This is a genomic window from Streptomyces sp. UF-297 (genome assembly GCF_058245575.1).
Window position 1 is genome coordinate 1 of the sequence record NZ_JBSIBZ010000066.1, and the last position, 54,696, is coordinate 54,696.

54 protein-coding genes and 5 pseudogenes are annotated in these 54,696 nt (G+C 68.8%); 30 read left to right on the forward strand and 29 right to left on the reverse strand.

Going from position 1 to position 54,696, the window contains the following annotated elements; genetic code table 11:
• Positions 1 to 613 precede the first annotated feature (613 nt).
• Positions 614 to 1,597: an AraC-like ligand-binding domain-containing protein gene (locus AC4IJH_RS29960; protein ID WP_490855043.1), complete on the reverse strand. Its 984-nt coding sequence runs from the start codon at positions 1,595 to 1,597 to the stop codon at positions 614 to 616.
• 529 nt (positions 1,598 to 2,126) lie between these two features.
• Here AC4IJH_RS29960 and AC4IJH_RS29965 point away from each other — a divergent pair.
• Both AC4IJH_RS29965 and AC4IJH_RS29970 read left to right on the forward strand, forming a co-directional pair.
• Entirely contained in the window at positions 2,127 to 2,861 is a 735-nt protein-coding gene (locus AC4IJH_RS29965) for a class I SAM-dependent methyltransferase (RefSeq protein WP_490855044.1), read from the forward strand.
• Between the two features lie 451 nt (positions 2,862 to 3,312).
• Positions 3,313 to 3,930, forward strand: a complete 618-nt coding sequence (locus AC4IJH_RS29970) for a GNAT family N-acetyltransferase (protein ID WP_490855045.1) — start codon at positions 3,313 to 3,315, stop codon at positions 3,928 to 3,930.
• Between the two features lie 333 nt (positions 3,931 to 4,263).
• On the opposite strand, the gene AC4IJH_RS29975 is transcribed toward AC4IJH_RS29970, so the two are convergent.
• Positions 4,264 to 4,893, reverse strand: a complete 630-nt coding sequence (locus tag AC4IJH_RS29975; protein ID WP_490855046.1) for a hypothetical protein — start codon at positions 4,891 to 4,893, stop codon at positions 4,264 to 4,266.
• A 336-nt stretch (positions 4,894 to 5,229) separates the two neighbouring features.
• Between AC4IJH_RS29975 and AC4IJH_RS29980 the strand changes: the two genes are divergently transcribed.
• From AC4IJH_RS29980 to AC4IJH_RS29990, 3 genes are all read left to right on the forward strand, one after another.
• On the forward strand, positions 5,230 to 5,952 hold the full coding sequence (locus tag AC4IJH_RS29980; RefSeq protein ID WP_490855047.1) for a dienelactone hydrolase family protein: 723 nt from the start codon (positions 5,230 to 5,232) through the stop codon (positions 5,950 to 5,952).
• Positions 5,953 to 6,485: 533 nt separating this feature from the next.
• Entirely contained in the window at positions 6,486 to 7,046 is a 561-nt protein-coding gene (locus AC4IJH_RS29985) for a DinB family protein (RefSeq protein WP_490855048.1), read from the forward strand.
• A 388-nt stretch (positions 7,047 to 7,434) separates the two neighbouring features.
• Entirely contained in the window at positions 7,435 to 8,670 is a 1,236-nt protein-coding gene (locus tag AC4IJH_RS29990; protein WP_490855049.1) for a hypothetical protein, read from the forward strand.
• A gap of 75 nt (positions 8,671 to 8,745) precedes the next feature.
• Here AC4IJH_RS29990 and AC4IJH_RS29995 read toward each other — a convergent pair.
• Both AC4IJH_RS29995 and AC4IJH_RS30000 read right to left on the reverse strand, forming a co-directional pair.
• Positions 8,746 to 9,348 (reverse strand): annotated as a pseudogene (locus tag AC4IJH_RS29995) (transposase); the annotation flags it as partial.
• 140 nt (positions 9,349 to 9,488) lie between these two features.
• Complete coding sequence (locus AC4IJH_RS30000; protein WP_490855050.1) at positions 9,489 to 10,754, reverse strand: MFS transporter; 1,266 nt, start codon at positions 10,752 to 10,754, stop codon at positions 9,489 to 9,491.
• A 107-nt stretch (positions 10,755 to 10,861) separates the two neighbouring features.
• Here AC4IJH_RS30000 and AC4IJH_RS30005 point away from each other — a divergent pair, with 107 nt between their 5' ends.
• On the forward strand, positions 10,862 to 11,314 hold the full coding sequence (locus AC4IJH_RS30005) for a winged helix-turn-helix transcriptional regulator (protein WP_490855051.1): 453 nt from the start codon (positions 10,862 to 10,864) through the stop codon (positions 11,312 to 11,314).
• A gap of 412 nt (positions 11,315 to 11,726) precedes the next feature.
• Here the strand turns inward: AC4IJH_RS30005 and AC4IJH_RS30010 are convergent, their stop codons facing one another.
• The 3 genes from AC4IJH_RS30010 to AC4IJH_RS30020 form a co-directional block, all read right to left on the reverse strand.
• On the reverse strand, positions 11,727 to 12,182 hold the full coding sequence (locus AC4IJH_RS30010; protein WP_490855052.1) for a VOC family protein: 456 nt from the start codon (positions 12,180 to 12,182) through the stop codon (positions 11,727 to 11,729).
• Positions 12,183 to 12,398: 216 nt separating this feature from the next.
• Positions 12,399 to 13,139, reverse strand: a complete 741-nt coding sequence (locus tag AC4IJH_RS30015; protein WP_490855053.1) for a class I SAM-dependent methyltransferase — start codon at positions 13,137 to 13,139, stop codon at positions 12,399 to 12,401.
• Positions 13,140 to 13,554: 415 nt separating this feature from the next.
• Entirely contained in the window at positions 13,555 to 14,244 is a 690-nt protein-coding gene (locus AC4IJH_RS30020; RefSeq protein ID WP_490855054.1) for a nitroreductase, read from the reverse strand.
• Positions 14,245 to 14,345: 101 nt separating this feature from the next.
• Here AC4IJH_RS30020 and AC4IJH_RS30025 point away from each other — a divergent pair, with 101 nt between their 5' ends.
• Both AC4IJH_RS30025 and AC4IJH_RS30030 read left to right on the forward strand, forming a co-directional pair.
• Positions 14,346 to 14,939 (forward strand): TetR/AcrR family transcriptional regulator, encoded by a 594-nt coding sequence (locus AC4IJH_RS30025; RefSeq protein WP_490855055.1) that lies wholly within the window; start codon positions 14,346 to 14,348, stop codon positions 14,937 to 14,939.
• A 942-nt stretch (positions 14,940 to 15,881) separates the two neighbouring features.
• The gene (locus AC4IJH_RS30030) at positions 15,882 to 16,487 is read left to right on the forward strand and encodes a snapalysin family zinc-dependent metalloprotease (protein ID WP_490855056.1); all 606 of its coding nucleotides are present in this window, start codon (positions 15,882 to 15,884) and stop codon (positions 16,485 to 16,487) included.
• Positions 16,488 to 16,982: 495 nt separating this feature from the next.
• Here AC4IJH_RS30030 and AC4IJH_RS30035 read toward each other — a convergent pair whose 3' ends face one another.
• From AC4IJH_RS30035 to AC4IJH_RS30060, 6 genes are all read right to left on the reverse strand, one after another.
• A complete protein-coding gene (locus AC4IJH_RS30035) occupies positions 16,983 to 17,543 on the reverse strand; it encodes a cysteine hydrolase family protein (RefSeq protein WP_490855057.1) in 561 nt (186 codons plus the stop codon).
• A 725-nt stretch (positions 17,544 to 18,268) separates the two neighbouring features.
• Entirely contained in the window at positions 18,269 to 19,585 is a 1,317-nt protein-coding gene (locus AC4IJH_RS30040) for a serine hydrolase domain-containing protein (protein ID WP_490855058.1), read from the reverse strand.
• 479 nt (positions 19,586 to 20,064) lie between these two features.
• Positions 20,065 to 21,003 carry a PI-PLC domain-containing protein gene (locus tag AC4IJH_RS30045; RefSeq protein ID WP_490855059.1) on the reverse strand — a complete coding sequence of 313 codons (939 nt, stop codon included), beginning with the start codon at positions 21,001 to 21,003 and terminating at the stop codon, positions 20,065 to 20,067.
• A 583-nt stretch (positions 21,004 to 21,586) separates the two neighbouring features.
• Positions 21,587 to 22,045: a hypothetical protein gene (locus tag AC4IJH_RS30050; RefSeq protein ID WP_490855060.1), complete on the reverse strand. Its 459-nt coding sequence runs from the start codon at positions 22,043 to 22,045 to the stop codon at positions 21,587 to 21,589.
• Positions 22,046 to 22,398: 353 nt separating this feature from the next.
• Positions 22,399 to 22,875, reverse strand: coding sequence for a hypothetical protein (locus AC4IJH_RS30055; RefSeq protein WP_490855061.1), 477 nt, complete (start codon positions 22,873 to 22,875; stop codon positions 22,399 to 22,401).
• A gap of 406 nt (positions 22,876 to 23,281) precedes the next feature.
• A complete protein-coding gene (locus AC4IJH_RS30060) occupies positions 23,282 to 23,728 on the reverse strand; it encodes a GNAT family N-acetyltransferase (protein ID WP_490855062.1) in 447 nt (148 codons plus the stop codon).
• 439 nt (positions 23,729 to 24,167) lie between these two features.
• On the opposite strand from AC4IJH_RS30060, the pseudogene AC4IJH_RS30065 reads away from it, so the two are divergent.
• Positions 24,168 to 24,386, forward strand: a pseudogene (locus AC4IJH_RS30065) (aminoglycoside phosphotransferase family protein); the annotation flags it as partial.
• Positions 24,387 to 24,493: 107 nt separating this feature from the next.
• Here the strand turns inward: AC4IJH_RS30065 and AC4IJH_RS30070 are convergent.
• Positions 24,494 to 25,825: an MFS transporter gene (locus AC4IJH_RS30070; protein ID WP_490855063.1), complete on the reverse strand. Its 1,332-nt coding sequence runs from the start codon at positions 25,823 to 25,825 to the stop codon at positions 24,494 to 24,496.
• Between the two features lie 429 nt (positions 25,826 to 26,254).
• On the opposite strand from AC4IJH_RS30070, the gene AC4IJH_RS30075 reads away from it, so the two are divergent.
• Positions 26,255 to 27,358: an alpha/beta hydrolase gene (locus AC4IJH_RS30075; protein WP_490855064.1), complete on the forward strand. Its 1,104-nt coding sequence runs from the start codon at positions 26,255 to 26,257 to the stop codon at positions 27,356 to 27,358.
• 91 nt (positions 27,359 to 27,449) lie between these two features.
• On the opposite strand, the gene AC4IJH_RS30080 is transcribed toward AC4IJH_RS30075, so the two are convergent.
• Complete coding sequence (locus AC4IJH_RS30080; RefSeq protein ID WP_490855065.1) at positions 27,450 to 27,914, reverse strand: Tn3 family transposase; 465 nt, start codon at positions 27,912 to 27,914, stop codon at positions 27,450 to 27,452.
• Positions 27,915 to 28,032: 118 nt separating this feature from the next.
• On the opposite strand from AC4IJH_RS30080, the gene AC4IJH_RS30085 reads away from it, so the two are divergent.
• Together AC4IJH_RS30085 and AC4IJH_RS30090 are read left to right on the forward strand one after the other, a co-directional pair.
• Positions 28,033 to 28,509: an NUDIX hydrolase gene (locus AC4IJH_RS30085; protein ID WP_490855066.1), complete on the forward strand. Its 477-nt coding sequence runs from the start codon at positions 28,033 to 28,035 to the stop codon at positions 28,507 to 28,509.
• A 702-nt stretch (positions 28,510 to 29,211) separates the two neighbouring features.
• Complete coding sequence (locus AC4IJH_RS30090) at positions 29,212 to 29,466, forward strand: DUF6225 family protein (protein WP_490855067.1); 255 nt, start codon at positions 29,212 to 29,214, stop codon at positions 29,464 to 29,466.
• 497 nt (positions 29,467 to 29,963) lie between these two features.
• Here the strand turns inward: AC4IJH_RS30090 and AC4IJH_RS30095 are convergent, their stop codons facing one another.
• Both AC4IJH_RS30095 and AC4IJH_RS30100 read right to left on the reverse strand, forming a co-directional pair.
• Entirely contained in the window at positions 29,964 to 30,335 is a 372-nt protein-coding gene (locus tag AC4IJH_RS30095; protein ID WP_490855068.1) for a toxin Doc, read from the reverse strand.
• A gap of 2 nt (positions 30,336 to 30,337) precedes the next feature.
• Positions 30,338 to 30,586, reverse strand: a complete 249-nt coding sequence (locus AC4IJH_RS30100) for a ribbon-helix-helix protein, CopG family (protein ID WP_490855069.1) — start codon at positions 30,584 to 30,586, stop codon at positions 30,338 to 30,340.
• 285 nt (positions 30,587 to 30,871) lie between these two features.
• Between AC4IJH_RS30100 and AC4IJH_RS30105 the strand changes: the two genes are divergently transcribed.
• Complete coding sequence (locus AC4IJH_RS30105; protein WP_490855070.1) at positions 30,872 to 31,309, forward strand: VOC family protein; 438 nt, start codon at positions 30,872 to 30,874, stop codon at positions 31,307 to 31,309.
• Between the two features lie 391 nt (positions 31,310 to 31,700).
• On the opposite strand, the gene AC4IJH_RS30110 is transcribed toward AC4IJH_RS30105, so the two are convergent.
• A complete protein-coding gene (locus AC4IJH_RS30110; protein ID WP_490855071.1) occupies positions 31,701 to 33,638 on the reverse strand; it encodes a flavin monoamine oxidase family protein in 1,938 nt (645 codons plus the stop codon).
• Between the two features lie 609 nt (positions 33,639 to 34,247).
• Between AC4IJH_RS30110 and AC4IJH_RS30115 the strand changes: the two genes are divergently transcribed.
• Positions 34,248 to 34,667 carry a hypothetical protein gene (locus AC4IJH_RS30115; RefSeq protein WP_490855072.1) on the forward strand — a complete coding sequence of 140 codons (420 nt, stop codon included), beginning with the start codon at positions 34,248 to 34,250 and terminating at the stop codon, positions 34,665 to 34,667.
• Positions 34,668 to 34,962: 295 nt separating this feature from the next.
• Here AC4IJH_RS30115 and AC4IJH_RS30120 read toward each other — a convergent pair whose 3' ends face one another.
• Positions 34,963 to 35,601 carry a DUF6928 family protein gene (locus tag AC4IJH_RS30120; RefSeq protein WP_490855073.1) on the reverse strand — a complete coding sequence of 213 codons (639 nt, stop codon included), beginning with the start codon at positions 35,599 to 35,601 and terminating at the stop codon, positions 34,963 to 34,965.
• 104 nt (positions 35,602 to 35,705) lie between these two features.
• Positions 35,706 to 35,972, reverse strand: coding sequence for an imine reductase family protein (locus tag AC4IJH_RS30125; RefSeq protein WP_490855098.1), 267 nt, complete (start codon positions 35,970 to 35,972; stop codon positions 35,706 to 35,708).
• 73 nt (positions 35,973 to 36,045) lie between these two features.
• Here AC4IJH_RS30125 and AC4IJH_RS30130 point away from each other — a divergent pair, with 73 nt between their 5' ends.
• The 3 genes from AC4IJH_RS30130 (at position 36,046) to AC4IJH_RS30140 (ending at position 37,211) form a co-directional block, all read left to right on the forward strand.
• Positions 36,046 to 36,348, forward strand: a complete 303-nt coding sequence (locus AC4IJH_RS30130) for an SPASM domain-containing protein (RefSeq protein ID WP_490855074.1) — start codon at positions 36,046 to 36,048, stop codon at positions 36,346 to 36,348.
• Between the two features lie 260 nt (positions 36,349 to 36,608).
• Complete coding sequence (locus AC4IJH_RS30135) at positions 36,609 to 36,749, forward strand: hypothetical protein (RefSeq protein WP_490855075.1); 141 nt, start codon at positions 36,609 to 36,611, stop codon at positions 36,747 to 36,749.
• Between the two features lie 72 nt (positions 36,750 to 36,821).
• Positions 36,822 to 37,211: a hypothetical protein gene (locus tag AC4IJH_RS30140; protein WP_490855076.1), complete on the forward strand. Its 390-nt coding sequence runs from the start codon at positions 36,822 to 36,824 to the stop codon at positions 37,209 to 37,211.
• 51 nt (positions 37,212 to 37,262) lie between these two features.
• On the opposite strand, the pseudogene AC4IJH_RS30145 reads toward AC4IJH_RS30140, so the two are convergent.
• Positions 37,263 to 37,766, reverse strand: a pseudogene (locus AC4IJH_RS30145) (class I SAM-dependent methyltransferase); the annotation flags it as partial.
• A 247-nt stretch (positions 37,767 to 38,013) separates the two neighbouring features.
• Here AC4IJH_RS30145 and AC4IJH_RS30150 point away from each other — a divergent pair.
• Together AC4IJH_RS30150 and AC4IJH_RS30155 are read left to right on the forward strand one after the other, a co-directional pair.
• Positions 38,014 to 38,247, forward strand: coding sequence for a hypothetical protein (locus AC4IJH_RS30150; RefSeq protein WP_490855099.1), 234 nt, complete (start codon positions 38,014 to 38,016; stop codon positions 38,245 to 38,247).
• Positions 38,187 to 38,333: a hypothetical protein gene (locus tag AC4IJH_RS30155; RefSeq protein ID WP_490855077.1), complete on the forward strand. Its 147-nt coding sequence runs from the start codon at positions 38,187 to 38,189 to the stop codon at positions 38,331 to 38,333. The genes AC4IJH_RS30150 and AC4IJH_RS30155 overlap by 61 nt, the downstream gene beginning before the upstream one ends.
• A 188-nt stretch (positions 38,334 to 38,521) precedes the next feature.
• Here the strand turns inward: AC4IJH_RS30155 and AC4IJH_RS30160 are convergent, their stop codons facing one another.
• Both AC4IJH_RS30160 and AC4IJH_RS30165 read right to left on the reverse strand, forming a co-directional pair.
• Complete coding sequence (locus AC4IJH_RS30160) at positions 38,522 to 38,755, reverse strand: hypothetical protein (RefSeq protein ID WP_490855078.1); 234 nt, start codon at positions 38,753 to 38,755, stop codon at positions 38,522 to 38,524.
• Between the two features lie 932 nt (positions 38,756 to 39,687).
• Positions 39,688 to 40,722 carry a YihY/virulence factor BrkB family protein gene (locus AC4IJH_RS30165; protein WP_490855079.1) on the reverse strand — a complete coding sequence of 345 codons (1,035 nt, stop codon included), beginning with the start codon at positions 40,720 to 40,722 and terminating at the stop codon, positions 39,688 to 39,690.
• A 260-nt stretch (positions 40,723 to 40,982) separates the two neighbouring features.
• On the opposite strand from AC4IJH_RS30165, the gene AC4IJH_RS30170 reads away from it, so the two are divergent.
• The 3 genes from AC4IJH_RS30170 to AC4IJH_RS30180 are packed head-to-tail and all read left to right on the forward strand — an operon-like array spanning position 40,983 to position 42,783.
• Positions 40,983 to 41,777 (forward strand): hypothetical protein, encoded by a 795-nt coding sequence (locus AC4IJH_RS30170; protein ID WP_490855080.1) that lies wholly within the window; start codon positions 40,983 to 40,985, stop codon positions 41,775 to 41,777.
• Positions 41,774 to 42,214, forward strand: coding sequence for a phage holin family protein (locus AC4IJH_RS30175; RefSeq protein WP_490855081.1), 441 nt, complete (start codon positions 41,774 to 41,776; stop codon positions 42,212 to 42,214). The genes AC4IJH_RS30170 and AC4IJH_RS30175 overlap by 4 nt, the downstream gene beginning before the upstream one ends.
• Positions 42,190 to 42,783 (forward strand): DUF3618 domain-containing protein, encoded by a 594-nt coding sequence (locus AC4IJH_RS30180; RefSeq protein WP_490855082.1) that lies wholly within the window; start codon positions 42,190 to 42,192, stop codon positions 42,781 to 42,783. Before AC4IJH_RS30175 ends, AC4IJH_RS30180 begins: the two co-directional genes overlap by 25 nt.
• A gap of 295 nt (positions 42,784 to 43,078) precedes the next feature.
• Here the strand turns inward: AC4IJH_RS30180 and AC4IJH_RS30185 are convergent, their stop codons facing one another.
• A complete protein-coding gene (locus AC4IJH_RS30185; RefSeq protein ID WP_490855083.1) occupies positions 43,079 to 43,363 on the reverse strand; it encodes a GAF domain-containing protein in 285 nt (94 codons plus the stop codon).
• A 140-nt stretch (positions 43,364 to 43,503) separates the two neighbouring features.
• Here AC4IJH_RS30185 and AC4IJH_RS30190 point away from each other — a divergent pair, with 140 nt between their 5' ends.
• Positions 43,504 to 44,283 (forward strand): SGNH/GDSL hydrolase family protein, encoded by a 780-nt coding sequence (locus AC4IJH_RS30190; protein ID WP_490855100.1) that lies wholly within the window; start codon positions 43,504 to 43,506, stop codon positions 44,281 to 44,283.
• A gap of 337 nt (positions 44,284 to 44,620) precedes the next feature.
• Here the strand turns inward: AC4IJH_RS30190 and AC4IJH_RS30195 are convergent.
• Positions 44,621 to 45,032 (reverse strand): annotated as a pseudogene (locus tag AC4IJH_RS30195) (IS5/IS1182 family transposase); the annotation flags it as partial.
• On the reverse strand, positions 45,017 to 46,861 hold the full coding sequence (locus AC4IJH_RS30200; RefSeq protein WP_490855084.1) for a helix-turn-helix domain-containing protein: 1,845 nt from the start codon (positions 46,859 to 46,861) through the stop codon (positions 45,017 to 45,019). The gene AC4IJH_RS30200 and the pseudogene AC4IJH_RS30195, both read right to left, overlap by 16 nt.
• A gap of 111 nt (positions 46,862 to 46,972) precedes the next feature.
• Between AC4IJH_RS30200 and AC4IJH_RS30205 the strand changes: the two genes are divergently transcribed.
• From AC4IJH_RS30205 to AC4IJH_RS30215, 3 genes are all read left to right on the forward strand, one after another.
• The gene (locus tag AC4IJH_RS30205; RefSeq protein ID WP_490855085.1) at positions 46,973 to 47,809 is read left to right on the forward strand and encodes a class II aldolase/adducin family protein; all 837 of its coding nucleotides are present in this window, start codon (positions 46,973 to 46,975) and stop codon (positions 47,807 to 47,809) included.
• A 260-nt stretch (positions 47,810 to 48,069) separates the two neighbouring features.
• Positions 48,070 to 48,423 (forward strand): hypothetical protein, encoded by a 354-nt coding sequence (locus AC4IJH_RS30210; RefSeq protein WP_490855086.1) that lies wholly within the window; start codon positions 48,070 to 48,072, stop codon positions 48,421 to 48,423.
• On the forward strand, positions 48,420 to 48,797 hold the full coding sequence (locus AC4IJH_RS30215; RefSeq protein ID WP_490855087.1) for a hypothetical protein: 378 nt from the start codon (positions 48,420 to 48,422) through the stop codon (positions 48,795 to 48,797). Before AC4IJH_RS30210 ends, AC4IJH_RS30215 begins: the two co-directional genes overlap by 4 nt.
• A gap of 453 nt (positions 48,798 to 49,250) precedes the next feature.
• On the opposite strand, the pseudogene AC4IJH_RS30220 reads toward AC4IJH_RS30215, so the two are convergent.
• A pseudogene (locus tag AC4IJH_RS30220) lies at positions 49,251 to 49,769 on the reverse strand (LysR family transcriptional regulator); the annotation flags it as partial.
• Between the two features lie 68 nt (positions 49,770 to 49,837).
• Between AC4IJH_RS30220 and AC4IJH_RS30225 the strand changes: the two are divergent.
• The 4 genes from AC4IJH_RS30225 to AC4IJH_RS30240 all read left to right on the forward strand — a co-directional run bounded on the left by AC4IJH_RS30225 (position 49,838) and on the right by AC4IJH_RS30240 (position 52,679).
• Positions 49,838 to 49,990: a hypothetical protein gene (locus AC4IJH_RS30225; RefSeq protein ID WP_490855088.1), complete on the forward strand. Its 153-nt coding sequence runs from the start codon at positions 49,838 to 49,840 to the stop codon at positions 49,988 to 49,990.
• Positions 49,991 to 50,137: 147 nt separating this feature from the next.
• A complete protein-coding gene (locus AC4IJH_RS30230) occupies positions 50,138 to 50,371 on the forward strand; it encodes a hypothetical protein (RefSeq protein WP_490855089.1) in 234 nt (77 codons plus the stop codon).
• Positions 50,372 to 50,501: 130 nt separating this feature from the next.
• Complete coding sequence (locus tag AC4IJH_RS30235) at positions 50,502 to 51,197, forward strand: SDR family NAD(P)-dependent oxidoreductase (protein ID WP_490855090.1); 696 nt, start codon at positions 50,502 to 50,504, stop codon at positions 51,195 to 51,197.
• A gap of 195 nt (positions 51,198 to 51,392) precedes the next feature.
• On the forward strand, positions 51,393 to 52,679 hold the full coding sequence (locus tag AC4IJH_RS30240) for an erythromycin esterase family protein (RefSeq protein WP_490855091.1): 1,287 nt from the start codon (positions 51,393 to 51,395) through the stop codon (positions 52,677 to 52,679).
• A 622-nt stretch (positions 52,680 to 53,301) separates the two neighbouring features.
• On the opposite strand, the gene AC4IJH_RS30245 is transcribed toward AC4IJH_RS30240, so the two are convergent.
• Together AC4IJH_RS30245 and AC4IJH_RS30250 are read right to left on the reverse strand one after the other, a co-directional pair.
• Positions 53,302 to 53,838: a hypothetical protein gene (locus AC4IJH_RS30245; RefSeq protein ID WP_490855092.1), complete on the reverse strand. Its 537-nt coding sequence runs from the start codon at positions 53,836 to 53,838 to the stop codon at positions 53,302 to 53,304.
• 75 nt (positions 53,839 to 53,913) lie between these two features.
• A complete protein-coding gene (locus AC4IJH_RS30250; RefSeq protein WP_490855093.1) occupies positions 53,914 to 54,093 on the reverse strand; it encodes a hypothetical protein in 180 nt (59 codons plus the stop codon).
• Positions 54,094 to 54,696 lie beyond the last annotated feature (603 nt).

Consider the following 54,696-nt stretch of genomic DNA (forward strand, 5'->3'; position numbering starts at 1 on the left):
GATCAGGCCGCTACGACGGCCCGACGGAAGTGGTCTTTCACCACCTCTCGATCTACATCGCGCCTCGTGGCGCACAGTTCCCCCGCGAAGAAAATCGTCGCGGACTTGAGGGTTACGTTGACCGCACGCAGACGCTTGATCTCCGCCCGGAGGAGCACTCCGCGCGATGCTCCATCACCAGCCGCACGGCCTGGCTACGGAGCGTTGAGTCAACCTTCCTGGGCATGGTGCCCACCCTCTCTGCTACCTCGCAACGGAGCGGCAGAGAAGCCGGAACGGTTCAGTCTGCGGGCCGGAGCCAGGTCACCGCTGCGGGGACAGCATTGCGCCGAGCGCTAAGAGTGGTGCGTTGGCTGCTAACCATGGATCAGGGGTGCAGCGGCAGCATGGACGTGGTGGCTGGGCAACGGCGTCACGGCCGCCAAGGGTGAGTTCGCCACCTGCCTGACATCGCCCGCCCGGCGCTCTGAACGGGGGTGAGCACCGGGCGGGAATGTCGTCCTTCGCCGTCAGCAGTTCGCCGAAACGACCCAGCCGACGTCCAGGAGGGCCAGTGCATGGCTCTGTGCGATGCGGTGCCATGGGCTGTTGGGGGTGAGGCGAGGTGACGGGGTCAACTTTGGGCATAGCGCTCTGGGCTGGCCTGGCCCTGAAAGACCAGGCCCCGGTAGCTACGAGGTGAGATGCCGTAGGCGCTGCGAAAGGCACGAGAGAAGTCGGCGGGGCGCGCAAAGCCCCATCGGACGGCGATGGCATGGATGGGGCGGGCGCGTAGCAGAGGGTCGGCCAGGTCGTGCCGGGTGCGTTCTAAGCGCTGTTGGCGGATGAACGAGGCAACCGTCGTGCTGCTCTGGGTCTCAAAGAGGTAGTGCAGGGAGCGGGTGGAGATGTGATGGGCGGCGGCGACCCGCTCGGGGGTGAGCTGCGGCTCACCGAGATGTTGGTGAATGAAGCCTTGGACGCGTAAGAACAGGGCGTGGCGGTGATTCTCGGGCGGCAGGGGAACGTCGAGGCGCTGCGCCACGGCGCCGGCGAACAGGTCGACCAGGGCCGTCGACAGGCGGAGGGCGTCCTGGTGGCGGAACTCGTGGGCGCTTGCGGTGAGGTGGGTAAGGAATTGGAAGAGCAGCGCGCCGAACCCCGTATTGCCCGGGATGCACCTTGCCGTGAGCTGGTCGGTCAAGTCGGCGGGGACAGGCATCAGCGCCTTGGGGATCTGTGCGAGGACAACTGCTGCTGACGTGCCCTGAGCTTGGCTCCATGTCCGGTAGGGGCGGGAAGAATCGAAGAGGGTCAGGTCGCCCGGGCTGGTCTTCACTTGGCGGTCGGCCTGCGAGAGACCCGCGGTTCCCCGCAGCGTGAGCGAGAGCTGCAGGTAGTCCGGGTCGTTCTGCCGAATCAGCCTCGGCGTTCTCCGGGTGCCCAGCGAAGGGTAGGTCGTGGACAAGATCTGCACACTTCCGAGTGGCACGATGTTCATCGTGGCCTGGAAGTTGTCCGCGTGTTCACTGGCCATGGTCGAGGGGATCAACGCTGCGGCGCCCTTGTCGTACCACCAGGCAAACCGGTCGCCCTGCGGCAGGTCATCGGTTGTCATGCGTATGGCAATCATTGACTCCCTTTGTTCTGCGGATGGTTGGGGCGTGACTCTTCGCCGTAGGGCAGTGGTGATGGCATAAGACGGCCATTCGCGCAATGCGCTTCCCCTCATAGTGTGGAGATGTCCGCTGCGAGGGAAGCGCAGCCGAGTGTTGTCGACCGGTCGGTCAGCCTGGTGTACCACCGGCCACGCCGTGGATGTGCTCGGACAGCGTCGCGAACGTCACGGGCACGAGATCGAGGGCGACGTCTGGTCCGGTACGCCGCCGACGCACGCTGGGTGCCGTACGGTCTCGCGACCGATGAGCCTGAGGCTGCCGCCCGGTACATCGCCTGTATGCCGGAGATGGAAGTCCTCTTCTCCGCGCGCCACCGGCACCGGCACACCCAACACCGCCATTGTCTGCCCCCGCCCCCTACGCACCGTCAGCTCACCGCACCACCGCCAGAACCGCACCCCACAACCCCACGCACAGTGAGACCATCACCAAACCAGCCCTACCGCCCGACCCGTCCCAGGAGCCCCTGTGACCCAGCAGTACGACGCCATAGCCGCCCACTACGACGCCGCCCTCGAAGCCGTGCGCTTCTACCGCGAGCACGTCGAATACCCCTCGGTCCTCGCCGCCCTCGGCCCCCTCACCGGCCAGAGCGTCCTGGACGTCGGCTGCGGCGACGGCACTTACACCCGCCTCGCCAAACAACACGGCGCCGATCGCGCCACCGGTATCGACGCCTCCCCCGCCATGATCGACCGCGCCCGCCGCGCCGAGGCCCACGACCCCCTCGGCATCGACTACCACATCCACGACGCCGCCGCCCTTCCTGCCCTGGGCACCTTCGACACCGTCATCGCCGCCAGCGTCCTGCACTACGCCGACAGCCACACGACCCTCAGCAGCATGACCACCGCCCTGTTCACGGCGCTCGCCCCTGGCGGCCGCCTGATCGCGCTCGTCGCCAACCCCAACTCCAGCAGGCGCGCCCAGCACGCCAGTGGCTTCCACCTCAACGACCCCCAAAACCCCACCGACACCACCCCCTACACCGCCACCCTCCTCACCACACCACCCACCACCCTCCACCTCTACCACTGGACCCTCCCCACCCTTCAACGCACCCTCGCCACCACCGGATTCACCGACATCGCCAACCCGCCTCTCCACACCCCCACCACCACCGGCCCCCGCTCCACCCGCGCCCATCACTGCAGCGACAACCCCATCAACCTCCTCCTCACCGCCCGCAAACCCACCAACTGACCCAACACCCCAGACATCGACGCACGGGCACCCGCGCCCCTCGCGCACCAGGCGCACACGCCACCGCAGGGCCGCACGCCCGACACCCCACGCCAGGAGGCCACGCGCCCGTACCGCCGCTGCCCCCAGCAGAAACACAGCACCCGGCACTGCAAGGGATAACCGTGGCCGCCAACAACGCCGTTGCAGCGCTTCCGGCAGCCCCTCAGCAGGGGCGGCCGCGCCGATCACGCGCCGAATGTGCTCGGATTCAAGCCAGCTCTGAACCCGGCGGCAGATGCGGTTGCGGTGCCGGGTGTAGTGGAGGGCGGCGGCCCGGGCTACGGCCTCACAGCGGCGTTCCTGACCGACGCGCAATGATGAAACCGGGTAATGCAACCCTCCGAATACCGATGATGGCGGGTGTGAAATGGAGGTGCACCCCCGGCTGTAATCACGGCAAAATGCCGTAATGGGCCACCCCTTGGAAATTCCGCGCTTGGTCGCCGGTGACAGGTTCCTGCACCGTTCCTGGGAGCTCGGCGATCTGCCTCTGGTACGGGAGGCTTCGAGTGATGACTACATCCCATTGATCACGACCGTTCCCGCAACGTACTCGCAGGAGGCGGCAGCAGCCTTCGTCCGGCGGCAGTGGGAACGAGTATCTGTCGGCGGCGGATATCCATTCGTCATCGTACGGATCGAGGACGGGAATCCGCTCGGATCGATCGGTCTGTGGCTCAACGACCTCGGCGAGGGGCGAGCAACTGTGGGGTACTGGCTGGCCGGGTCAGCCCGTGGCCAAGGGGTTGCGATGCAAGCCCTCGGCACGGTTGTCCACTGGGCCTTCAGAGACCTGCAGATTTCTCGTCTCCGGTTGTATGTCGAGCCGTGGAATACCGCCTCAGTGCGAACGGCCGAACGCGTCGGTTTCCGACGTGAGGGCTTGCTCCGCAGTTGGCAGCTGGTAGGCGGAGAACGCCGCGACATGCTCGTGTACTCGATGCTGAGCGTGGATCCGTCCTGGCCGGTCGCCGGCCAGTCCCCCAGGCGGCGCCAGGCCGTGAAGCCAGCGCAACCCACCACCTGACGGGCCACTCCGGTACGCAGCACATAGAGGATGCCCGCCGGCGCGATGCGGTCGGGCATCCGCTGCGGTCGGGTATCCAATGTCGTCCTGCGTGCCGGTGCCGCCGCTCGGGGCACTGTGGCAGCCAGGGGGCCACAGCGGGCCCACAGGTCATCGGGCGCAAGGTCCCCGTTCATTCCCGGAAGTGTGCCGGAAGGCCCTGCACTCACGCAGCCTGGCCGGGATCGCCCCCATACGGTGAGAGGCCGCGGGATACGACTCGGACGAAACCAGCAGATCACCCGGTGGCGCTCATTCAGCGCCGGACGAGGACGGTCATCTGAATCCCTCCAGTCAGCCGATACTCAGCCCAAGCCCCCCACCGATGTCCACGCCCACGAAGATGCCCGCATCATCGCGGGAGACGGCGGGCGGCGGGGAGTCCGGGGCGGTGTCACCGGACTGCAGTGTCCCGAGCACGGCCTGGAGGTATCGCTTGGCAGCGGGCACATTGTGCTCGACCGCCTTCTTGATCTTCATCCCCCTCGACAGACCCACGTCCTTGATGACGGTGTTTTTCACCCAGTACTGCGCCCTTTTGTCCGTGCAGAAGTTCTTTCCGCTGGTGAGCGCCTTGCCTGCGACGCGCATCAGCACCTGCACGTCGGGGTTGTTCGCGAACACGGGCGGCATGGGCACTTGTCGGAGAGCGTCGGCCATTCTGCGGTTGACCGATTCCGGTTTCTTGTCGCACGCAGTCCCGGCCCACTGAACAAGCGCGTCGATTTCCGGCTTCAGCTCCTTCAGAGCGTCGGGCTTCGCCGAGCCCCGGGCTTTTGCGACAGTTGCCCCGGCCGCGGCGTACGCGGCGGGTCGGGGATCGCTGGCCGCGTCGGCCGTACCGGCGAGCGCAACGGACAGTGCGGCGCCGAGGGTACAGACAGTGAGCCCTGCGCCGAGCAGGGACTTGACGGTGTGGTTCATGACCCAGAGGTCCCCACATCCGGGCGCGGGAATGGCGGGCCTTACACAGATCCACCCGCTCAGCTCCACCGCGTTCAGCCCCGCGTGCATCGAGACACTCCACTGCACAGCCTGGGCCTGTAGGCGAGTGGCTCCGTGGTATCCGGCCTCGGAGCCTCCGCGAAAACCCGTTGGCGGAGCACGGCGGCCCCTGCTACTTTTCCGGAGGCCGTGCGAGAGAACGAGGAGGTGGTACCCGTGAACGCAGTATCGACATGGGTGCTCCCCTCCGGGGTCACGGTCGGGCGATAGGTCGTCCGGGAGCGCCGTCTCTGAGCCCTCCCGAAAGGCACGACCGTGCACTTCACTTCTGAACAGCGCCTCGACGACGGCGTCCTCGAGCGCGAATTCACCCTCGGCGAGATCCCCGGCACCCTGTGGAAGCCCGGATCCGCCGCACCGGCCCCGCTGATCCTGATGGCCCACAACAACGGCCTGCCCAAGGGGGCATCCCGGCTGGTGGCCCGGGCCCGGCACTCCGCGGCGCAGGGCTACGCGGTGGCCTCCATCGACGCCGCCGGGTGCGGTGACCGGCCCCGTTCCGCCGCCGACGAGCAGACCCGCGCCGACATCCGCCAGGCGCTACAGGCCGGCGAGCCGGTCGACGAAATCTTCGAGTCATTCATCGGCCCGCTGGTCGACAAGGCGGTCCCGGAATGGCGGACCACCCTGGATGCCCTCCTTGCGCTGCCCGAGATCGGCGGCCCGGTCGGGTACTCGGGATGGATGGCCCTCGGCATTCGCCTCGCGGTGGCCGAGCCGCGCATCGCGGCCGCCGGTTTCTTCGCCGGGGGTTACGTGCCCCACGCCCAGCGCGAGGAGGCCCGGCAGGTCACCATTCCGCTGCTGCTCCTGCTGCAGTGGGACGACGAGGGGAACCCCCGGCAACGGGCCCTGGACCTGTTCGACGCCTTCGGCAGCAAGGAGAAGACGCTGCACGCCAATCTGGGCGGGCATACCGGCACCCCGTGGTTCGAGGCGGAGGACGGGAACCGGTTCTTCGACCGGCACCTGAAGTGAGACCGGGCCGCCAGGCCGGCGGCAGACGGTAGGCGGCGTCGGCCAGGATGCCGTCATCGAGGACAGGCCTCGGCCCTCCTCGATGACGGCGCCCGGCCGATGCGCCAGGATTTACGCGCACATCAGCATGTACACGGCGGCCTGTCAGGCCGGGCCACCGGCCGAGTGCCTGGCACCGGCTCGGCCCCGTACGCCCGGGCCGCGAGACCGGCGGCGTAGTCGACGTCCTCGCGCACCGCGGGCCGGGGCCATGCCCCACAGGTCCTCGGCGACGTCGGCAAGAGTCGTCTCGGCAGCAAGCAACGTACGCCCGGCCAGGCACTGCGGCGAAGCCGTCCGCCCCGGCGCCATCCGGGCCGTCCGCGGCCTCAGCGCCAAGACCTACACGCGTTCATCGCCTGCCGGAACGACCGTGCATGCCCCTTCTTCCGGACCAGAACCGCCGACCAGATCCTCAAGGATGCCCACCGTGAAGAACGCTGCAGACGCGGGGCACTAGCGATCTCCAGCCCTCACGGACGAACATGGCACACATGAGTGGCCAACCCGCACGATGGAGCCAGGCGACCGTCTTCCCCGACATGTGGGTTGACCCGGACGACGATCCCCGCAACACCGCGGGACCCAGTCCGGACGGCGAGCTTGCGACGCTGCAGGACTTCCTGACGGACTACCGCACGACCCTGCGGATGAAGTGCGAGGGCCTCAATCCGGAGCAACTGGCCCGTCGTTCGGTTCCGCCGTCGACGATGTCCCTGCTCGGCCTGCTGCGGCACCTCGCCGAGGTGGAACGGGACTGGCGCAATTGGATCAGCGACGGTGATCCGCTGCCGAAGCTGTACGGCGCGCGTGACGCGGACTTCGACGGAGCTGTGGCCGAACAGGCCGTGGTCGACGCCGCGTACGCCGATCTGGAGCGCGAACAGGCCGCACTGGACGCCGCCATGGCCGAGCACCCGGATCTGGGCGAGCGTCTGGGCAAGGACGGGACCACAGTTCGGGAGCTGATGGTGCACGGGATCGAGGAGTACGCCCGTCATTGCGGGCACGCCGACCTGCTGCGCGAGTGCATCGACGGGCGGGTGGGCCAGTGACGAGAGTCGCCGGTACGCCCGCCGCCAACGGCGCATGCAGGACCGCGGTGAACGACAGTTCACCTCGGCAGCCCCTTGGTTAAGCGCGCTGGTCAGAGCGCCGTATCGAACGCCGTGACGAGGCGGCCGCTACCGCTCCAGCACCATGCACCGGCTGTGGCCCACCCTGTTCGGTGGCATACAGGTCCGTCAGGGGGACGGAACCGGTCCAGCGCCCGTGCGCGCCAGGGGCGGAATAAGCCTCTCCAAGATCATTCTTGGCCAGTTCCCGGCTCCCGCCACCACCCCCGTGGCCGCTACGTTCACCCCTTGACCGAACACACACGACCAGGGGGAAAGGGCAACAATGCGCCCCACAAGACCCGTAAACCGCATAGGCAGAGCGCTCATGGCCTGTGCTGCCTCGGCCGCTGTAGCCACCGTGGGCCTCGCCGCCTCACCGGCCGCGGCCGCACCTGCCAAGTCCGCCACCACCACGCAGGTCAAGCCCGGCGACGCCTGCACGGCGGCTGACCTCGGCACACGCCACCCGTACATCAAGACCACCGAAGTGTCCCCGACGATCACCCACTTCAAGGGCTGGTACGTCACCGAGGGCACGACCGGAACCCAGACCGTCACCACCAGCACCCAGGCGACCATCTCGGTCTCCGTCGGCCTCAACGGCAATGTCGAGGGCGGTTTCGCCGTCGAGACCCTCGGCAAGGTCGGCGCGAGCCTGGGTCTGAACGTGAAGGTCGACTACACCTCCACCAACACCGAGTCGAATGCGGTCGCGTGGAACTTCAACCAGCCCGGCTACTACGGCGCCTACAAGGGCACCAAGAAGGTCACCGGTACGTACGGAAGCCTGAACTGCAACCGCGTCCAACAGGGCGACGGCAGTTGGACGCTGAAGTGGATCGAGGGGCCCGACGGCGGCAACTTCACCACCTACACCACCCTTGAGGAAGGCGCGGTGCGCTGCCAGGACACGGTGCCCGCAGGCAGCATCATGGCCAAGGCACAAGGCCTCCTCGACTGCGGCTCGTCCGCCGCGAAGGCCGAGCACCCGGCGGGTGCGGTGGCGCCGACGGCGAAGCAGAAGCGGGACCGTCTCGCGCAGCGCCCGGCTCTCACCAGCGGCACATCCACCGGGCAGCCCGAGGTCACCGGGCGTAGCGCGCGGGCCGCTCTCGACTGCCAGGCCGAGGTCTACAAGATCGCCGTACCCGGCAAGCCCCTGTCCTGGGGTGCGCCGCTCCTGGCGGACGACGGTGTCCGCCTGCGGCCCTCGTCGATCTTCAGCGCCCACCTGGACAACTGGCGCCTGTGCAACGTGACGGAGCGCAACGGGGTCCTCGAGGCGTCCCTGTGGAACTGGGGCAACGGCGGGTGCGCGACCATCGCCGCGCAGAATGCGGCCACTGACCGGGCGGTCCTGAAGACGGTCTCCTGCGCGGAGGACGACCTCCAGCGGTTCTACATCTACCGCGACGTACCCGGCAGCTCGAAGATCGGTGTGCAGAACAAGTACACCGGTTCCATGATGGGCCACGACCGGTACGCGGACGGGGAGTTCATCCGCCAGTACTCCAGCGGCAGGCAGGATGGTACGGGTACGTACACCCTGATCAGAGTCTGACGGCCCACACCCCGGGAGCGGCCCCGCGCGTGAACCCCCGACTTGCCGGTTCCGTGCGGGGCCCTCCGCGTCCCTACTCCAGTGGGTCAGCCGCGGGTGGACCCGGTCCCACGCCTGAGCTTCGGCCTTGCCGTAGTTCACGGTGTCGGTGGCCGTGGTGATCGCCGGTTCGGGCCAGGTCTCGGGCTTGGCGAAGCGAACCTCCGGACCGTGCTTGGGCGGACGCCCGCCCTTGGGATCGTGGACGCGAGGCGGCTTCGGCAGTCGCATCACCCGGTCCGAGCGGATCCGCCCGACCAGTTCGGCGGGAAGATCCCGCAGCACCCAGGCCAGGCGGGTGACGTCATGGCCGGCATCCATGACGATCGTGATGTCCAGGTCCCCGGGCTGCCACCGGCCGGCCGCGACAAGCCGCTCGCCCCCGGCCCTCAGCTGGGCAGCGGTGACCGCGGTCCGTCCGCGGTTGAGAGCTCCGTACAACGCTCCGTGCCCACGGCGGTGTCCGGGCACCAGTGTCAGATCCCCCGGCGAGAGGACCGGGCCGTCCACGCAGAGCAGCGCGTCGGCGAGTTCGAACAGCTCATCCCGCCGGGCGGACCAGCACGCGGAGAACTGGCCCCGCAGGCGTGACGCCGCCACGAACGCTTCGCGCCGGACCTCGCGGCACCCCACACCCATGACAACGGCCTTCGGTTGATCCCGAATCCCTGTGACGGAGCACAGGATCAAGCGAAGGCCGCCCTCACGTCCGGCGCATGCCCAGGTGAGCGAAGCAGTTCGAGTCACCTTTCAAGACCGGAAGAAGAAAGAGAGCAAGCTCAGGCCTCGCTGCGGGAGGTCACCGTGGCAGCGGGATCCGGGGGGCTGTGTCGGGTGATCGCCCACAGCACGAGCCCGAGGCAGCTGAACGCGGCACCCAGCGCGCATACCGCGCCCCAGCCGGCCACCGTGTAGAGGGAGGTCGCGGCGATGGCGCCGGTGGCGCTGCCGATGGAGTAGAAGACCATGTATCCGCCGATCAGGCGGCTGCCCGCGTCCGGGTGCAGCGCGTAGATCAGGGTCTGGTTGGTGACATGGACCGCCTGCACAGCGAGGTCGAGAAGGATCACCCCGGCGATCAGGGCCCAGAGCGAGCTGCGGGTGAAGGCCAAGGGCAGCCACGAGGCGGCGAGCAGTGCCAGGGCGATGCCGGTGGTCCGCCGGGAGAGTCCGCGGTCGTTCAGGCGGCCCGCCACGGTCGCGGCCAGGGCGCCGGCGGCGCCGATCAGCCCCAGCGCTCCGATCGCGCTGTGGGACCAGAAGTACGGGGCCTCGCTGAGCGGCAGCGCGATGCTGCTCCACAGGGTGCTGAAGGACGCGAAGATCAGCAGACCGAACAGGGCCCGGAGCCGCAGCAGTCGTTCCCGTGCGAACAGGGTGATCGTGGAGCGCAGGAGCTGCCCGTAGCACAGGGTGGTCGGCGCAGCGTCACTGTGGCGCGGCAGCACTCGGTACAGGACCAGGGCGAGCAGGGCGGTGAGCGCCGCCGAGGCGAGGTAGACCGAGCGCCAGCCCGCGAGATCGGCTATGAGGCCGGATGCGGTGCGGGCGAGCAGGATGCCGATGACCACGCCGCTGGTGACCAGTCCGACGACGCGTCCGCGCCCGGCGGCAGGGGCCAGTGATGCCGCGAAGGCCACCAGCGTCTGCGTGACGACGGCGAGGAGCCCCGTGGCGGCCATGCCCGCGAGCAGGATCGCCGCCGTGCGGGCGGCGGCTACCACGGCCAGGGCCGCCACCAGGAGCAGCAACTGGGCCACGATCAGCCGTCTGCGGTTGGTCACGTCGCCCAGCGGCACGAGGAAGAAGAGTCCCAGCCCGTATCCGACTTGCGTGAGGGTGACCACGCTGCCGACCAGTGCCGGGCTCATGGCGAGGTCGTGGCCCATGGTCACCAGGAGTGGCTGGGAGAAGTAGACGTTGGCCACCGCGGCCCCGCAGGCGACGGCGAACAGTACGACGACGCCGCGGGACAGGACGAACGCGGGCCCTTCCCCGTTGTGGGCCTCGGTCCGTCGTGTCACGGCCTCACCGTTTCCAGGCATCAGCACTCCTCCACATATCTGGTTTCATCTTGCCACCAATAGCGACGGCGACGGTAGCCGTTTTTGGTAGCATGTTGCAACCGTCGTGAGAGTGAGTGAGGGACGCCATGGTGACCAGGACGCGTTTCGACGACAGCGATTGCCCCGTCGCCCGGTCGGTGGACGCGATCGGCGACTGGTGGTCCCTGCTGATCGTGCGGGACGCCTTCGACGGAAGCCGACGCTTCGGGGAGTTCCAGCGCAGCCTCGGCGTAGCGAAGAACATCCTCACCGCGCGCCTGCGCACCCTGGTCGCCGGCGGCGTCCTCGAGTCCGTCCCCGCCTCGGACGGCAGCGCCTACCGCGAGTACGTACTGACTCCGAAGGGCAAAGCGCTCTTCCCCGTCATCGTGGCACTGCGACAGTGGGGCGAACAGAACTTCTTCGAACCCGGCGAGCCACACTCACAGTTGGTCGACCGCCGGAAGGGCCATCGCCTGCGCGCACTGGAAGTGCTGTCCGCGGACGGGCGACGACTGGACCCCGAGGACACCACTGTCCATAAGATCCCCACCCAGTAATCCAGGCCGGAGACCCAGCGTCGGCACACCGCGCTCTGCCGGTGTTTCCGAGGCGGATGGGACGAACGGCGTCAAGGGTTACGGCGCGTACCGCGGACAGCGTCCCAGGCCACCGGCTGGTCACCTCGCGCATCGCCTTGTGCCGACCGGGGTTTGGGCCGGTGCCTACCGCTCGGAAGGACTGACGGAGCACACGTCCTCAGCCGGTGCCCGATCGCTGAGGCGCGGGGCCGGGCACCGACGCCGCTGCGATATCGAGGCAGGCGGCCGGGTTGAGGCTCACCTCGCCGTACGGTCGTACAGGGGACCAGAACAGCGGGGTCAGGCCACGCTGATCGGCGGGGGTGAGCAAGTCGGCCCACTTCGGCTCAAGTTCCGGACACCGTTCGAGGCCGCACCGCGCGACGAGACCTCAGCTTCTGGACGTCTCGTCAATGGCGGGCATCGGCTTCCCGCCCGGATGCCACCCGCTGAGGAAGCCGGCCTGCCTGCCGACGTCAACGAGTTCGATCCGTGCACCGATGCTGTCCATCCGGTGGTAGGCGAACGGACGGCCATAGGGACAGCCGGAGAATTCCACGGGCATGCCCTCTTCTTCCAAACGCCGGGAACCTTGCCGCACATCGCTGGTCCAGAAGCCGATGTGATCGAACCTGGCTCCCTTGGATGCGTCCCAGGGACTGCCTGACGGCCCTTCAATGAGCTCGATGAACGGCGGCCCGCCTGCGGTGAAGACGATGCGGTAGTCCCACTCACCAAGCCGGTCGGACACAGGATCGCTCCACTCAACCCCGGCCGACCGCTGAAAGTCCTGCATCGCCCGCTCGATGTCCGGGACCACGAAACACACATGGTAAAAGGCAGTCATCCACCCATGATCGAGCACATCACCCCAGAGGCCCAGAGATTAAATGCCAAGCTGAGACTCTGCGCCCAACCTGCCCACTTCTTCTGCCCGCTGCATGAAAACAGCGAAACAGGCGAGCGACGAGGACCGAGCCTGTCACCCCGCATCACCAAGAACGACGCAGGCGACCGCGGTGGGCCTGCCCGACGGGGCCAGGAATCACTTCAGTGTTGCGCTTCACAGGCGCTCAGCAGCCGCAATCAAGAAGTTGGGCAGGTGGACGTAGCTTTCGATGCCAGGTGTGGCGCCCTGTGCTTCCCGCGCCGTGTCGGGATCGAGCCCGGGCTCGGCGAGTTCGTGCAGTCGGCACCCGAGAGCGGCGAGTTCGTTGAGGTAGGCAGAGATCGGGCGGTGGAAATCGGGCGCGTAGGTCTGGGTGATCGCGTACTCCTCCAGGTAGCGGTGCAGGCGGTACTCGCCGTGTTCGCGCCATGTCGCCAGCAGCTGTTCGAAGGCCGGGTGGTTGACGGAGAAGACGAACAGTCCGCCGCGACGCAGAGCCTTCACACACGCCAGCATCGCCCGCTTCCAGTCCGGGACGGCCGACAACACCATGCTGCAGACCACGGCGTCGAACGGGTCGCCGAGATCTCGCAGCCGGGTCAGGTCGGCCTGGACGTACTCGATGCCCTGCCGGAGAGCATGTTCCTTCTCCTGGGCGTAGGTGAACATCCCGTCGGTGGGTTCGACGCCGATGACATGAGCTCCGCGGACAGCGAGCATGCGGCTGAAGTAGCCGTGTCCGCATCCCACATCCAGGATGCGGCGCCCCCGCACCTCGCCCAGCAGGCGCAGCAACACCGGATTGACCAGGTGGCGCTTGGCGAAGTCACCGTCAGGTTCCATGGCCTCCATCGCCTCGCGAGGGATGCTGTCCCACTGCTGGATCACGGCGTCGTTCGTCGGTGGCGTGGTCACCGTACGGAGCCTAGTCCGGCCGGTACGGGCTTCGCCCCGGGTAATGATCTCCGCGGCCTGACCACCACCCGCTGCGCGCCGCACCTCTGACTGCGCATCCGCTGCGGGCGCCGGGCCGCGCACCAAATGTGCGCACGGCAGGGGTGCGCCTCCTGATACGTGTTCGGCACTGGGCCGAGAGCCGTGCGGGGCGTACAAGCGTGTTCGTTGCTCCAGCTGATCCGCCGGTCGCTGTGGAGCGGTGCGAGCTTGCTGATCGATTCGGCAGGAGGGGGCGGCACGACATCCCATCGTCGCACCGCCCGATCGCAACTGCCGGGGCCAAAGGGCTGCCGGGAACTGCGACGTCGCCATGACCGGATCCGATATCGCGGGCGTCTTTCGCCGGTCCGCCCGGTGGCCCAGGCGCAACTGCCTAGTGGTGGAAGGTCGTGACCGCGTCGAGCGCGGCCCGCTCGGTCGTGACGCGGTTCACCGGCGCGGCCTCGTCGGCGTAGCCGAAGGAAATGCCCACGAGCAGCTTTCCTCCGGTGATGCCGAGTTCGGCGCGGACTGTGTCGGCATAGAAGCTCAGCAGCCCCTGCGGGCAACTCGCGACGCCGTACGCGGCCATCGCCAGGAGCAGCGTCTGCATGTAGGCACCGACATCCGCTGCCAGCCGGGTCCCGCCGTCACCGGTGACGAACAGGAATGCGGCGTGCGGCGCGCCGTAGAAGCGCAGGCTCTTCGCGTTGTAAGCCGCCCGCGCCGTGTGATCGTCAGAGTCGATGCCCAGTGCTCCGTACAGTTCGGCACCGAACGCTGCCCGGCGCGCCTGGTGCTCCTGCGCGTACATGTCCTCGGAATACGGGAAGTCGGCCGAGGTGCGGTGTGCGGCGTGGGCCGCCTGCAGGGCATTCGCCAGGCGCTCGCGCGTCGCTCCGCTCACCACCTCCACCTGCCACGGCTGCGTATTGGAGTTGGACGGCGCGGCGCCGGCCAACGAGAAGATCGCGCGCATCGTGTCCTCGGGCACGGCATCCGGGCGGAAGGCACGGGTCGCGTGGCGGCCGCGTATCAGCTTCTCCGCGCAGCCGCTCAGCTCGGTGGGGACCAACGGACTCATGGGGCACTCCTCGACGACAGCCTAAGTAAACGCATTCGTTTACCTAACGGGACCCTAGCAAGTCGCCCCCCGCGAAGTAAACGCAGACGTATACTTTGTGTATGGGCGCGACGAGTACGGCATCTCAAAGGCGGGGGCGTGGCGGGCGGGAGCGCATCCTGGCCGCCGCCGCCCATCTGTTCGCGACCCAGGGGATCAACGCGACCGGCATGGAACAGGTCGCAGATCAAGCACCGGTGTCCAAGCGCACGCTCTACACGCACTTCCGGACCAAGGGCGACCTGGTGATCGCCCACCTCCAGGACCTCGTGTCATCAGGGGCCACCTTGGAGAGGTCTCTGACGCGCGAGGACATCCCGCCACGGGAGCGGATCCTCGGACTGTTCGACCAGCCCGCGGCGGACGCGGTTCCGGTGCGCGGATGCCCGTTCATCGATGCCGCGGCGGAGTTCCCCGATCCGGAGAACGCAGTGCATTCCTACGCCCGCGAACAGAAGCTGCGGATGGTGCAACTGGTCGCCGTACTGGTGACGGAACTGGGCTGCCGCGAACCCGCCGCACTCGCCGAACAACTGGTCACCCTCGCGGACGGGGCGGCCAGTCGTGCCATGGTGCTCGGCGAAGCGGACTACGGTCGGCACGCACGGGCGGCGGCGGAGATCCTTCTCGCACACGCCCTGCCGGGCACTGCCTGACCTACAAGACGCCGGTGCCACAACAGGGCTCCGCTCGGCCGAAATCGGCCATCGCACCCCCACGACCGGTGTCCATGGGTCCCGGCGGTGCGCTCGCTGTCGCCGTGTCGTCTTGAACGGCCGGATCGTCGATCGGGTGTGCGCGGCATCGCCCGTCAGCAGCCCGCGGTGGCTGCTGCCCGGCCCGCACGGAGCGACTGGACCACTTCCGCAGTAGCGCACTCCTCCTGTGGGTGCGGAGACGACCACGGCCGGAGCGACTGGCCAGCTCAGAACGAACATTCCGGGACGTACCCCAGGCGTGGGTGGCAGCTCTGCAAAAGTTTCACAGTCATGGGGCTGCTGTGGCACAAGTTCGGCGCTGTACCGTCGCGCACGACCGTCGGTGGCGCGGAACGGAGCGGCTTATGCCCATCCCCTGCACCGAATTGACACATCGAAGGCGTATTCCGCTCGGATGCGCGACTGGCGTGCAGCTTGCCAGGGCCATTGCGCCATCCGCATCGATACGGGCGACGCCACGTGCCGGTGCCGGCCGCCGCTGGCCGTGTCTACACCGGAGAACCCGCGGTTCAGGCACCGCGCCGGACGTCCTCCGTGTCAGGAAACGGACGTACCGCAGTGCCTGGCTCATGGCCGGTTGGGCAGCGGGTCCGACGGCGCAACCGCCTCCGAGGACACCGCCCCGCACGTCCCCCGTCGCCATGCCGGCCGGACCGAAATCTCATGAACTGCCGGGACTGGCAAGGCAGATGAGCCATCCCCGGCACCCCGCGTTGCGCGCTTCGTCATGCAGCCGGCGACCGGCCGGCGCCTCCCCGGCCCGTCCGGACGACGCGCGACCGCCGGCCGGCCTCGGCCCATCGGCACCACCCCCACCCACCCCACGCTCTCGGCTCCGAAGGAGCTGAGCCCCTCCCACATCAGAAGGGCAGGACAGCCATGCCACACAGCAGACGGCTGATATCAGCAGGCACCCTGCGGCTGGGCATAGCCAGCACCGCCGCAGCGCTCACTCTGGCCATGACACCGGCGGCACACGCCCAGTCCACGCCGGAGTCGGCCACCGCAAGGAGCACATCCGCCGTGGTGACACTCCGCTACGACGACAGCCAGGCCAGCAGTTGGAAGGCGGAGATCGCGGCCGGAGTCAACTCCTGGAACACGAACGTCGACAACGTCAAGCTGGTCAAGGCCGCGCCCGGCAGCCGGGCCGAGATCCAGATCGTGGCGACCAGCGGCTGGCCCCAGGCCACCCTCGGCCCGGTCCGCCCGGGCGGCCGTGCTCGTGTCGAACTCGGCAGCCAGGCGGTCACCCAAGGCCACGACAAGACCCGCATCGCCGCCCACGAGATCGGCCACAACCTGGGCCTGCCGGACACCAAGCCCGGACCGTGCTCCCAGCTGATGTCGGGCTCCAGTGCCGGCACCAGTTGCAAGAACGCGGTGCCCAACGCGGCCGAGCAGGCACGAGTCGAGGCCGCCTACGGCTTCGGCGCCGCGTCGCGCATCCCGGCCGACGGCCGCGTACTGGTGGACGCGCCGTAGTGCCGGAGCGTCCATAGCGCAATGGTCCTGAACGTGACACACGCTCAGGCGCCCGCCGCGCGCTCGGGCACTGCCCGGGCGCGCCAGGCCCTTGTCCTCCTCCCCCGCCACACCGCAAGGCGCGCCCTGGAGGACACAGTCCGGCGCTTTGCCACAGGGTCCGTTCCCGCAACGTCCCGCCCGTCACATCGACTACGCCCCCTCTGGGGGATGGTGGGCGTCGACCCGTGTGACGGCCCGCAGTCCGATCAGCTTGTTCGTCAGAAACGTCCCAGGGGAGCCCCGGACACACGAAAGCCCCGCCGTCGGGCCGACCACTGGCGTGGACGAAACGGCAGTTCCTCGACGGGATCAGATGGCGGGGGGCGGGTCGGTGCGCCCTGCCGGGACGTCCCGGACTGCTACGGCTCCTGGTGAGGGGTGTATTCGCTGTTCCGGCGGTGGCAGCGGGACCGCCGGAGCCGACGGCCCAAGATGCCGCCCCCTGGCCTCCCGCTATTGAGGCGCGATCGCCTTGACCCAGTCGTCGACGGTGACGACATCCGCCCACTGCGGGAACAGCCGCTCAATGAGGACCCGGTGCACCTCTGGGTCGGTGTCGAGACAGGCGTCGGAGAGGACGGTGAGGCCGAAGTCCATGTCGTTCGCCTGGCACAGGGTGGACAGCACCACAGCGCTGGTGGCGATGCCGGTGAGTACGAGGCTGTCGATACCGCGTGCCCTCAACACCACATCGAGATCGCTGCCCGAGAACGCGCTCGCCCGTCTCTTGGTGACCACCACGTCGCCCGGCCGGGGCGCGACCTCGGGGTGGATCTCGGTACCTGGGGCGCCCTCGACATAGAGGCCGGCCTGTGCGATGGCAGCGAGCGCCCTGTTGCGCGTGCCGACTTCCGGGAAACCGGGACGTAGCGCGATGACCACGTAGATCACGGGGATGTTCGCCGCCCGGGCCCCGTCGATCGCCCTGCGCAGGCGTGGCAGGTATCCGGAGCCGTCGTCGGCGATGTCCACGATGGCCCGTTGAACGTCCATCACAAGAAGGGCGCTGCTCATGTCGTCTCCAGGAACGAAGTCAGTTCGGTGTTGAAACGGGCCGGGTTCTGATGTTCGGATCCTACGCGGCCACGGGCACGGCGGTGGTGCGCCCCTCGGGCACGATGGAACGGGTGCAGGCGCCCAGCCGGCAGTTCGTGAGACGCAAGGTGAACGGCGCCGCCCGGCACGGCCTCGGCAGAGAGCCTCGCCAACCCGGGACACCACCGGGCGCCGCTCAGCTTGGCCCTTGCTCTCAGGGGTCGCAATAGGCCTCGAACCAGGCCGTTGCTCTCGGCGTTCTCCAGACTGCGAAGCAGCCTTTACCTGGTCATGTGCTCCGCCCCGAGGTGCCCTCGGCCAAGCCGAACGGCGAGGAATCAGCGCCGCACTCCACCACATCTGCTCAGGACCTGCTGTGGAAATGCTGGTCACAGCCACTCTTGACGACTGCGACCAGCACCTTCGCCTCGTAGCCGACAGCGGCGATCGCCTACGGCACGCGACCTGAGGGCTCGTCAATTGCCATATGCCATAACGGCATAGCCATGCCCAAGGTTCGGGTGAAGCCCCAACCACCAGGAGAACCGCATGGCCACACGCCACAGGCGGCAACACCCCCACCAGGCGGAGCAGAGGGCTCCGGCGCAGTGCGCCCGTAAGACGGCCTGGCTCTGGTGGAGGTGTACGGGGCCACGGTGCCGCGGCCCGTCAGCTGAGCCGGCTGGGGCCTGTCAGATCGCGGCTTACCTGCCGCAGAACACCTCCTTGATGAGCCTCTGCTGCGCCTTCTGGAACTCCTTCGCCTCGTCGATCGCGGCGCCCTTGCTGGTCAGCGAGGCGGTCAGGGTTTTCCTGCCGTCGGGTGTGCTGTACATCAGCGCCCCGTAGCCCTTGACGCCGCCGTTGTGGGTGAGGAGGGTGCCACCGCAGTTAGGGCCCGCGTCCTGCACCATCAGCCCGAGGCCGTAGCCGAGGGCGCCGCTCTTCGGGTGCGGCTTGCGCATCTCGGCCAGCAGCCGGTCCGGCAGAAGCTTGCCGCCCTGCAGTGCGGAGAAGAAGGTGTGGAGATCCTCGGTGGTCGAGATCATCTCACCGGCGGCGTGGATCCAGGAGGGGTTCTGGCGGGTGACGTCGACTACCTTCGGCCGGCCGGCGTCCTGGTAGCGGTAGTAGCCGTGGGCGTGCGGCCCGGGGATTCCCGTCCGGGTGCCCGGCACCTCGGTGCCCTGCAGCTTGAGCGGCCGCAGGATCCGCCGCTCCATCTCTTTGCCGTACGAGCGGCCGGTGACGTTCTCGATCAGCAGCGCGGCCAGCACGTAGTTGGTGTTGGAGTAGCTCCAGTCCGTCCCCGGCACGAACTTCGGCCCCTTGGACAAGGCCAGTCGTACCAGTTCCTGCGGCTGGTAGGTGTGGAACCGCTTGTCCACCCACTCCTTTCCCTGCCAGGGGATCCCCGGCACGTACTTCCCGTCGAGGGTGTCGCCGGTGTAGTCGAACAATCCGCTGGTCTGCTGCAACAGCATGCGCACCGTGATCTGCCGGTCCAGCGCGAACCGGGGCAGGTAGTCGGCCGCCGGGCGGTCCAGCCCGACCTTGCCCTGGGCGACCAGTTGCAGCACCACGGTCGCTACGAACGTCTTGGTGTTGCTGCCGATCCGGAAACGCCCGTCCGTCGACGGCTTCGCGCTCTCACCCAGCTTGCGCACCCCGGCGCTGCCGACCCACTCGCCCCGCTGATCGTGCACGCGCAACTGCACCCCGGCGAGACCGGCGTCGACGATGTCCTGGATGGCCTTTCGCAACTCCGGGCGGTCCTGCCCGGCCACGGCCTTCGGTACGGCCCTGCTGTCTGCGGTGGCCACTGCGGGTGTGGCCACCCCGGCCAGCAGCGCGGCCGCCAGCGCCGCCACCCCCGCTCGCCGGAAGGCCCGCGGCGTCCGGCGCCTCTTGCTCTTGGCACTCCTGGACATTTCTGGAATCCCCCAGTCGACGCCGTCAAGCACGGTCTCGTTGTGGAACGCCTTGCGCGGCCCCGAGGCCGCGTTCGCTGAACTGATCATGGCGACCACGGTCACCTGCCGCCCTGACGCCGAACCGTCACCGCACTGACACCACCCCTGACACGGTGTCATCTCAGGAAAAGGGCAGCCCGCCGGGGCAAGGTGACCTTGATCCGCGTGACAAGGACTGCCCTCTCCTCGGGGGCGTCATCACCTCACCCAAGCGAGTGCGATCGTCTGCGCGACCGCGTCAGCGTGGTCACCGTCGAGCTCGGGGTGGGTCCATGCGCTTCGATAAGCGGGCCGATGTCTTTCACGGGACGGTGACTGTCGCCGCGACCCGGCTGTGGCTCCGACCATGAAGGCAGGCTCCACTCAGGTGTCCTCCAGAGCGACCACACTCAACTCGAGTTCCCCGAACACACGTGACCACCAGGCTTGTCCAGCCGATCGCATTCGGAGCCAGATCGTGAGTGCTGTGGCGATGGCAGTGCCGAGGAACACGTCACCACGCTTGTTGTAGCGGGCGGCTCGGAGTGTCAGCTGCCGAAGGGGATGTCCTTCGGGGTGGCCATGCGGCGGGTGTCCGGGTGGGCCCTTACGTAGTCGGTGATGTAGGAGAGCGATTCCCGCACTGCGCTGTCGTCCGTGCCACAGCCCTTCTTCCCGCTGACACCGTCCGGGTAGCACGACATCCGGTAGCCGTAGATCAGGCTGTCCACGCGGGCGCCCTTGCCGGAGGAATCGAGCAGGGCGGCGGCACGCTCTTTGTCGCCCTTGCCGACCGTCCAGCCGGCGGTCTGTGCAAGCTTTCCGGCGTCCCGGTCCTTCCTGGCGGCCGCCAGTGCCTTGAGGATTTTGTCGAAATCCGTACCGAAGAGGGGGAGGTTGGACCCCAGCGTGGTGTGGCCGTGGTCCATCACACGCTGGCTGCCGGGGATTTTCGGCCCGTACTTGGCGTAGCCGTCGCGGACCTTCTCGTAGCTGCCGCTGTAAGCGACCGCCTCCTTGGAGTTCAGGTCAGCGATGGTGTTCTTCCAGCCGCTGCCGCCCTCGTTGCGCCAAAAGCCGTACAGCACCCGGATGCCCTTGCTCTCCAGCTTCTTGCGCGCCATGTCCCGCAGGGCGGCCACGGAGCAGTGGCGCCACTTGGGATCGCTGCTGTCGCAGTAGTCGGGGTTCTTGATGTCCAGCCAGACGAAGGAGACGTGCCGCCCGTTCACGTGCTCCTCTGCCACCTGGTCGAACATGTCGGACATGGTGTCGCCCCAGCTGGGGCGGGGGAAGGAGCTGCCGTCATGGTCCGCCCACCATCCCTGCTTCCAGGCGTAGGTGTCGATCTCCAGCGCGTTGGCCCCGTGCTTGAGCGCCGTGGTCACCCCGCCCTTGGTCAGTACCCGGTGGGCGATGGCCCAGGTAGGGCGCTGCTTGGCGGTGCTCGGCGTGGCCTGGGAGGGCGCGTCCTGCGGTACGGCCATCGCGGCTCCGGTTCCCAAGGTGGCTGCGGAGAAAGCGAGAGCCAGCGGGAACACTGCGGCGTGAAGTCGGCGTGGGACGGCCATGAGGGCGGGTCCTTTCTGTAGCCCGAGCTGCGCGTGTGGCGGCCCGTCTGCCGTGCGGAGGCTGTCGCCGTACAGCCGACCGGCCAACTGACCGCGGCCGCAGGGCTGCACGTCAAGTTACCTGCGGGGCATCATTGGCTGCATTCCGTACACGCCCGTTCGTGGGAAGAGAGCGGAAACTGGTGCTCGACGTACGTGAACTTCATGACTGCCGGACCACTGCCCGGCCTGAACAATTCCGCCGACGCCGCGCCGAAGCAGAATTGGTGTCAGCACGAGTACGGCACCGGGCCGCCCCGGAGCCCCGCTATATCCCTCCCTGCGACAAGCCGACGGTCCCGGACCAGTCGCAGATTCCGAACACGGCAGACCATTCTTCCTGCTACGACCATCTCGCCCAGGGATATGGCCTCCTCCACAAACCCACCCCCTCCAAGACCGATATGCCGGAAGGGAAGATGCGCCAATTGCGAAGCTGGGCCTCCGGATCAGCATCCGGTCAACGGCCGGACGTCAGAGCGCAGAGACTCAAGACCAGCCCGCCAGCAGAGATTCCCCCATGGATCCCAACCCAGAGCACCCATATCTTCACCTTCGAAATACGCGGAAACTCGGCTCGGTGCTCGGCCTGGTTGTCTGCGATGAGAACGGGCAGGTTCAGCCCTGGATGACGAAGTCCGACTTGATCGCGCAAACTGTCGGCCAGTCCGGAGTGAACGGCCCAACGCTCACCGTACTTGGTGCAAGCCACCGCCCCGAACGCCCCCAGAGCAAACAACGGCAACGTCACCACGAGTGAGGACGCGCGGAGATCACCGTGCTGCGCGAGGAAACCGAACCCGGCCGCAGCCACCACAATCACGACGTTGGTGAGCACCGCACGCTGATTCTCCATCTGGCGGGCCTCGTCACGCTGGCCCCTCCACAGCTCGAGCAAGACATCTGTGTCGTCTGCCATCCCGCCCCCCTACACCGCCCCTCGGCGAAGCACAACAACAACTACCGTGCCCCAAGAGTGAACCGCCCTGGGCGGAAGGGCGATGTCCCGGCAGCGCTCACCCCCCAGTCGGTCAAACCCCGATGACACCCGCTCAATCTCCGCTGTCGCAGGGCACCCGATATGACTGCCAGGGAGCACCCGGCGTATCCGGTGTCGGAATCCTCCGCGTGAAGGGAGAGGAACCGCGTCTCCCACGGCGCGGACCGATCGAGCCGTACCGGTACTGCGAGGACAGGCGGCAGAAGAGTTGTCGGCAGGGCGGAGAGTCGGGCGCGGATCGTGGTGCCCCTGGCACGGCACGGCTCTACCCCTCAGGTGGCGTTGGTGGAGGTGTCGCCTCCGCTGGGTTTCTCAAGAGACGCTCGATGAACTGCGTTGAGATAGTGGCGCGGCCGCCAGCGCGGCTCGTAGTCCGGGTGCTCGCGCCACCACCGGGAGACCCACACCAACATGTTGAAGTCATACCCCAGGTTCTGACGCAGGTTCTGCACCAGTCCCGGCTCCTCACTGCGGCCGTTGGCAACGGTCAGCCGCCAGGTGCTGATCTGCTCAGTGAGGCGCATAGCGGTGGAGAGCAGCGCGTTGGTCAGGGCGCGGACGGCGAACTGCTCCTCGCTGCCCTCGGGAAGTCGCGCCTTGAGCTCGCCGAGCCGGGCGTACAGGAAGTCCTTCAGCGGCGTGACGTCGGCTTCGGTGAGGTCGTCGGAGTAGGCCGGCTCAGGCAGCGGGGCGTTGTCCACGAACTCCAACGCTCGGCGGATGTCGTCCTCGTTCGGCTCTCTGCACACAGATTCCGCCTTCCCTTCGGGACGGCCCTTGGGCAATGTACGTCCTGGCGTTGACCGCGACAACGACACAGCGCGGAAGAGGGCGGCTGTCGAGCCCGTGATCCGTCGATTACGGCACCAGGGGCTGTCGGAACATTCATCGGCATCCCGCGCGCCGCTGGGCTTCGGGAGCCGCATCGCAGCGGCCCTGCCTTCTGCCTGAGCACTGCTTCAAACTCCGGGACGCCTTCTTCGACCGCGCCCCGGCTGCGGCAGGTCCGTGCCGGCCCTCCCCAACTGCAGCCCGCCGACGGGTTCCTGGCGCCCTCGGTGGACGTGACCGCTGGCTCCGCCCGGACGCCGCGATCAGTGCCGCCCACCTGTTCTCGCGCGCCTACGCCGCAACGGAGTGACCCGATGTGTCTCGTCAGGTCGCGAACCGCAGCTCGGGGCACTCCCAGAAGACCTTCGGCGGCGAAGGGGCAACTGTCCCTACCCGTACGGCTCCCAGGCGCCGGTAGAACTCCTCAGCGGGAGGGTGCGCCACCACGCGCACGTGGGCCAGGCCGGCTTCCCTGACCTGGTTGACCATGTGCTCCATCAAACGTCGGACGATGCCCATCCCCTGCGCATCGTCCGTCACGAATGCCAGGTCCAGCTCCGGCGGCTCCAGTACGAGAGCGTAGAAGCCCAGCAGCCGCCTGTTCGCATCGATGGCCACGAAGACCTGGTGACGGGCGATGTAGTCGGCCGTGACCAGGTGACCGGAGATGATCGAGGCGTACTCGCCCCGATAGGCGCCAGACGCCTGTATCAGTGCGGTGAGGCGCTCTGCATCCCGCACATCGGCACGTTTGATCGTCATGGATCTCATCGGCCGCAGTGTAGGAGCGAAGCCCAACTACGGTCATTGCGCATCGGGTTCTGATCCGCTTCCGAAACGCGCCCGGGAAAGGGCGAGCGGGAGAGGGTGGCGCCACGATCAGCTGGATATGACGAAGGCGCCGATGAAGAGGGCCATGTAGAGCAGCAGGATCGAAAACGCTATGGCCGCCACGACGAGGACAGCCTTCATCACGCTCTCCGCGGCCCGACGGTCGCGAACAGGCCGTAGAGGAAATTGAGGAGCACCCTCGCGTTCAGTCATGACGTCATCCTGCTGATCGCTACGGCAGCGGGCCATCCGCGCAAGTACTCACATGCGGCGGCCGTCTCCCCATGCCCTGCCTGGCCCGAGCGGCGAGTTGCCGCCGGGGAGCGTCGGCGGCCCGTGAGAGGTGCCGGGCCACTGAACGCGGCTCGGCCGGCACGTTCTGCGGTTCGCTGAGGCGTACGAGGAGGCCGGCGGGGTGCTGGCCGCCGCCGCGAGCGAGCGGCTGTACTGGCTGATACGGGACGCGCTGGCGTCCTCGGAAGAAGTGCAGTTGGTGGCACAGACATGGCGGGAGGCCGGTAGGACGGAGCTGACGACGCGCTTCGTGGAGGAGCGGCTGGATGCCTATGTCACCGCCCTGATGGACGCGCTGGGCTGACCAAGGCGGTCCGGGGCGCGGGCACGGCCTCATCACTCACCGCTCAACCAGGTGGGGAATCGAGCCGACCCTCGATGTGGCCGTTGCCGACGTGACGGGACAGAGCCTCAGTTGGCCGAGGTCAGGTCCTGGCCGGCGTGGGCTTGGGCAGGTTCGCGTACCAGGCAGGTGGCCGCGAGGGAGAGGGTGGCGGCGGCGGTCGCGGCCCAGGGGACGAGGCGGATGTGCCCGGCGTCGGCCAGGACTTCGGCCAGGAGAGGAAAGGTACCGCCGAACAGGGCGATGGAGAGGGTCAGGGGCAGGCCCATGGCCAGCACCCGGATGCGTACGGGGAAGAGACGGGCGAAGAAGACGTTGGCGGTGGCCAGGGGGCCGGCCAGGCAGGCCAGAACGAGGGCCGCCGCGATCCACGGAGGAAGGCGCTGTGCGCCGACCGCCGCGTAGGCGGGGACCGTGGCCAGCGCGGTGAGCAGCAGGCCGACGCGGAAAACCGGCCGGGCGCCGACGCGGTCCGCCAGCGCTCCGGCGGCGGCCATCATGGCGAGGAGCATCAGCAGCGGCGCGACCATCGCTGCGGTGCCCCGTGCGTCGGCCGGTCCTCCGGTGTGCCGTACGTATTCCGGCAGGTAGGTGATGGTGAGGTAGTAGCCGGAGGTGAGGCCGGCCGTCATGAGGAAGACGGCCATGGCGTTGCGCCTGACGAGGCGCCGGGAAGGGGAGCCCTGTCCGTCACCGTCCTGGCGGCCGGAGCAGGCGCAGGCGCAGGCCAGGAATTCCGGTGATTCCGCCGCCCAGCGGCGGATCAGGACGACGGTGAGACCGAGCAGCCCGCCCACGGCGAATCCGACGCGCCAGCCGCCCTCGCGCAGTTCCTGCGGCCCGAAGTGGGCGAGCAGGACCGCCAGCCCCAGGTAGCACAGCACCGTGCCGAGGATCGCGCCGCCGTAGGAGATGCCGCTGTAGAGCATCCGGCGCCCCGGCGGAGCCGTCTCGCTCACGTACGCGGCGACGGTGGAATTCTCGGCGCCCACGGCCAGGCCCTGGACAATGCGCACCAGCACCAGGAGCACCACAGAGCCCGCGCCGAAGTCGTCGGCGGTGGGCAGGGCCGCAAGGGCGAAGCTGCCGACCGCCACCACCGTCATGGACAGCAGCATGGCCGCCCGGCGGCCCCGGCGGTCGCCGAACCGGCCGAGCAGTACGCTGCCCAGCGGTCTGGCCAGGAAGCCCACGGCGAATCCGGTGTAGGAAACCAGCGTCCCCGCCGCGCCGGGCGCGACCAGCTGGCCGGAGAAGTACGGGACCAGCAGCGCGTAGATGGTCCAGTCGAACGTCTCGACCGCGCTGCCCGCCGTGGCCGCCCACAGGCTGCGGCCTCCCGCCGTCCGCCTGCCCTCGACGCCATCCTGCCTGCCGATGCCCGCCGGTTCCCGCAACATGCCCCGTATCTCCCCTGTCTCCCCGTGTTTCGTGCGCACGTCGCCCCCGCTTGAGTTCGACATCGGCGAACGACTCGTCAATCTGAAGGCAGGAAGTGAAGTAAGTGAAGTACGCGGTGGTGCACGGCCCTTGTGCGGTGGTGAGAGGGCCGCGCGTGTTCACGGAGGAGGAGCCGTCCGGGAACTGTCGGCGCACGGCGCCGATCCGCTCGGTGGGTCCACCCGGTTGGCGTCCCCGGCATGCGACCGGAGCAGGCCCGTGGTGAGTTGAGGCTGTGGCGCGGGGCTCCAGCGACAAGGCCGCAGCACTCGTGCGCTGGACAGCGAGGCTCCTGCATCGGCCCGGTGCCGCCCTGCCCGGTCGACGTGCAGGGCGTTGTCGTCACACGAGCGGCGGGGCCACGCCCGCCCCGGACAAGGAAGCCCGCCATGACCGACTGCCCCGCCCGTCCCACCCTGGAACCGCTGGCTCAGGCCCTCGCCGACGACACGGATCCGCCCTTCTGCTTCCAGATGCCCCTGGCCCAGGGCCGTCAGTTCACGGAGGAGAGACAGGCCGGAACCATCGCGCAGCCGGCAGTCGACGAGGAATGGATCACCGTCAGGGGCGGGCCCACCGGAACGGTGGACCTCCGTATCGTCCGCCCTGCCGGGACCGCCGGAGCACTGCCCGTAATCCTCTACCTTCATGGCGGTGGCTGGGTCTTCGGCAACGCCCGCACCCATGACCGGCTGGTGCGCGAACTCGCCACCGGTGCACGGGCCGCCGTCGTTTTCCCGGAGTACAGCCCCTCCCCCGAGCACCGCTACCCGGTCGCCCTTGAGCAGGGCTACACCGCCGCCCAGTGGATCGTCGACAACGGCGCCTCCAAGGACCTTGACGCGGCCCGGATCGCGGTCGCGGGCGACTCCGCCGGCGGCAACATGGCAGCGGCCCTCACCCTGATGGCCAAGCAGCGCGGCGGCATCCACCTCACGGCCCAGGTGCTCTTCTACCCGGTCACCGATGCGGCCTTCGACACCCCCTCCTACCACCGGTTCGCCGAGGGATACGGCCTGCGCCGCGACGCCATGCAATGGTTCTGGAACCAGTACACCAGCGACGAGACGGAGCGGGCGCAGCTCACTGCCTCGCCCCTGCGGGCCACCACCGAACAGCTCACCGGCCTGCCACCCGCACTCATCATCACCGCCGAGGCCGACGTCCTGCGCGACGAAGGCGAGGCCTACGCCGCCAAACTCCGCACCGCGGGCGTCCCCGTCACTGCCGTCCGCTACACCGGCATCATCCACGACTTCGTCGTACTCAACGCCCTGCGCCCCACTCACGCAGCCGAGGCAGCCATCAGCCAGGCAACGGCCTACCTGGCCACCGCACTCCATTCACACGCTCCCCGCCGAGCAGCCTTGACGGCCACGCTCCTCGGACACCCCTGCACGACCCGGCGGCCGGCCTCATCAAAGAGCCCCCAACCACCAGCAGGCCAGCCGATCCACGAGCCTCAGAGGGACCCGGTCTCGCGGGCTTCCTGAGCCAGGACCCCGACGCCGTCACCGCCAGCCTTAGCCTCACCGACAGCTCCGACGTCATCGAAGGTCCCATCAATCGCGTGAGACGAGACGATCAAGCGGCAGATGTACGGCCGCGGCTGCTTCCAACTCCTCCGCACCCGCGTCCTGTTGCGATCGTGACCGCCCCGGGCGTCGACCAGGCCCTTGAATTTCGCCGTCTTCTCCTGCTCGACGGGGTCGTTGTAGGTGATGCCGTTGCCGAAGCCGGTCCGTTGGGAGAGCCGTTGCACGCCTCGACCTTGTTCGGCGCGGCGATCGCCCGCCGCCTCAGCGGGGCATCGGCAAGGTGGCGCAGCAGTTGGACGGTGCGGATGACGTGGCCGACCTCGCGGAAGGCGGTGTAGGTGGCGTTCTTGCGCGAGCTCGCGCGCAGGCGCCGCAGCAGCAGGGTGGAGGAGAAGACGCCCTCGCCCACCGAGACAGCCACCCTCAGCAGGTGCCCGAACTGGGACTTGATCAGGTCGAGGTCGACGACGTTCTTGCCCGGCTCGCCGAATCCGCCATGAGCGATTCTCACCAGTGTCCCTTGTCCAAGTGAGGTCACATGAGCGCCCGGTGGGGTTCGCGCAACTCGTTCTCACTCGGAAGCGGCCCGAGCCCCCTGCTGAGAACTGCGTTGCGCGAAGCCCCAGATCATGGCGGACAATGCCGGGATGATCCAACCCAGAATCCATGTCGCTGCGTACGTGATCCGGCATCGCGCCGTCCCCGAGCTGCTGGTGTTTGACCACATCGGCATGCCGGAGGCCGGTACCCAGGTTCCTGCGGGAGGAGTCATATCCGGCGAAGAACCGGAGGAAGCGGTTCTTCGAGAGGTCGCCGAGGAGACCGGTCTGCGGACAGCAACAGTGGTCCGGCAGCTCGCCGTGGAGGACAAGCCTCACCCCGAAACGGGACAGCCACGACGAACCAGCTTCCTCTACCTCCAGGCACCCGCAGACACCCCCGATGCATGGGAGCACCACGTCCACGGCGACGGAGACGACGCCGGTCTCACCTTCGCCTGCCGGTTTCTCCCACTTCCTCTGAGGCAACCACTGGCCGACGATCAAGACGCATGGCTGGGTCGCATCGACCCGCGCTGGACCACCGTTACCGGAGAAAGCCAGTAGTCAGTCGCAGACACCGCACACCGAATAGGCGGCACCTCAGCATGCGGGCCCAGGGGTCCCAAGGCTGCTTATGCACTACCGCCGCGTCACAAATGATCGGCCTCGTTAACCGGCGGTTTCCCCGTATATCCACCCCGGACCTGCGCGATGCCTGAGCTCACTGCGCTCAGGCATCGCAAGCTCGTCAGCCGTTCGCGATAGGCCGTAAATCGCTGACACACCAGCGAAAGAACTCCTCCCGCAGGCGGGCTCCCGGGCAGGGCAATCGTCGTCGAATGCTTAGATTTCGCCACCGTCCCTATTGCTGGGGTGGAAGCGATTGCCGTTGGCCTACACCGTAACCGCGTCGGGTCGATGTTCGATCTGGAACGGCTCGTCCCCGTGCAACGTCCCAGGCCAGGAACCAACTCGTGCAGGCGAGTGGGTGGCAATGACGCAGCTCTCCTAAATCCGGGGTACGAAACGCCTTTGCCGGAACGAGCCGCTCGTCAGGAAGTCAGTACGAGCCGACGCCAAGCTCCGGACAGGCCCACGGTGCGGTTCTGCAGGCCAGCCGCCCACGCCCCAGGCGCCTGAATACAACTCAGCAGGCCCGCCCGCACGCACGGGGCCGCCACCCACGGCCGGGGAGCCGACGACTCACCGTCGGCACATCGGCGTGGTACCGACTGCCTTCCCAAGAACAGCAATACGCTCGGCGCCATGTCCGACATCTTCGATCATGCTCCGCAGGTCTGGACGGCAGGCCGACTGCGTCAGGCGCTGGCTGGTCTGCCCGATGACACGCCACTGCACATCGGTGTCGCCGATGAACCGGGCGACTTCACCGGATACTCCGAGTACGCCCTGGTGAACCTGGAACCGGTGGAAAAAGACAGCGGCACCGACACAACCACCATCGAGTACACCCTGCTCGCCGACTACACAGCCGGTCAGTACCACCTCGACCCGGCCTGAACCACCCCCACATCCCTCAGGGCGTGTACCCCATCCCGCCCCTCAGTGGAGCCGGTGGACGACGCCACAACCGGTCGGGCACGCCCCCAGGATCTTCGCGCCCGCCGGCACGGGATGCCTGTCCTTGCCCAGTCCCTCCCCCACCGCCCCGCTCTCCATGGGGCGGTGAAAGACAACGGCCTTCGGTGCAAGGCAACGGGGCCGGTCCGGCACAGGCGCCAGGGGCTTGGCCATGGGCACGACGGGTACCGGGCGTGGGGCGGCTGGCTGGTGGGACCAAACGGAAAATGTGGCATGGCAGCGGATGATGGCCCGGGGCATCGCCCATGCCACGCGTAACGGCAACAGTTCTGGTGCCGACGGAACCCGTCGGCCACCGGCCGTTTGTCACGTGCCGCGGCCGGGCATCGACACCACCCTCCGGGGCCGAGCAGTCGCCGAGCGGACTCAGCGCGCCGGCCATGCGGGGCTTCCCCTCGCGGCCGACCGGTAGCGGGTCAGATCCGCCAGGAACGAATGCGGTCGGCCGCGTCGTAGGTGTCCGTGTGTCCGGCGTCGATGTCCCGGGCAAGGTCGATCAGCGCGCCGTACGGTGCATCGAGGCCCTCGCCCGCGGCGTTCATGTACGCGACGACGATTGCAGCGCCGAAGAGCGCGTTGCGGGCCGGGAGCGGGCGCAGCCGGATCGTCGAGTGCATCAGGGCGGCGGCCCGCCACGCGTTGTCGACGATGGCGCCGACCCTGGGGGTGTTGACGCGGTGCCGGCCGACGGCGGCCACCAGGGCCGAGAAGTCGTGGACCGTGGGGTGTTTGGGCAGGACTTCCGCCTGGCGTTCCAGGAGCCAGCGGATGTCGATGTAGAGCTCCATGGTCAGGCGGCCCGTCCCGGCGTGTCCAGCTGTGCGGGGGTGTCCTGGGGGAACGCTTCATCGAATGCGTCGGCGTGGTCGGCGATGAACGAGCGGAAAACCTCCGCAGCGCTCTCGAGGCGGGGATCGCGGACCGCGTCGTGCGCGGCCTGCGTAATGAGCGCGGTCACCGTGGTGCTCTCGGCTTCAGCGCGTTCCTTGAGCAGTTCGTACAGCTGGTCATCGACCCGGATCGTCACTGATTTCGACATGACACCGACCGTACAGCAGGCCGTACAGCACGGGTACGGAATCGGCGGATGAGACGGAGCGCTGGAGTGGGCCCATTGAGCGTCGTGGTTGGCCTGGCATGGCGGTGAGCATGCCGCTTGATCTGCACAGTTGGCACCTCAGTGGCACGAGGCCGCAGGGCGGCAGCGACGTCCATCGACGACTGTCCCGCACGGGGGGCGACGGCTCGGTAACGCAGCGCCGGTCTCCGGTCGTAGGGCCACAGCCCGATCCGGCCCCTGGCCGGCGCGTGCCAGCATCGCCCTATGTCTCACTCCTGGCCCAGCCACCTCAACGTAGGGGCGGTCCGCTTCGCCCGGCCCACCGCGAAGTACGACGACGTCTTGGTCTTCTACCGCGACGTCCTCGGCTTGCCGGTACTCGCCGGATGGCGCGGCCAGCACGGCTACGACGGCGTCGTCCTGGGCCTGCCAGGCACCCCGGTGCACATGGAGCTCCTGCAGCATGGCGACCCACCCCGCATCCCCGAGCCGCACCCGGAGAACCAGCTCGTGCTCTACCTCCGCGGCCCCGAAGCCGTCGCCGTCGCCGCCCGACGGCTCGCCGAGCACGGGCACAGCCCCGTTCCCGCCGCGAACCCCTACTGGCCGGAACACGGCGCCGTCCTCTTCGAGGACCCGGACGGCTGGCTGGTCGTACTGGCGCCCTGGGTCTTCGGCGAGGAGCCCCCACCGACCGGCTGAGCGAAGGATCATGGGCCTCGCGCCGAGTGTCACGCTTCCCTGCCGGGCCAACCACAACGCTCAACGGGCCGCCTCCAGCGCTCAAGCACAGCGGAACTGTCCTTGACAGTCAGCCCAATCCGGTCGAAGTCTCCGACCTGTGTGGACTGCGTTGGCCGTCGTAGATGGTCATGCTGTGCTTGAGCCCATGAGTCGGCCGAGTGCGCCGTTTCGTCCCGCATCCCATGTGCAAGAAGCGCGGGAGCCGGGGCGAACGTCCGGCCCCCGGCGACGCCCAGGAGCGCAACGCGCTGCAACTGCTGACCAACAGGTTGAAAGCGTGACGAGGCGTGGCCCCCGCTACGACAGAACCCGGACAGTTACTTGGCTGGGCTCCAGTTACGGGGATCCCTCATCTGGATCCGTGGACTTCGAGGGCGGCGCGTACGGCGGATTCGAGGGCGCCTTCGATCCAGGCGGGTTTGAGTGAGGTGTGGTCGCCCGCGAAATGGAGAGGGCCTTCGGGGGTGGCGACGTGCGGGAAGAGTTCGGTGTGCTGGCCGGGCAGGAGGACGGCGGCTTCGCCATAGGCGTAGGGGTCGCGCATCCAGCTCTGGGTGCGGCCGGCCCCCGTGTAGAAGACCTCGATGCGCTGGCCGTAGACGTCCTGCAGGCCGCGCAGGGCATGCGGACAGCGGGCGTCGTCGTCGAGGCAGTCCCAGCGCAGGGCGTCGTCGGCCCAGCTGTAGGAGGCCAGGATGACTCCGCCCGGGCTGCCGGGCACGGGGTGGGAGGGGTGGAACATGAACCGGTTGGGGTTGTCGGAGACCGAGCCGCCGCCGATGGCTGCGGTCGCTTCGGGCTGGTCACGCAGGGTGGAGCGGCGGGCGGCGTACTGGGCGCGCTGGGCATCGTTGAGCCAGCCTTCGGGCACGGAGGGGTGGGCGCCCAGCAGGGAGCCGTCGGTTGGTGCCTTGCCGGTGCGGTAGGTCTGGTACAGCCCGGGGCGGATGGTGTCGAGTTCGCGCTTCCACTCCGCCTCGGTCCACTCCCACCAGCGGCGGGAGAATTCCAGGAGGACCTTGGTGGCGGCGTCGTAGTGCAGTTCGGTGATCGCGCGCCGTTTTCCGTACGACAGGTGCGGGGTGACGGGCAGCTGGCGCAGCCCCGAGAAGGGCACAGTGATGATCGCGGCGTCGGCGGTGAACTCCTCGCGTTCCACCAGGCCGTGGCCGATTTCGGAGACCGTGTCGATCCACACGCCCGCGCCGGCGGGGGCCTGGGTGCCGTGGGCGATGCGGGTGGCGCGGCGGTTGAAGCGGACCAGGTCGCGTACCCGGGCCAGCAGGGCGTCGGCCAGGTGGGCGGTACCGCCGTCGATCTCGTAGAAGCGGGTGCGGGGGTGGATGAGGGCGGAGCCCATGAAGCTGTGCAGGAAGGCGAGCGGCAGGCGCGAGGTGAGATTCTCCAAGGTGCCGAGCAGGTCGATCGTGTTCGGGTCGAGGCGTGCGTGCTCGGACAGGAAGCGGTACATCGACCACTCGCCGAACTGCTCCACCACGCGGGTCCACCCCGCCAGGCACTCGGGCAGGGGCTTGTCGACGCGCAGCCCGTCGGGGCCCTTGACGGAGAACTCGTCGCGGACCGGGTCCAGGACCTTGCCGAGGATCTGCGCGGAGGGGACGTCCCACAAGCGCTGCGGGACACCGAAGGAACGGTTCACCGCACGCGGATTCTTGACGTAGTCGGAGCGCCGCATGCGGACGCCGTTGACGTACAGCCACGTGCGGGCGGCCGGTTGGGAATGGTGGTCCACGTCGACGAGGTGGAACCGGCGGCGTTTGAGGCCGAGTTGGTCGATGAGCCCGGTGACCAAGGGGTGGCTGTCGGGAATGCGCATCGCACCGGCTTCGGCGTACTGCTGCGGATCGGCGAACGGCTGCCGGGCCTTCTCGTGGCCGCCGGTGCGGAACGTCTTGATCCGCCCGCCGGCCCGGTTGCCGTTGGCCTCGAGCACGGTGACCTCGTGGCCGGCCTGTTTGAGCAGATAGGCGGCGCTCAGCCCGGCCGGCCCGGCCCCCACGACCAGCACCTTCTTGGGGCGCCCGCCGGTGCGCGGCAGCCCCCGGCCCAGCAGGACGCTTTGGTAAAGCGGGGTCAGCGGCCGGTCGTTGCTGTCCAGGACCAGCAGGGATCGGGCCACCCCCTCGCACACCTGGCGGGGTGCGAATCCCGCGGCAGAACGTTTCTCCTGGGCCGCGGCGGACGGCAGACCGACAGCCGAAGTGCCCATCGCTGCCAAGGCGGCGGACGAGGCGAAGGTACGACGAGACAGAGGATGTGTGGTCATCCCCCCGGTCTAGGGGCTCAGGCACGCGCAGTTGTGGCGACGCACGGGCCACTGCGGCAAGCGCCACTCGCCTGGAGGCAGGAACGGAGCCGGACTTGGGAAATCTCCAGCAAGCGGCAGGCTGTTGCCGTCTCCGAGTACGAGGGGAACGTCGGGCAGTCCCAGGCGGAGCTGGGGGTCATTACAAGGCCGGGCTCACAGCAATGGCGGGCGCACGCCGGCGTGAAGGAGGGCGGTCGCCAGTCCGGTGCCGGCCCCGATAGCCGCGACGCGCGGGGACTTTAAGGGACGGACGGCGAGTTCCGAGCGCATCGAGCAGGGCAGAAGGATACGAAGGACGGTGCGCTGCATGGCTGGCTGCAGCCTTGCCGAAGGAGCGAGCCCGCGAAGTCATCGTCACGCGGTCGCCCTCATGCGGCCGTCCTCTGTCGTCCCAAGGTGCCTGGGACAGCGAACCATTCCGTTCACCCTGGCGTCTGCCGCCGCATTCACTAGCAGGGAAGGTCCGGGGCAGGTGCGGAAACCCTTCAGTGAGTTAGCCGAACGTGTTCCTTTAATCTGCAGCGACTAACTTCGTTGTCCGGGCAAGAAATTGAATGGAGCCATCCGATGACAGAGAACGGGATCATGCTGCACATCGACCGTGACAGGGTCCATGCAGGGGATGATGAGTTCCCTCCGTTCCACATGATTCGCGTGACTCATACCGTACGCGGGGACGCCACCGTCGGCGAAGCCCTCGGCACCATTACCCACGGCCGCGACCGCTACAGCCTGGCCTCCGTGGAGGGAGGGGCTACCTGGGTGCTGTACGGCGGCCCGGCGGACAGCGAGAAGTCTTGCGTGGTGGGCAGGGGGAGTGTCGCGCTTGCTGTCATCGCAGGCTCGATCGAGGAGACGAGGATGGTGGTCGATCCGGGCCTGGCGCTGTCCTCTCTGGCGGGCACGGACGGGGGCGTGAAGTTCTATTTCCGCTACCTCCAGAGAGCCGACCCGCAACAGACGTGGCAATCCCTGCGCGACGAATGAGAAGGCCCGGTGGCCCGAGGGCATCACACCTCAGGCCGCCCACCACTGCTCAGCCAACTCACGATCGTATGCAGGTGATTTCGGACGCCATTGCAGCTGACTCCGACCATCGCAGGTGCCCTCTGGCCTGCACACGTCAGCCTGCCGTGAGACGCGCCGCCCCGCCGTCTGATCCGCCGCACCCGCCGCCCGGCCAAACGGCGCGACGTCGCCCCCACTACCTGGCCCGGCAAGCGGCATAACTCGCGATGCAAACCAGGGTCTACTTGGCCCGGACCATACGCATCGCTGCGCCTCACAGTTCCGCCGGCCGGGCTTCCTGATCAGCGCTCCGGAACCCGGCCAGCGTGACGTCCTCGGGGTCGAAGCAGCCGGCATCTTCGCGGCCCTCGAGGACGAACCCGAACAAGACCCGCAGCACTTCGTTGCCCAGATCCAGCGGGTGGAAGGGCAGAGGATAATCGGGCGCATGCTCGACGGCGTGCCGTCCGGCCCAGAAGTCCTGCTCCAGCGGGAGCGGCTCACCGATCTGCTCGATGACACCCTTATCCGGCGACAGGCTCAGGCTCCGCACGAGGGTGCCGTCCTCCCACAGGGCGAACCCCAGCCAGTCCGCCGCGCTGTCCATGGCCACCGCGTAGGCCCGCGGACGGACGGAACGAGAGACATACTCGGCCAGTTCGCTGGGGCGGTCACGGCTCAGGTCCCGCGACGCGAGGACGTCCACGTCGGCGAATCGCCCGGCGCAGACCATCCCGGGCTCCGGCCAGACCACCTCATCCAGCATCAGAGAGCCAGCCGGTTCCAAGACGCCCGGCGTCAGCACCTCGTCGACCAGCAGCCGGGCATCCACCTCATCAGCTGCCAGGCCGGGACGCAGGCCCGCACGAGGAGTCTCCCGCGCAAACGCGAGCAACGACGCCTTCGACCCCATGAACTGCCACCATCCCTATCTGCCCGTGATCGTCGAGAAACCACATTAACTGGTGACGGAATACCCCAGAACGGCTGCCCTCCCACCCAGGATCAGACACAGCCTCACTGCTTCCTGAAGTGCTCGATCAGGCGCGAGTGGCTGTCATCGGCATGGCCGTCTTCCACGGCCTTGTTCACCAGGCCGAGGGTGTAGCCGGGGAATTCGACGTCGATGTTCCGGGCCCCGCTCTCGCGGGCCAGGTCTTCGACCGGGGGTCGGTGGTGCTGGAATTCTCCGTACGGTGTTGCGTACTCACCACGGTCGACCTCATCGGCGATGACCGGGAAGGACACCAGTAGTGCGGCAACGGACGGGCCGGCGTCGTCCAGGAACTCCTATACCTCGATGCCCTCGCTGGACAGCAGAACGGCCGCGTGCCGGAATCCGTTGAGCGTGCCCCGCATGGTGCCGTGCACGGCCATCCCTTACAGGTTCCGTGGCGCGGACACCACCGGCCCCGACGGCAGCGTCTGGCCGTGTGTCCTGTCCCGTTTCATCACCGTCGGCAGCGTGCGCACGACGCCACTGGCCCAGATCTGGAACGGCCCCGTCCTGGCCCGGGCCCGCGTCGGCATCGCGGCCGTCCACGGCGACGGGGTCCAGGCGTGCACGCCGCCGCAGTTCCTGCCGATGTGTGGGCCGTGCTCGCCGTGCCCGTCCTCCGTCGGCCACTGCGACCCGCCGGGAACGGCCCCTGCCGCGTGACCGGTGCTACGACGATCGGCCGGGCACCACCGACCGGCAAGGGGACGGGACATGGACGATCACGGGGACGACTTCACCGCCTGGCTGGGCAGACAGGACCAGGCCGCCCAGCGGGCCGAAGAACAGTGGAACCTGATCGCCCAGTACATCCGTCGAAGCGGCCAACAAGGTCGGCCCCGACCTGCCGCTGTGCCTGCCCGGCGAACCCCAGCAGTGCGGGCGCGACGCCCAGACCCACGACCGGGATCAGCAGACCGATCATGGCCGCCCTCAAGGCGGCGGCCCACCACCTCATCGAGACCAGCGCCCCCAACCCCGCCCACGCCGCCTACTACGCAGGCCCTCTCTACCAGCGCCAGCTGGCCCACCTGCGCGGGAACGGCACACAGCCGGGCACCTGACCGCCCGCTGCACACCTTGCCCATCCCGGCCGCCTGGCACGATTGTCAGACCCTGGGTCCACCATGGGCGTCATGACGGACCAGGACATCTCTGCCGACGACGTACGCCAGCTCCCTGCCTGGATCCCCACCGTCGGGCCGGGCTGGACCGCGCTGCTCAACCAACTGCACCGTGACCTTCTGGCGCTCGATCCCTCCTACCGGATCGAGCACTTCGGCACCGCCCTCGGTGGCCTGCGCATCGCCGTGGCCGACCGCTTCGACGGACACGGCGAATTCGACGGAGAATTCGCTGACCGGGCGGCGACCCTGACGGACGCGGCCGAGACTGCTTCCGAGCACACCTGCGAGATCTGCGGATCCCCCGGCCGTCTCCGCTTCCGCGGCGACTCGCACGGCACCTGGCTGACCACGGTGTGCGACAGGTGCCGCCTGGCTCCGGCCGCCGTCGCACGCGCCTGACCGCACACGGGTCCCGGCAGGAGACCCTGTGCCGCTTCCGACGCCTGATCGTCAGCCGGGACGCCTGGCCATGACGACTAGACCCGGCCCGCTGTACTCCTCCGGAGGAAGCCGGAGTTCGGCGACTGGGTGCAGGCCGGCCTGCTCAATCAGACCCACGAGTTGTTCCGGCCGCCATTTGCGTGTCGTCCAGCGAACGGGTACGTCCCCGTATGCCTCGGTGCACACCACGTCCTCGTCGCCTACGTGTGTCGCGGTGATGAAGTGCCCGCCCGGCTTCAACGCGCGTGCGAACAGGGCGAGGACCTGAGGGAGGACGTCACGGGGGAGGTTGAACAGTGACCACCACCCGAGCACGCCGTCAAGGGACGCTTCGCCAAGGTTGAGGTCAAGGCCGGTGGCGGAGGCGACGCTGAAGCGACAGTGCGGATGAAGACGGCGCGCGTTCTCGATCATGCGGGGAGAGATATCGACGCCGGACACATCGAGCCCGCGTTCGACGAGGTATGCGGTCACCGCCCCGGGTCAGCAGCCGACGTCGAGGACAGGCCCAAGGAGGATGTTGACGCAGTTCTCGTACTCGCGACGGACCTTGCGCTGTGCCGGGACCGCCGGGATGCTCTGGGCGCTGTCGAGGGGTTGGCAGCGGGCGAGGAGTTGGCGGTGGACCGCGGGCGCGCCGCTGTCGCACAGGGTGTAGCCGTGGCCTCGCTGTACGGTCACGCCGTGGTCGGGCGCGGCCCGCTCGACGGGCTCCGGCTCGGCCGTACGGAGGCGGGAGAGCCTGCTGATCAACGGAGCGATCGTCGTCGGCGAGGCGCGTAATTACCTCACCGTCCTGCTCGAGCCGAGCACAACCGCAGACGCCCAGTCGGCAGAGGTGCCGGCCGAACGCCTGAGACGGAGGTCGATCGAGTCAACGCGGATCTCGCGCGTGCAGAGCAGCTCAAGAACTTCCGCGTTCTGCCGCGTCCCTTGGAGTTCGAGCGCGGCGAGTGGAGCGCGAACGGCAAGAAGAAACGCGACGCCGTCGTGAGAGCGTTCGCAACGCTGATCGACGAGATGTACGACGCGAACGACGACGCGGCGGTTGCGAACCAGCCGCGCTCAAGGCCGGATTAGGGCGGAAAGGCCAACCTGTCGGCAGCAGTGCTCCCTTCCTGCTGCGGCCAGGCCCCAGGATGACGCGGATGGTCGGGTTCGGGGCCAGGCCGCAGGTTCCGCACGTCAGGGGGCGCTGCCGCACGCCAGGTGCAGGTATGGCGTGCGGGTGGCGCCGACGCAGGCCAGGGAACCGGGGCCGCTGACGGTCAGTCGTTCAGCCGGGTGCGCAGCAGCCGCCTGCCCAGTTCGGCGCCCTTGCGGCTGTCGGCTTGCGCCTTGCGGAACAGTTCCACCAGTTCGGTGTCCTTTTCGCGTTCCGCGTCCTGGATGTAGGTCTCCAGGCGAAGGGTGTTGTTCAGGCACGACTCGACGAACCAGATGAGGTTGTAGTCCTTGTTCAGTGTGCCGGTGATGTTGCCGGTTTCGGCGCTGCTGGTCATGACGGCTGTCCTCCATGTCGTAGATCAGGCGTCTTGGCGCGAGCGGGGCGCCGCCCGCTGTGTCTGCCCGGTAGTCCTCGAAGCGGCCGTCGAGTACCCGAGTCGTCCCGGTGTACACGTCCAGGCGCCACGGGAGGGTGCTCGCCATCTGTCGAGTGGGTACGGGCGAGTGGGTACGGGGGCGAACCGGCAGCACACCGCGGATCCCATCCGCCTTCCTGGGTATCCCGGCGTTCGGCCAAGGCGCTCAGATCCGAGGGGGTGGTCAGGAGACCACGAGGCTGGAGATGAGCGGCCGCGCCGCCGGGCGGAGGTGGCGTGGTCCTCGGGGGCGTGCGGCGGCCAGGAGCGTGCGCACGCGTTCGGCGGCCGGGACATGCGGGGCGGAGCCGAGGCGTTCGCGAGGCCGGGCACGGTGGGCCCGGTCGTTGTGGCGCGCGGCGGGGGTCGCTCTCGGTGTGCTGGTCAGGCACGGCTCTCGGCTCTGCGGTGGGAGGGGTTCCGGGAAGGCGGCAGGTGTGGTGGATCAGCAGGGCGGTGGCGATGCCGATGTCGGCTCCGGCGGCCATGTGGCCGGGGTAGTGCGCGCCGCTGTGTACCCGGGCAGTGGCGATCAGCACCGTGGGCAGCGCCAAGCAAGAGGGCGCCGGGCAGCGGTGGGCGGCGATGAAGGCGGCGGCGCAGGCCGACAGAGGTGTGTGCGGTCTGCTGAGCTCTCTGTGGTGGATAGCGTCCGGGTGAGGCAGGTGGTGTACCAGGAGGCCGCCCTGCGGACCTGGCGTTGTTCGGATCGCTGTCTCTTGCGCAGCATTGCGTACCTCGCTGTCCTCTGTGGATTCTGTGGGCGCTGTGTTCGGTTCCCTGGCGTACGTGGTCCGGGCGGCGACGCGACCGGCATCACCTCAGGCTCGGCGGGCTGGTCAGTCCGTGGCCTAGGTGGGCTGCTGGCGGGGCCATTTGCGGGTGTCGCGGGGCTCTACGTAGGGCTCTTCCGTTTCGGGGTGGCCGCCTTGGATGGAGCGTTCGCGGGCCAGCTCGGCGTCGAATTCCAGGCCGAGCAGGATCGCCAGGTTGGACAGCCACAGCCAGATCAGGAAGATGATGACGCCGGCCAGCGTGCCGTAGGTCTTGTTGTACGAGCCGAAGTTGGCCACGTACAGCGCGAAACCGGCGGAGGCGGCCAGCCACAGCAGAACCGCCACTGCGCTGCCGGGGCTGACCCAGCGGAAGCCGCGACCGCGGACGTTGGGCGCCGCCCAGAACAGCAGGGCGATCATCAGGATGACCAGCACCACCAGCACCGGCCACTTGGCGATCGCCCACACGGTGAGCGCCGCGTCCCCCACTCCGAGGGCGTCGCCTGCCCGTTTCGCCAGGGGCCCGGTGAAGACCACGATCAGTGCGCTGGCCGCCAGCAGCAGCATCAGGACGAGGGTCAGCCCGAGCCGCAGCGGCGTCACCTTCCACACCGGCCGCCCCTCCGGCAGGTCGTAGACCGCGTTGGAGGTGCGGATGAACGCGGCGACGTATCCGGAGGCGGACCACAGGGCGCCGGCCAGGCCGACGATTGCCACGACGCTGCCGGTGCCGCCGCTGTTTTGGAGCTGCTGCACGGCGTCGGTGAGGATGTCGCGGGCGGCGCCGGGGGTCAGCTGCTCCAGATTGTCCACGATGGAACGGGTGGCCTCCTGCCCGGCCACGCCCAGTAGGGCGACCAGCACGAGGAGGGCGGGGAAGAGGGACAGTACGCCGTAATAGGTCAATGCGGCGGCCCGGTCGGGCAGTTCGTCGTCCAGGAACTCCTTGCCGGTGCGCCGCAGCACCTGGCCCCAGGAGCGGGCAGGCAGCTGGGTCGGCTCATCAGGGGCGGCCTGTTCCACCTCGCGGTCCGGCCCGGTACCGATCACCGGCTCCGTGTCGTCGCGCTTGTCGCGCTTGTCGCGCTTGTGCTTGCCGAAGGGTGCCATAGGCGGCGGGTAGCCCGGCCCGCCCCTGCCAACCCCGCCCCTTCGCCGGTCCCCCGCCGCCCCGCTGGAGGGGGAAGGTGACCCGGCCCGGGGCCGCCCGGTGCTCCCGGGACGGCAAGGACGCTGAGGTGGCCGAGGGAGCGGGGGGACCCGTGCACAGGCCGATGACCTTGGCATACGGCCGTCGAGCGGTGTTCTGGGACGGCGGGCGGGGGTACCCGGCGGCCCAATCGACAACGCCGGCGACGGCTGGAGGAGTTGTGACCCGTTTCGATCCCGACCGTACGGAGCAGCAAAGTGCCGCTACGGTCGGCCGCACAGCCCAGCACGGTGCACAGGTGGCCCAGGAGCGGGCCGGTGAGGTTGCGAGCACGGCACGCGAAGAGGGTGGCCGTGTCGTACGGGAGGCGGCGGCCCAGGGTGAGGCGCTGCTGGACCAGCTCAGGGCCCAGGCGGGGGCGCAGGCCGAGGAGCAGAGCCATCGTCTGGCGGTCAACCTCCGTCGGCTGGCCGAGGAGTTGCGGCAGATGAGCGAGAGCGCCAAGCCCGACTCGGCGGCCGTCTCGCTGGTGCGGCAGGCGGCCGAGCGCGGTCAGGCCGCGGCGGACCGTATCGAGCAGCGCGGGCCCGGAGGCCTTATCGACGATGTGCAGGACTTCGCGCGCCGGCGGCCGGGGATGTTCCTGGCCGGGGCGGTGCTGGCCGGATTCGTGACCTCCCGCCTGGCCAAGGGCGCCAGTGCCGCCAAGGACAGTGGCCCGGCCGGTACCCCAGACAGCCGGTCCGAGACCGGCGGCACCGCACAAACCCACCGCGGCGCTGCCGGCGAGCCCGTCGAGCCCGTCGAGCCCGTCGAGCCCGGAGGTGTGCCGGGCGCCGTGCCGCCGCCCGGGGTTCAAGCACCGCCCGGGGTGCAGGGGACTCCCGGGGTTGCGCCGCATCCGGGCGTGCCGGAGCCGTCCACCAGTCCGCCGGTGACCGCGCCACCGGCCTCGCCGCAGGCACCCCCGATGCCGCAGCGTCCGCCGCGGCCCGGCCAGGAGCGACGGTCATGACCAGTCCGTCCGCCGAGGGACCCCGCCCCGGTGCGCCGCCGGCCCGGCCACCGGCCAGTGGTGAGGCCTCGCTTACGGACCTGCTCGGCGAGATGGCCGTCGATCTGTCCCGGCTCGTCCATGACGAGATCGCACTGGCCAAAGCAGAGGTGAAACAGGAGGCGTCAAAGGCGGGCAAGGCCGCCGGGATGTTCGGCGGGGCCGGATATGCCGGGCACCTGGCGGTGCTGCTGGCCAGCCTCGCAGCCGTTTTCGGGCTGTCCCACGTCATCGATCTGGGCTGGGCGGCGCTGGTGATCGCACTGGTGTGGGCCGTGGTCGGCGCGGTGCTCTACGTCCGCGGCCGGCAGCGGATGCGTACGGTGCAGCTCACGCCCGAGAGGTCGATCGATTCGCTGAAGGAGGATGCGAAATGGGCACGACACCCGACGAGCTGAGGGGGCAGACCGAACAGACCCGGGCCCACCTGGCGCACACCGCAAGCCAGTTGGCGGAACGGGTCCAGCCCTCCCATATCGCGCGGCGCCGCACCCAGGCCGCGCAACGGCGGCTGCGCACCTTCCGCGACCGCGTCATGGGCACCGCCCAGGACTCCGCGGCACAGGCGCGCCAGACACTCAGTGGCGGCACCGACCAGGTGGGCCGGCAGACACAGCAGCTGGAGGAACAGATCCGCTCTTCCACCCAGGGCAACCCGCTGGCCGCCGGACTGATCGCCTTCGGAACCGGCCTGCTCGCCGGTTCCCTCTTCCCCGCCACCGCGGCCGAGGAACGCCTGGGGCGCCAAGTGCGCGAGCACACAGAGGAGTTCACCGAGCCGGTCAAGGAAACGGCACGCGCCTCCGCGCAGCAGATGAAGGAGGAGCTGCGCGAACCGGCCCAGCAGGCGGCCGCCTCCGTCAAGGACACCGCCCAGGAAGCCGTACGGACCACAGCAGAGCAAGGACGGCGGTCCGGCCAGCAGGCCGCTCAGGAGGTGAGCGGCGAACCGAGGCGGCAGACCTGACCGCCCCGTACCGTCTCATCACATCGGTCCGGCGCCGCGCTGGGCGCCGGGCCGGTGTGGCCGGGGTCGTGAGCAGGCTGGGCCGCACGGCAGGGGCACCGCCGGGGCAGGGCGGATCGGCGCTGCGCGGCAGCCACGGGGTGTGTGCAGTGATGCGGGGTGCGGTGTACGCGCCAGGTGCCCCGGAGGGCGTACACCGCATCCAGCCCGTCCAGGGTGGGAATCACCATGTCCAGGAATATCGCGGCCACGTCCCCGCGGACGACCTCCTCGCGCGCACGCCGGGGAGCCTCGGTCAGTCCGGCTCGGGAGCCACTGCCCTCGGCGCCGGTGTCAGGCGGGCGGCTGCCGGGCTCAGGTTGGAGTGCCAGGTGCTGCCGGTGGCGCGGGCCAGGGACCGGAGGGTGCGCTGCCGATCAACGGCCCAGTGCGCAGGGCCGGTCCGGTGTACGGGGACCACGCCGACCAGTGTTCCGTCCGGAGCCGTCACCGGCAGCGAGGCCACCGCGCCGGCCTGTGCTTCCTCCAGGACGTCCAGGGTCGGCGTACCGTGGTCAATTCGGCGCCCCGGGAAGGCCAAAGAGCCGAGCCTCCAGGACGAAGCCCCGTGTGTCACCACCCTCCGTCGCCACGTGCGTCGCGATGAGCTGTGGGTTGTGTCCGGCGGATCATGTGACTACTAGGCTGCCGCGATGGAGCGCGTAACCGACGTATGTCGCGCTGGGCGACAGCCAGACCGAGGGACTCGGGGACGGCGACGAGAGCATGGGACTGCGGGGCTGGGCCGACCGCCTCGCCGAGCGGCTGACCGTGCACAACCCCGGCCTGGAGTACGCCAATCTGGCCGTACGAGGCCGCCGCGCCGAGCAAGTCCGGGCCGAGCAGCTCGGGCCCGCGCTCGCGTTGCGGCCCGACCTGGCCACCGTTGTCGCCGGGTTCAATGACCTGCTGGGACTGCGGTTCGACGCCGATGAATCCGCCGGGCATCTGGAGGCCATGTTCGCCGCGCTCACAGCGCAAGGCGCCCGCGTGGCCACCCTGACCTTCCCCGACCTCGCCCGGCTCGCCCCAGTGGCCCGCCCGGTCAGCTCCCGTATCGACGCGCTCAACCGCCGTATCCGGCAGGCAGCTTCCCGGCACGGCGTCGCCGTCGCCGAGATCGCCTGCTATCCGGCCTTCACCGACCCGTGGCTGTGGAGCCCGGACCGGCTGCACGCCGGCCCGCGCGGCCACGCCCGGGTCGCCGCCGCGGTCGCCCACGCCCTCGGCCTGCCCGGCAGCGACGACTCCTGGACGCTCCCGCTGCCGGCGCAACAAGCCCCCGCCTGGCAGCGCGCCACCGTCGAACTACGGTGGTTCACCGCCCACTTCGCCCCCTGGCTGCTGCGCTGCCTCCTGGGACGCTCGGCCGGCGACGGCCGCACCGCCAAACGCCCTCACCCACTGCCCCTACTGGCGAACGAGTCAGCCCCGCCCCTGTACGTGCCCTCAAAGACGTGACACCGACGCCGCGGTCGCTCCGTTCCCGCGACGAACAGCGGCAGGCCCCTCTCCCCCACCGCTCAGTGCGCCACGGCGAGGACGGGCGAGCCGACGGCCCGCGCCAAGAGACCCGAGAAAGGCGATGTTGTGAAGGGCACGGGCGCGGAGACGGGGGCCACGGCGGCGCCGATGGGAGTCACTTGCGGGTCTTCTGCAAGGAGAAACGTCGGTGAGGATTGAGGATTGAGGTCACCCAGAAGCTGCTGCGCAGCCCATCGCGGCTGGGACTCAGGCGCACGGTCCACGCCGCCGGTAATCAGCTTCTCCGGCCGTGGGACCCTCCCTCCAGCCTTTGAAGCTCCGCTTCGGTGAGGGCTTCGGTGATTGTGTGGTGTCGCGCGGCGGTCAGGCCGTGCGTCGAGCCGGGCAGGGTCGGTGAGGTGAGGCCCAGAGCAACCGCCCGAACGGACCGGTGAGTACCTGGACGTTCATGCCGTGGCGTGGGTGTTACCGGAGCAGTGCGGGGCGCCGTCGGCGATGCGGCCGATCGGCAGCAGGGTGCCGACGAGGAAGACGAACGCCTTCTCCCGGAGCGTTGGCATCACCTCGGCCAGGGACGGGGCGAGGGCGGCCAGGGCCCCGACAGCTTCTCGTAGGTAGCGGTAGGCGGACGCGATCCCGATGCCGAACCCGGCGGCCAGTTGGGCACAGGTGCCACCGCACCACAGGCGGGCGGCGGCACACCGTAACGTCACCACGGCTTCGCGTCCGGGTGCACCCGGAGCAGGAAGTGCAGGTCCAGCGAGCGCGGCGGCTCGCGCCACGTCGGGCCGAGTAGGCCGTCCAGGACGGCCAGTCGCTGATAGAGCGTGTTGACGTGGACATCGAGGGCCTTGGCGGCGGGTGCGGCCCGGCAGCCGTGGTCGAGGTAGGTCTTGAGCGTGCCGAGCATCGGCATGCTGCGGCGCTCCTGCTCCCGGACCACATCGCCCAGCAGGGCGTCGAACTGCGCCTGGAGTTCGACGCGCCCGGCGTGGCTGAGCAGCACGCGGTAGATGCCGAGTTGGGCGGCCGTGGCAGCGACGCCGGTATGGCCGAGGGTCCGCAGCGCGTCCACGGTGCGCGCCGCTTCGCGGTAGCAGCGGTGGAGATCGGCAGGGCCCGTGGCGGGACCGGCGACGCCGACGGTGGCCGGCGGGGTCGCGGCGCCGGCGCCCCAGGCCCGTACGAGCTCCTCGGGGTCGCGAGCGGGCACGACGGCGACCAGCCGTGCGCCGTCCGCCGCGACGATGGTGCCTGCGGGCGGGCCGAGCGCGGCGAGTTCCTGGCGCGCCCGTCGCTGGAGCTCTCCCGGCTGCCCCTGACCGGGCTCGGCCGACACGAGGCAGTAGGCGGTCGACAGGTCGAGTCCCGCGTTGCGCATGCGCTGGCGCAGCGCCGCCGGGTCCGGCTCCGGACGGTGGAGCAGGTCGAGCAGCAGCGCGTCCCGGGCCAGCCGGGTCGCCTCGGTGACTGCTCGCTCGCCGACGGCGGCGAGCGCGAGGGCCGGGGCGGCCCGTTCGAGAAGCGATCGATCGGTTTCTGTGTCCTCGCCGCCCAGGAGCACCAGCGCCCCCACCACGACCTGCCGCGCGATCACCGCCGTGATCTGGACGGCCCCGCGGTCGGCCGGTACGGCACGGCAGGCGTCCGGCGGATCGTCAAAGAGCGAGGCCAGCGCGGAGGGCAGTCCGGGCATGCGCGCCATGAGGTCGGCGGGCACGGCGTCGCCCGCGCCGACGAACCACACCTCTCCGGTGGCCGCTGCCGCGACCTCGTCCACCAACTCCGCGACGCCGCCGCCCCGCAGCACCACGGCGGTCAGCTGCTGCTCCCACGCCAACGCCCGTTCCAGCCGCGCGTTGACCGCGGCGAGTTGTTCGGCCGCCGTCTGGTGCCGCTCGATCGCCGCGGCGTTGTCGAGGGCGAGCGCCGCATGCGAGGCCAGCGCCGACAGCAGGGTGATCTCTTCCTCTGCGAAGTGGCTCTCCCTGCGCTTGCAGACGAACAGGGCCCCGAGCTGGCGGCCGCGCGCGGCGAGCGGCACGCCGAGCAGTGCGCGGAACCGCTCGGCGGCGGCGACGGTGTCGAAGGGGCCGTGGGCGAAGGCGGGTTCCGTGGCGTAGTCGCTGGACCACACCGGTGCACCGCTGCTCAGGACCGCGCCGAGCATCCCGGCGGCACGAGGCACGCGCAGACCCGGCAGCTGCGGGGTCAGGGCCCCGCTCGCCACCTCCATCACGAAGTCGTCGCCCTGCACCAGGCCGATGTAAGCGAGGTCCGCGCCCAGCAGCCTGCGGGCCTGCGCGGTGATCTCCTGGAGCAGCTCGCCAGGCTGGTGGAGGCCCGCCAGCCGCGCGGCGATGTCGTTGAGCGCGGCCAGCTCCGCCGCCCGTCTACGCCGCTCGTCCAGCCGGGCCAGCAGTTGCAGGGCGGCACCTGTCTGCCGCTCCGCCTCCAGGGGGTCGGCGCCGCCCCGCACAAGGTCGTCGCGGTGGGCGCTGATCGTCTCGGCCGACGCTCCCGCCAGCAGCAGTTCGAGCCAGGACCCGGTCATCACACCCCCTCCGCCCGACACCTGAATGTATGTATGCAGCACACATTAGCGCGTCAAGATCCAGGGGCTTTCTCCATACCCGGCCTCCGGACTCGTCCCTAGCGTGAAGACATGACCGAAACCAAGGACGCGCCCCAGACCCCGACCGAAGGGCCCGGCCGCTACAGCGACGTGAACGTCTTCCGGGCAGGCCAGGGCGGGCTGCCCGCCCCGCCGGAGAACTTGTCCGTCTCGGAGGAGCGACTGCTGCGCAAACGCGAACTGGCCGCCGCCTTCCGGCTGTTCGGCCGGTTCGGATTCTCCGAAGGCGTGGCCGGGCACATCACGGCGCGCGACCCGGAGTTCCCCGACCACTTCTGGCTGAACCCCTTCGCGATGAGCTTCAACCGGATCAAGGTCTCCGACCTGCTCCTCGTCAACGAACAGGGCGAAGTCGTCGAGGGCGACGGCCCGGTGAACATGGCCGGGTTCCACATCCACTCGGCGGTCCACCAGGCCCGGCCGGACGTGGTGGCGGCCGCTCACGCACACTCCCTGTACGGCAAGGCGTTCGCCTCGCTCGGCATGCGGCTCGCCCCGACCACCCAGGACGCAACGGCCTTCTACCAGGATCACGGCCTCTACACCGAATACGGCGGCCCGGCCGGCTACCGGGAGGAGGGCGAGCGCATCGCCAAGGCCGTCGGCGACACCAAGGCCGCCGTCCTCCAGAACCACGGCCTGATCACTGTGGGCCACAGCGTGGGCGAGGCGGCATGGTGGTTCATCACCATGGAACGCTCCTGCCAAGCCCAGCTCGTCGCCATGGCCGGGGGCAGTCCGATCAGCATCGACCACGAGACGGCCGAGTTCTCCCGCAAGGAAGTCGGCTCCCCCTACGCGGGCTGGCTCAGTTTCCGCCCCCTGTGGGACCAGATCACAGCGGAACAGCCCGACTTGCTCGACTGATCCGAAGTTCTCCCAAACTCGTCCTACCAGGGGCTTCACGCGGTGTTCAGGGTGCAGGACTGTCGATCCGGCTCGCTTGCGATCCCTCGCTCGGTCAACATTGCTGAGGAAACCTCAGTGAGTCTTTTCCGAGCTGGCGGTGCTGACCGCGAGTTGTACGCTGCTGCGCAGCGACGAAACTCCTGGTAGACGGGTTTTCGAACAAGATCATCCGTGTCTGCCGGGAGCTTCGCGTGCTTGTCAACCGGTCCTCGATTGACTTGTCCAGCCGTACCTTGTGGTTTCTGACCGGGCAACTGACCGCAAAGCGGCAGGAGATCGGGACACGGTGGCGGTGCGTTCCTGCCGCGCGGCAGTCCTTGCTCGCCCTGGCCCACCTGTGGAGCGGTGGCACCTGTGCCCAACTGGCCGCCGGGTTCGGCATCGGGATCGCGTCCGCCTACCGCTACCTACGAGAAGCTGTCGGGCCCTGCCGCCCTCGCCCCGTCCCGGCCGAGGCGATGCGGATGCTCCGGGAGAAGGCGTTCGTCTTCCTCGTCGGCGCTCTGCTGCCGGTCGGCCGCATCGCCGACGGCGCCCCGCACTGCCCCCGAAGCACCCACGTCACGGCATGAACGTCCAGGTGCTCACCGGTCCGTTCGGGCGGTTGCTCTGGGCCTCACCTCACCGGCCTGCCCGGCTCGACGCACGGCCTGACCGCCGCGCGACACCACACGATCATCGAATCCCTCACCGAAGCGGGGCTCAAAGGCTGGGCGGACACGGCGTACCAAGGCGCCGACGGACCCGTCCGCGTACCGGTCCGGGGCCGTCGCCTCAAGATGTAGAAGCGCCGTCACAACACCACCACGCCAAGATCCGCTGCCTCGGCGAGCAGGCCATAGCCACTCTCAAGGGCTGGCGATTCCTGCGGAAGATCCGCTGCAGCCCCAACCGAATCACCGACCTGGTCAAGGCCGTCCGCGTCCTTCACCACGCCGCAGCATGAGGTGGGAAAACGCTCAATGCAGTTGCGTGGCGTCTCACCGGACGATGCCGATGCCTCTGTCCAGCTGCGGTGCGATCCCGTCATGGTGGCTGGCCTCGGCTGGGCAGCCGCTGCCGTCGGGTGCCGGGCTCGCGGCCCCGCCTTCTCCTTCTCCGTATCGGAGGAGTTCCGGCGCAGGGTTGCGGTGGCGATGTCCAGGAAGTCCAGTACGGGACCCGCGCAGCTGCTCTCCGGTACCGCAAGGCAGGTCTCGACGGGCAGGGCATCGGTGACAGGCAGGTAGACGAGGTCGGGGCGGGAGTAGGAGCCCACGACGCTGACGGGGACGAACGCGATGCCCTGCCCGGAGGCGATGAGCTCGAACTTCTCCTCCAGTGTGGGCATCCGCCGCGTGCTGACGCCGAGGATCGCCTCACCGTCGAGATCGGCCGACGTGAGTGCGTGCCGGCCGGCCAGCGGATGCGTCACGGGCAGGCACGCGACCTTGGTCTCGTGGCCGATGGGGACCGTGCGCAGCCCCGAATCGTCGAAGGGGCGCCGGAGGAATCCGACGTGCGCCCTGCCGTCGCGCAGCGGCGCGTCCCGCTCCCACCAGCGCAGCGGAAAGACATCGATCTCGACCTTCGGGTGGCTCGCCGTGAACGCCCGGATCGCGTCCGACACGTGCAGGCCGGGCGAGAAGCCGATGACGAGCCGCTGCTCGCCCCGCGCGACCTCTTGTACGCGCTGCAGCGCCGCGTCCACCACCGTGGTGATCTTCCGCGACTCGTCGTACAGCTGCTGCCCCGCAGGTGTCAGCTCAACGCTGCGCGTGGTCCGCGTGAGCAGCTGGCAACCCAACTCCTGCTCGAACGCGCGGATCTGCCGGCTGAGGACCGGCTGCGCGATGAACAGCGCCTGTGCCGCCCGGCCGAAGTGCCGATGCTCGGCCACTGCGACGAAATAGCGGAGCTTGCGTAAGTCCAGATCCATGCCATGACGGTATCAATGTGCTCGGAAGGGTATTGGACGCCCGGTTGGCGCACTCGCAGACTTGAATCATGTTCGTCATCACCACTCCGGCGGGCGGCATCGGCAGCGACATCCTGTGCCGTGTGCTGGAGACCCCTTCCTGCCACGGCGAAGACATCAGGGCCATCGTGCGCGGCCCCGCCATCCTCTACGACGTCGCCTGTACGGCGTCGGTGCCGTGACCGGCCCACATGGTGACCCCAAGGTCCTGGGCCGCGACCTCGCCGATCCTGTGTTCTGGCTGGCCCCCCGGACGCCAAGGCGCCCAGCCTGGAGGCTGCCTGCTCCGGATCCACGCGGGCCGCTCGCTCCCCGACATGGCGTACATCATGTCCGAGGTACTGAACCGTCCGGTGCGCTACGAGCAGCAGCCGACGGACCGTTACGCCGCAACGCTCAGCGGCTACGCCCTCGGTAAGCCGTTGCTGCCAGGTGTGGTCGACGTGAAGCGTGCCAAGGACAAGGATCTCGACTCCGACGAGTCCCGCACCGCGCAGACCACGAGCCCAACTACCTTCCGCCGCGGGTGCGAGGAGGCCCTCGAACCGGCGGTACTCGGCTGAATACGGCTGCTCCCACCCCACCCGCTACCGCAGTTGTTCCCCGATGCGATCGTCCGCCGGCGAACGATCGCCGACCGACAGCCGCCGTGAACAACGCTTCACGGCAATCCAGACCCACGATAGGAATCACATGACCGACTCCCCCAAGACCGCCCTCGTCGTCGGAGCCTCCCGGACCCTGGGCCTCGCGCTCGTCGCCGAGTACCTCCACCGCGGCTGGGATGTCATCGGCACGGTCCGCGGGGACCGGCGCACCGGCCTTCACGACCTGGCCGAAACGTCCGCAGGACGGCTGACCATCGAATCGCTGGAGATGACCGACCCGGAGCAGATCTCGGCACTGCGCGACCGACTGGCACGGCGCACCCTCGACCTGCTCTTCGTCAACGCCGCCATCACGCGCGGCGATCTGCCGATCGGCGAGGTCCCGACGGACATGTTCACCGAGGTCATGATCACCAACGCGCTCAGCCCGATGCGTGTCGTGGAGTGGCTCCGCCCGCTGGTCGCGCCGACCGGGACCATCGGCGTGATGTCCTCCGACCAGGGAAGCATCGCTTTGAACACCGACGGCGGGCAGGACCTGTACCGAGCCAGCAAGTCCGCGCTGAACCAGTTGATGCGCAGTTACGCCGCCCGCTATGCCGAGGACACACGGACGCTGCTGCTCATGGACCCGGGCTGGGTGCGTACCGAACTCGGTGGGCCTGAAGCCGATCTCAGCGTGGCGGAAAGCATCCCCGGGGTGGCGGAGACGATCGAACTCCACCGGGGAAAGCCCGGTCTCCACTTTCTCGACTACCAGGGGCAGGTCGTGCCCTGGTAGACGCCGCGGCCGAATCCCGCCGGGATCGTAGTTTCCTCTCATCGACGGTCGCCGGACATTCCCCACTCCCTCAGAGTTGGCTCGGCTCATGCTGAAGCGCGACGGTGGCCGCTGAAGACCCGTCTGTCTTTGAACTGCAGCCGGTGATCTGGACCCGTGTCGATCCTCGCCCCTGATGGGTAACGTGCTCCGCACATGAGGACAACGCGAGGGGACATCGTGTCCGGTGAGGTGACCAACTGGCTGGTGGACAACGTCATGCCGCTGCGCGGCCTTGCCGCGGGCACACCCCGTGATGACCTCCAGCCGCTGAGAAACGTGCTGGGCAACGCGCGCGTCGTGGGTTTAGGAGAGGCCACGCACGGGACGCGGGAGTTCTTCCGGCTCAAACACCGCCTGCTGGAGTTCCTGGTCACGGAGATGGATTCTTCGGTGCTGGCCATGGAGGCGAGCGCATCAGCGGGGCCGGCTGTCGATGCGTACGTGCGCCATGGCGTCGGGGACGCGGCAACGGTTCTCACCGGGCTGGGATTCTGGACCTGGCGGACGTACGAAGTCCTCGCGGTGATCGAGTGGCTGCGCGCATACAACCGCGGCCGGGCCGAGAACGAGAAGGTGCGCTTCGTGGGGATCGACCCGCAGCGGTGCGGCGCCTCGATCACCGTGCTCGACGCCTTCTTGAAGGAGCGCGCACCGGGCCGGGTTGCCGGGCTCCACACTGCGCTCGGCGTGCTGGCCGACGCCTATCCAGGTCATCACCCCGATCCCCGGCGGCCTCTGGTGTGCGCCGCCCAGGACCTGGTCGAGTTCCTCAGTGACCGCTTTCCCGAGGCGCATGAGGCGGCCCGGCACGCACAGATCCTGGCCCGCGCCGCCGACCTGGTGTCCCGCGACCGGCTGCACGAGGACCCACAGCAGACCGTCTATGCCGCGCGGGACAGGTATCTGGCCGACGCTGTGCGCGAAGTGCTCGCTGTCCCCTCCGCGAAGGTCGCCGTCTGGGCACACAACGGCCACATTGCCAAGAACCCCTGTCGCGATGACGGGCCCCTGCCCTTGGGACACCACCTGAGCAGATGGCAGGGTGACGCGTACTACGCCCTCGGGCTGCTCTTCGGGAAGGGCTCGTTCCGTGCCTTCCGGGTATGGCCCGGGCCCTGGGCGGGACCCAGGACGCGTTCCCGACGTCCGGTTGGCAACAGCATCGGCAGGGCCAACTCTACGACGGTGGAAGGGCATCTCGCCGCCGCCGGACACAGTGACCTTCTGCTCGACCTTCCCTCCGCCGCCGACGCGCCTCCTGCCGTGCAACGGTGGCTCCACGGCCAGTCCATGATGCGCAGTTTCGGCGCCTACGTGCCCCGCTGGAGCTACCGCCTGCACTGGAGCCCGACCGTACTGGCGCAGGAGTACGACGGACTCGCCTACGTCGATACTTCAACCGACTCACGGCCACTGCCGCCCATCGCAGCCGCGTTGTGAAGGCATCGTCCTGCCCGGACTCTGGCCGGCCTTCACGCGGTTGAACTGCTGTCGTCGGCCAGGGCATCGCAGCGTCGGGGCAAACGGGCGCCGGGCAAGGCGGCGGGTCATCAGCGTGATGGCGCAAGAGGCAGCGTCGCCTCAGAGCGCTGCACCAACGTTTCGTCTTCGCGTGCATCCCTTCTCGCGTGCAGCAGCTACGCGAGACTCCGCCTTACCACCTATCTCCGTGACAACGGGACAAACCCCTTGGCGCCTTCGGGCCTGCCCAGGACTTTGATCGTCAGGCCCCCTGCCAGCCTCGGGTACCCAAACCCACCAATCCCGGCCCCGGCCGCCCACCAGGCGCGAAGAACCGCGGACGCGCCACCGTTCAGGACGTCGGCCGGTTCCTCAAAACCGGCGAACCGCACACGCCCCAGCCACCACAAGAAGGGCACCATGCCCAGACGCGACACGGGATAGGCGACGAGCTCAGTGTTCCTGGATCAGGTGCGGAGCAGTGAGGCGTGGATGCGGGCAACGGCCCGCAGCACCTCGTCGCGATTCTTGGCCAGCTGCATCCATGCGGGCAGGCGGGCCACCATGGTCATCCCTCGAGTGGGGGAAGGGGGCGCGGGAACTACTCCCCCCGATGTCTCTTCCCCCGTCGCGGCCCCAGCAGGTCCAGGAGGGCCGGGGAGAAGAACAGGGCCAGGCCGAGGGGGAAGAGGAACAGGGTTTTCACACGGTCGCCCTCGAAGTTGCTGCTGAAGGCCGCACCGACCCCGCCGAGCATGATGAGCCCCCCGACGACCTGGATACGCTTGAGAAGCGGGGAGTCGGTCGTCATCGACACCCGTCGCACCTTCACAGGCGCAGGTGCAGGCGTGGGTGCCGGGGCTGCGGCGGGACGACGGTATGAGTAATAGTCGTCGCCGGTGAAGATGCGGACCTCGTGATGGCTTTCGTGGACGCGCCAGGTGTGTCCGGGAAGGTGCACGGAAGCGTAGGACGATGCATGGGCAGGCAGGTCCCGCAGCTGCTCGGCAGCCTCACTCACATGGGCGTCCAGGTGGGCCTGGAGCCCGGCCCGTGCTTCGGTGTGGGTCGGGTAGGTGCGCGCGCTGAACTGCACGGTGGTGCCCTCGATATGTACCCAGCCCCAGTAGTCGATCATGGTCGCACCTGGCCCCGCTCGCCCCTCATCGTTTCCGCTGCCGCACTCCTTGCCCATGCCGCGCCCCGCATAGGATCAGGCCATCCTCCGCTCCGGAATGTCGCAGTCCACCAGAGTGAGTGCCACATCGATGCCGTTGACGTTGGCCGATTCCCCCATCTTCACTTCCTTGCTTGATCCGGAGCATCCGGCGAGGGTCAGCGTGGCTGCAACGGCGGTGGTGGTGGCGGCAGTTCGTACGGTTCGACGGTTCACTGCATCCCCCAGAGCGTACGGTTCCCGGTCGCCGCGAGCGTACTGTGCACCCCTCGAGAAAACTAGATAAATCTTCTAGAAAAAACTCCATGAAGTGCGCTCCCTGATCCAGGCTCGGCCCACGACGGGGGCTGGTTCGGTGTGCGTTGCCGCGCGCCCGCGACCATGGACGTGCGACGACGCGGCGAGAGAGGGTGAAGGCGTGTGTCACTCATGCGTGGGCGCGGGGGGGGGCTCACACTGATGCTCGCGGTCTCGGTCGGCCCGGTGCAGCCGGGAGCGATTGACCGCAACGGACCACTGGACGCTGCGGCGGGGCGCAGTCACGCCCTAGAGAACGGCCGAAGCAATGAGTGCAAGAGTCTCCTCCTCGAACTGTCCCTTCCGGCTCTTTGTCAACATTGGTACTGCATTGAGCGATTACCGCGGAGCGAGGCCCCGAGCGAAGGCCGGCACGGGTCGCTGGGCCTTCGGCCAGGAGCGATGACGCATCAGATCTGACCACCTGAATCGGTTCACACAGAAGAAGCGCAAGGATCCCGAGGACAGGCTCCTCACGACGACCGTTGACGAGCATCTCGGTCATGTGCTCGGACAAGGGGG

Bases quoted from the DNA above. Each gene is read 5' to 3' on its own strand.
- AC4IJH_RS29960 (WP_490855043.1), bottom strand. From the start codon at position 1,597: ATGACAACCGATGACCTGCCGCAGGGCGACCGGTTTGCCTGGTGGTAC.
- AC4IJH_RS29970 (WP_490855045.1), top strand. From the start codon at position 3,313: ATGGGCCACCCCTTGGAAATTCCGCGCTTGGTCGCCGGTGACAGGTTC.
- AC4IJH_RS29975 (WP_490855046.1), bottom strand. From the start codon at position 4,893: ATGAACCACACCGTCAAGTCCCTGCTCGGCGCAGGGCTCACTGTCTGT.
- AC4IJH_RS29985 (WP_490855048.1), top strand. From the start codon at position 6,486: ATGAGTGGCCAACCCGCACGATGGAGCCAGGCGACCGTCTTCCCCGAC.
- AC4IJH_RS29990 (WP_490855049.1), top strand. From the start codon at position 7,435: ATGGCCTGTGCTGCCTCGGCCGCTGTAGCCACCGTGGGCCTCGCCGCC.
- AC4IJH_RS30000 (WP_490855050.1), bottom strand. From the start codon at position 10,754: ATGCCTGGAAACGGTGAGGCCGTGACACGACGGACCGAGGCCCACAAC.
- AC4IJH_RS30005 (WP_490855051.1), top strand. From the start codon at position 10,862: ATGGTGACCAGGACGCGTTTCGACGACAGCGATTGCCCCGTCGCCCGG.
- AC4IJH_RS30010 (WP_490855052.1), bottom strand. From the start codon at position 12,182: ATGACTGCCTTTTACCATGTGTGTTTCGTGGTCCCGGACATCGAGCGG.
- AC4IJH_RS30020 (WP_490855054.1), bottom strand. From the start codon at position 14,244: ATGAGTCCGTTGGTCCCCACCGAGCTGAGCGGCTGCGCGGAGAAGCTG.
- AC4IJH_RS30025 (WP_490855055.1), top strand. From the start codon at position 14,346: ATGGGCGCGACGAGTACGGCATCTCAAAGGCGGGGGCGTGGCGGGCGG.
- AC4IJH_RS30030 (WP_490855056.1), top strand. From the start codon at position 15,882: ATGCCACACAGCAGACGGCTGATATCAGCAGGCACCCTGCGGCTGGGC.
- AC4IJH_RS30035 (WP_490855057.1), bottom strand. From the start codon at position 17,543: ATGAGCAGCGCCCTTCTTGTGATGGACGTTCAACGGGCCATCGTGGAC.
- AC4IJH_RS30040 (WP_490855058.1), bottom strand. From the start codon at position 19,585: ATGATCAGTTCAGCGAACGCGGCCTCGGGGCCGCGCAAGGCGTTCCAC.
- AC4IJH_RS30045 (WP_490855059.1), bottom strand. From the start codon at position 21,003: ATGGCCGTACCGCAGGACGCGCCCTCCCAGGCCACGCCGAGCACCGCC.
- AC4IJH_RS30050 (WP_490855060.1), bottom strand. From the start codon at position 22,045: ATGGCAGACGACACAGATGTCTTGCTCGAGCTGTGGAGGGGCCAGCGT.
- AC4IJH_RS30060 (WP_490855062.1), bottom strand. From the start codon at position 23,728: ATGAGATCCATGACGATCAAACGTGCCGATGTGCGGGATGCAGAGCGC.
- AC4IJH_RS30070 (WP_490855063.1), bottom strand. From the start codon at position 25,825: ATGTTGCGGGAACCGGCGGGCATCGGCAGGCAGGATGGCGTCGAGGGC.
- AC4IJH_RS30075 (WP_490855064.1), top strand. From the start codon at position 26,255: ATGACCGACTGCCCCGCCCGTCCCACCCTGGAACCGCTGGCTCAGGCC.
- AC4IJH_RS30085 (WP_490855066.1), top strand. From the start codon at position 28,033: ATGGCGGACAATGCCGGGATGATCCAACCCAGAATCCATGTCGCTGCG.
- AC4IJH_RS30090 (WP_490855067.1), top strand. From the start codon at position 29,212: ATGTCCGACATCTTCGATCATGCTCCGCAGGTCTGGACGGCAGGCCGA.
- AC4IJH_RS30095 (WP_490855068.1), bottom strand. From the start codon at position 30,335: ATGGAGCTCTACATCGACATCCGCTGGCTCCTGGAACGCCAGGCGGAA.
- AC4IJH_RS30100 (WP_490855069.1), bottom strand. From the start codon at position 30,586: ATGTCGAAATCAGTGACGATCCGGGTCGATGACCAGCTGTACGAACTG.
- AC4IJH_RS30105 (WP_490855070.1), top strand. From the start codon at position 30,872: ATGTCTCACTCCTGGCCCAGCCACCTCAACGTAGGGGCGGTCCGCTTC.
- AC4IJH_RS30110 (WP_490855071.1), bottom strand. From the start codon at position 33,638: ATGACCACACATCCTCTGTCTCGTCGTACCTTCGCCTCGTCCGCCGCC.
- AC4IJH_RS30115 (WP_490855072.1), top strand. From the start codon at position 34,248: ATGACAGAGAACGGGATCATGCTGCACATCGACCGTGACAGGGTCCAT.
- AC4IJH_RS30120 (WP_490855073.1), bottom strand. From the start codon at position 35,601: ATGGGGTCGAAGGCGTCGTTGCTCGCGTTTGCGCGGGAGACTCCTCGT.
- AC4IJH_RS30130 (WP_490855074.1), top strand. From the start codon at position 36,046: ATGGTGCCGTGCACGGCCATCCCTTACAGGTTCCGTGGCGCGGACACC.
- AC4IJH_RS30135 (WP_490855075.1), top strand. From the start codon at position 36,609: ATGGCCGCCCTCAAGGCGGCGGCCCACCACCTCATCGAGACCAGCGCC.
- AC4IJH_RS30140 (WP_490855076.1), top strand. From the start codon at position 36,822: ATGACGGACCAGGACATCTCTGCCGACGACGTACGCCAGCTCCCTGCC.
- AC4IJH_RS30160 (WP_490855078.1), bottom strand. From the start codon at position 38,755: ATGACCAGCAGCGCCGAAACCGGCAACATCACCGGCACACTGAACAAG.
- AC4IJH_RS30165 (WP_490855079.1), bottom strand. From the start codon at position 40,722: ATGGCACCCTTCGGCAAGCACAAGCGCGACAAGCGCGACAAGCGCGAC.
- AC4IJH_RS30175 (WP_490855081.1), top strand. From the start codon at position 41,774: ATGACCAGTCCGTCCGCCGAGGGACCCCGCCCCGGTGCGCCGCCGGCC.
- AC4IJH_RS30180 (WP_490855082.1), top strand. From the start codon at position 42,190: ATGGGCACGACACCCGACGAGCTGAGGGGGCAGACCGAACAGACCCGG.
- AC4IJH_RS30200 (WP_490855084.1), bottom strand. From the start codon at position 46,861: ATGACCGGGTCCTGGCTCGAACTGCTGCTGGCGGGAGCGTCGGCCGAG.
- AC4IJH_RS30205 (WP_490855085.1), top strand. From the start codon at position 46,973: ATGACCGAAACCAAGGACGCGCCCCAGACCCCGACCGAAGGGCCCGGC.
- AC4IJH_RS30215 (WP_490855087.1), top strand. From the start codon at position 48,420: ATGAACGTCCAGGTGCTCACCGGTCCGTTCGGGCGGTTGCTCTGGGCC.
- AC4IJH_RS30225 (WP_490855088.1), top strand. From the start codon at position 49,838: ATGTTCGTCATCACCACTCCGGCGGGCGGCATCGGCAGCGACATCCTG.
- AC4IJH_RS30230 (WP_490855089.1), top strand. From the start codon at position 50,138: ATGTCCGAGGTACTGAACCGTCCGGTGCGCTACGAGCAGCAGCCGACG.
- AC4IJH_RS30235 (WP_490855090.1), top strand. From the start codon at position 50,502: ATGACCGACTCCCCCAAGACCGCCCTCGTCGTCGGAGCCTCCCGGACC.
- AC4IJH_RS30240 (WP_490855091.1), top strand. From the start codon at position 51,393: ATGAGGACAACGCGAGGGGACATCGTGTCCGGTGAGGTGACCAACTGG.
- AC4IJH_RS30245 (WP_490855092.1), bottom strand. From the start codon at position 53,838: ATGATCGACTACTGGGGCTGGGTACATATCGAGGGCACCACCGTGCAG.